Origin of the sequence: Micromonospora sp. LOL_014, from assembly GCF_048060245.1 — a bacterium.
Lineage (GTDB): Bacteria > Actinomycetota > Actinomycetes > Mycobacteriales > Micromonosporaceae > Micromonospora_E.
In genome coordinates, this window is sequence record NZ_JBHMIP010000034.1 from 1 (window position 1) to 57,671 (window position 57,671).

The window sequence follows — 57,671 nt, forward strand, 5'->3', positions numbered from 1 at the left end:
ACCGGTCACCGCACCCCTGAAAACCAGCTAACCAACTCTCCATCAAACCCGGGGCTTGACACACACCCTCGCGGCCACCGCGATCAACATCATCCGCCTCGACAGCTACTGGACGGGACGCCCCCTCGACCGCACCCGGACAACACACCTCCAACGCCTCGACTTCACCCTCGCCGCCTGACCTACACCGAATAAGCCATCAGGGTCCTACAGGCTCGCTCGCCGAGGTCCATGGTGAGGTAAACGATCTTGAACTCGCCGATGGACATCCATAGGAGCAGCGCCCCTGACCAGGAGCATCGGGCCAACTCGACAGAGTGGCATGCTACTCTTCCCCGGTGCAGGCAGAGATGAACTACATTGACGGCCAGTGGGTCGCGGCCGACGACCACCGTCCGGACGTGAATCCATCCAACACTGCAGATTTCGTGGGGCTCTATCCGCAGTCGGGGCGAGCTGCCGTCGACGACGCCGTCGCCGCGGCCCGCGCTGCCGCCCCCGGTTGGGCCCGCAGTTCGCCGCAGCTACGCGCAGACATCCTCGAAGCCGTCGCCGCCGAGCTGTTGGGACGCGTCGACGAACTCGGCCGGCTACTCGCCCGAGAGGAGGGCAAGCCGGTCCGTGAGGCGGTCGCCGAGGCGACCCGGGCCGGTCACCTCTTCCGCTTCTTCAGCGGCGAGGCACTCCGGATGGGCGGCGAGCGTATCCCGTCGACCCGGCCCGGCGTCACCGTCGACATCATCCGGGAACCTGTCGGCGTCGTCGGCATCATCACGCCCTGGAACTTCCCGATGGCGATTCCGGCCTGGAAGATCGCCCCCGCACTGGCGTACGGCAACACGGTGGTCTTCAAACCGGCAGATCTGGTCCCCGCCTGCGCCCACGCGATCGTCGACTGCCTGCATCGGGCCGGACTCCCGCCCGGCGTACTCAACCTGGTGATGGGGCCTGGCTCGACGGTGGGCTCGGCGATCACCGAGTCATCCGGGGTGGACGCGGTCACCTTCACCGGCTCGGTCGGTGTCGGCCGGGGCATCGCGGTCGCCGCGGCGAGCCGCCTGGCCCGGGTCCAGCTCGAGATGGGCGGCAAGAATCCGCTCGTGGTGATGGCCGACGCCGACCTCGACCTCGCCGTCGACTGCGCGATCCAGGGTGCGTACTTCTCGACCGGCCAGCGCTGCACCGCATCCAGCCGGCTCATCGTGGAAGAGGCCATCCAAGACCGGTTCGTCGCCGCGATGGTGAACCGGATGCGCACCCTCACCGTCGGCGACGCCCTCTCGGAGAGCACCGACATCGGCCCGGTGGTCGATGAGCGGCAGCTGGCGACGGACCTGGAGTACATCGAACTGGCCCGCGCCGACGCCGAGGTGTACGGCGGCGACCTGGTGCAACGGGCGACTCCGGGCTACTACCTTGCCCCCGCCCTGATCACCGGGGCGGCGAACGACCACCGGGTGAACCGGGAGGAGATCTTCGGCCCGGTCGCGGCGGTCCTGCCGGTGGCCGACTACGACGAGGCGCTCGCGGTGGCGAACGACACCGAGTTCGGCCTCACCGCCGGCATCTGTACCACCTCGCTACGGCACGCCGAACATTTCCGGAACAACGCGGCGGCGGGCATGGTGATGGTCAACCTGCCGACGGCGGGGGTGGACGTCCACGTCCCGTTCGGCGGCAGCAAGGGATCCAGCTACGGCCCCCGCGAACAGGGCCAGCACGCCCGCCACTTCTACACCTCGACCAGGACCTCCTATCTGCGGGCCTGACCGGATCCGATCGGCTGCGGTGGGAACCCCCCGAGCGGCGGTACCCACCCGGGAGGAAGAGGTAGTGGTGACGGCCCCGGAGACCGAGACGGCAGAGCTGCGGCGGCGACTGCAGGCGGTTCTGCCCGGCGGCATGTTCGACACGGCGGCCCGCGCGATGTACGCCTCGGACGCCTCCAACTACCGACAGCTGCCCCTCGGCGTCGTCCTGCCGCGGACCGAGGAGGAACTCATCTCGGCGGTGGTGGCCTGCCGGGATGTCGGCGCCCCAGTGGTGCTCCGAGGCGGCGGGACCAGCCTCGGGGGACAGGCCTGCGGCGGCGGTGTCGTGATCGACACCTCCCGTTACCTCGACCGGATCCTGGCGGTCGACCCGGTGGCCCGGACCGCGCGGGTTCAGCCTGGGGTCCTGTTGGATTCGCTGCGCCGTACGGTCGCACCACACGGACTCACCTTCGGTCCGGATCCCTCCACCCATGGCCGCTGCACCATCGGCGGCATGATCGGCAACAACGCCTGCGGCTCCCACTCGGTGGCGTACGGCACCACCGCGGAGAACGTCGTCGAGTTGGACATCCTGCTCTACGACGGGACCCGGATGACGGTCGGCGAGGCCGACCCCGCCCGGATCAATGAACTCGTCGCCCAGCCAGGTCGAGCCGGCGAGATCTACCGTGAGCTGCGCCGACTCTCGCAGGAGAACCTCGCCATTCTGCGCCGGGAACTCTCCGGCTTCAGCCGCCGGATCTCCGGCTACCCGCTCGACCAGTTGCTGCCGGAGAACCGGTTCAACCTGGCGCGCGCGCTGGTCGGTACCGAGGGGACGTGCGCGATCGTGCTCAGCGCGACCGTTCGACTGGTGCCGGTACCGGCGGCGAAGGTGCTTCTGGTCCTGGGTTACGACGACGACTGCGCCGCGGCGGAGGACGTCGCGAACCTGTTACCGCACCAGCCGCTCACAATCGAGGGACTGGACCGGGAACTCGTCAACACGCTGGACCCGGCTGGCGGCGACGACGAACTCTGGTCGCTGCTCCCCGAGGGCCAGGCGTGGCTCTTCGTCGAGGTCGGCGCGGCGAGCCTGGACGCAGCCAGGCAGGCCGCCGCGAAGATCACCGGTGACTGCGCCGCGCTCGGCCGCGAGGTCGTGGTCCCGGCTGCCGAGCAGCGCCGGCTCTGGCGGATCCGGGAGGACGGCGCCGGCATCGCCACCCGGATGGCGGGCTCCGCCGAGGCCTGGCCCGGCTGGGAGGACGCGGCGGTTCCGCCGGCCCGGTTGGCCGGCTACCTGCGCGACTTCAAGGCACTGCGTGACCAGTACGGGTTGCACGGCGTCACCTACGGCCACTTCGGCGAGGGCTGTGTCCACGTCCGGCTCGACTTCGATCTTCTCTCCGACGAGGGGGTACGGCGGTTCCGGTCCTTCGTCGGTGAGGCCGCCGACCTGGTCGCCGCGCACGGCGGTTCGCTCTCCGGGGAACACGGTGACGGCCAGGCCCGAGGCGAGTTCCTGTCCCGGATGTACAGCCCCGAGGTGATCGAACTCTTCGCCCGGTTCAAGGGCGTCTGGGATCCCGACAACCGGCTCAACCCGGGCATGATCGTGCGCCCGTTCCGGGTCGACGAGAACCTGCGGCTCGGCAGCGGCTACCGCCCCCTACCGCTAGCAACCGTCTTTTCGTACCCCGACGACCACGGCGACTTCGCCAAGGCGACCCGGCGCTGCATCGGAGTGGGGAAGTGCCGGGACACCTCCAGTGGGGTGATGTGCCCCAGCTATATGGTGATTAAGGACGAGCTGCATTCGACGCGAGGCCGCGCCCACCTGCTCTTCGAGATGAGCCGGGGTGACCTGGTCACCGACGGCTGGCGTTCCACCGAGGTACGTGACGCGCTCGACCTCTGCCTCTCCTGTAAGGGCTGCAAGAGCGACTGCCCGACCGGGGTCGACGTCGCCACGTACAAGGCGGAGTTCCTCCACCACCACTACAAGCGTCGGCTTCGACCAACGTCGCACTACTCGATGGGGTTCCTGCCGCTCTGGGCGAGGCTGGCCCGGGTCGCACCGGTGCTGATCAACCAGGCCACCGGTTCGCGGCTGCTCGCCCCGCTGCTCAAGCGGCTCGGGGGGATCGCTCCGCAGCGCCAGATCCCACGCTTCACCGGGCAGACGTTCCTCGGCTGGTTCCGGGCACGCCGTGGCCGGCCCGAGAAGGGGCGTACGCCGGTCCTGCTCTGGGTGGACACCTTTACCAACCACTTCTCCCCGGAGGTGGGGCGGGCCGCCGTCGAGGTGCTGGAGTCGGCCGGGTACGACGTCCGGGTCGCGCCCGGGGTCCAGTGCTGCGGGCTGACCTGGATCAGCACCGGCCAACTCGGTGTCGCGCGTCGGGTCGCCCGACGCAGCCTCGACGCGATCGATCCGTTCATCGCGGCGGGGATGCCGATGGTGGCACTGGAGCCGAGTTGCGCCGCCGCGTTCCGGTCGGATCTGCCCGAGCTGCTCGACGACCCCCGTGCCCAGCGGGCCGCCGAGGCGACGACGACGCTCGCGGCGCTGTTGGCCCGTACCCCGGGCTGGCGACCGCCCCGGATCGCCGGCGCAGCCATCACCCAGACGCACTGTCACCAGCATGCGGTCCTCGGAGATCAGGACGAGCGGAAGCTTATGGCCGATCTCGGACTCGACAACGCGGTGCTGGATTCCGGCTGTTGCGGGCTGGCCGGGAACTTCGGCTTCGAGGCGGGCCACTACGAGATATCCATGGCGGCCGGTGAGCGGGTCCTGCTGCCGGAGGTCCGGGCCGCCACCGAGGAGACCCTGATCGTCGCGGACGGGTTCAGCTGCCGGACCCAGATCGCCGGGGCGACCGACCGGCAGGCGCTGCACCTGGCCGAGGTGATCCGGTCGGCGCTGGGCGGTACAGGGTCGGTCGGGGCGGAGTCGGCGCCGCCGGATCCCCGAGCCGCCGATCCGTCTACCCGCCCCTGGTCATGATCCGTGACCGGCTCCGGTCCGGGCTGCCCGGCTGGCTGTGGCGGCTGCTGCTCTGCATGCTGATCACCCAGGTCGCGGTCTTCGTCGTTCGACCGGTGCTCACCTACCGGGTCATCGACCTCGGCGGCGGCGAGCTGGAGGTTGGTCTGTTGGTGGCCGCGTACGCGTTGCTGCCCGCGCTGGTCGCCATCCCAATCGGGCGCTACTCGGACCGGCGGCGCTCCACCCCGGTGCTGCTTGGCGGGATTCTGCTGCTGGTGGCGGGCTGCGCGGGTCTGGTCGTCGCCAGCGACCTGGTCGTCCTGGTGGCCGCGACGATCATTCTCGGCCTCGGCGCGATGGCGATCATGATCGGCGCGCAGACCCTGGTGGCAGCGCTCTCCGACGAGCACAGCCTGGACCGGGACTTCGGTCTGATCAGTGCCGCCGCCTCGGTCGGGCAGATGATCGGGCCTGCCCTGGGTGGTGCGGTGTTGAGTGGCGGGGCGGCCCGCGAGGTGACCACGACCCGGGCGTTCGTCATCGGGGCCCTGCTGAGCGCGGCGGCGCTGATCTTCTGTTGGGGCTTCGCAGACTCGGACCGGCGGTCCCGGCCGGGACCGCCTGGCGACGAGGTGGCGCCCGGACCGATCCGGATTCTCCGATTGCCGGGCGTCTTCGGCGGAATGTTCGCGAGTCTTGCGCTACTGACGGCGGTGGATGTGCTGGTGGCGTACCTGCCGCTGCTCGGTGAGCGACGCGGCATCGGTGCGGCGACGATCGGGGCGCTGCTGAGTCTGCGGGCTGCGGCCTCGGTCGCCTCCCGGGTGCTCATTCCACCGATGCTGGCCCGGTGGGGCCGGGTCCGCCTGTTGCTGATGAGCACTCTCGGCTCGGGGGTGCTGATGGCGTTGTTGCCCCTTACCAATCGGATCTGGCTGCTCGGGCTGGTGCTCGTCGCTGCAGGCTTCTTTCTCGGGATCGGTCAGCCGCTGACGATGGCGCTGGTGGTGCAGGCGGTGCCGGCGCGAACCCGGGGGGCGGCTCTGTCGATCCGGATCATGGGCAACAAGATCGGGCAGGTCCTGGTGCCGGCCGGGATCGGGGTGGCGACTGGTGCCGCCGGCGCGTCCTGGGCTTTCCCGTTCCTCGGTCTGCTCCTGGTGGCCTCGGCGGTGGGCGTTCCGAGGTCGCCCCCAGCGGAGCCGGAGCCACCCGGCTCGCCGAGGCGGTAGCCTCGCGATCGACAATCGGTCGACGCCGGGTGACCGGGCGGCACGGCTCGACGAGAGCGACTGAGGTGATACGTGGGCGGCGAGGAGAGGGTCGCGTGGGCGGCACCGTCGGTCAAGTCGGCCGAGCGCGCCCTGCGCCTGCTGGAGTTGCTCACCGGCCGGGAACCGCAGTCCTTCATGGAGCTGCATCGAGCTCTCGGGATGCCCAAGAGCAGTCTGCACGCCATGTTGGCGGCGCTGGGTGGGCAGGGCTGGGTGGCCACCGACCGTCGGGGCGGTTTCGTCCTCGGCTATCGGGCCCGGGCAATGGGGCTCTCCGGACTGGACGAGTCGGACGTAATCGGCCTGACCGAGGATGTCATGGAGGGCCTGCGGGACAGCCTGAACGAGACTATCCACCTGGCGCGGCTGGAGGAGGGGAACGTCCGATACCTGCTTTCCAAGTATTCCCGGCACGCGTTGGGGGTGCACTTCCGCCCCGGCCGACGGATGCCGGCCCATGTCACGGCGCTGGGTAAGGCGATGCTGGCGACCCTGCCCGTGCCGGAGCTTGAGGCGTCCCTGCCGGCGGAGTACATCGCCCTGACCCCGCAGACCCTGACCTCAGCCGACCGCCTTCTGGCGGATCTCGCGCAGACCCGGGAACGGGGCTTCGCGATCGACGGCGAGGAGGGCACGGTCGGGCTGCGCTGCTTCGCGGTGGCGCTGTGCCACGACGACCTCCCGCTGGTGGCGATCAGTTGTTCGGTGCCGGTGGCCCGACTGGACGAGGCGAAGGTGCGGGCCACGACTAGGTCGCTGCTCGGGGCGCGTCAGGCGCTGCTGGCCCGGCTCCGACCGCTGGTCTGACCCCGGTCCCGCGCCGCGCCGCTGCGGATCCCGCACCGCACCGGTCTTCCCTGCGCCGGCCGCGGCTCCACTCTCCCATCTGACCATGCGCCGACGCTCGGTGAGCTGTCGGGCCGAATCTATGGTAAGTGGACATTCTTCGATGTGATCATTTCTTGACGGGGCTCTGAGCTGCACTTACGTTGTCGTCTAGATATGAAAACTAGTTCATATATATGAACTCACTGAGAGGATTCATTGTGTCGATGTCTGTCGCCGAGATCGGCGAGAACGCTCTGCTCTTCTTTCCTGTCACCCCGTTCGACGAGCACGGCGCGCTCGACCTGCCGGCCTTCCGGGCACACCTGGCCGCCGGCCTTGCCCACTCGCCAGGCGGTGTCTTCGTCGGCTGCGGCACCGGAGAGTTCTTCGCCCTCGGGCTGGACGAGTACGAACGCCTGGTCGCCACGGCTACCGAGGTGGTCGGAGGTGCCGTGCCGGTGGTCTCCGGACTCGGCTACGGCGCGGCGCTCGCCGCCGAGTTCCTGGCCCGGGCACAGCGGGCCGGTGCTGACGCGGCGCTGCTGTTCCCGCCGCCGGGCGTGGTCGGCGGCCAGGTCGGCCTGCTCGCCCACTACTCGCAGGTGGCCGTTAGCAGCCCACTGCCGTTGATCATCTACCACCGCGATCAGGTGGAGCTAGCCACCGAGACCGTCGCCGAGCTGCTCAAACTCGACACCATCGTGGGGCTTAAGGACGGCCGGGGCAATCTGGAACGGATCCAGCGGATCAGGCTCTCCGGCGGCGACCGGTGGGCCTACTTCAACGGCATGCCCACCGCCGAACTCTCCCAGGCGGCCTTCGCCGGGCTCGGGGTCTCCAGCTACTCCTCGGCGGTCTTCGCCTTCCTTCCCGAGGTCGCGGTCGCCTTCCACCGCAGCGTCCAAGCCAACGATCGGGAGCGGCGGGACCTGCTGTTGCGGGAGTTCTACCTGCCCTTCGCCGATCTGCGGGACCAGGGCAGCGGCTACGCGGTCTCCCTGATCAAGGCCGGGTTGCGGATCCGGGGCCGCCAGGTCGGCTCGGTCCGACCGCCGCTGACCGACCCCTCCGCCGGGCACACGCAACGGCTGGCGGAGCTGATCTCGCACGGCCTCGACCTCGTCGGCGCCCCCCGATGACCGAAACTGTCGGCCCACGCCACCCTGCGGTGTCCCGATGAGCGGCCCGATCCGGGTGATCGTTGTCGGCGCCGGCAACGCGGCACTCTGCGCGGCGCTCTCGGCCCGGGAACACGGCGCCGACGTCACCGTCATGGAGTGCGCGCCCCGAGCTGACCGGGGTGGCAACACCGCCTTCGCCGCAGGCACGATGCGGGTGGAGATCACCGGAGGCGCCGAACTCGGCACCCTGGTCGATGACCTTCCGCCGGAGCAGGCCGAGCAGATCGACAATCGGCCGTACCCAGCGGAGGAGTTCTACGACGACCTGGCCCGGATGAGCAACTACCAGTGCGACCCGGACCTGACCGACCAGGTCGTGTCGCGCAGCTTCGACACGGCCCGGTGGATGCGGGCGGCTGGCGTCAGGTTCGTCCCGGTCCTGACACCGCCGTCCTCGGCAGGCGGTGCCGGGCAGGGGGCGGTGAACGCGCCCCTGGTGGCGGTCTCCGGCGGTGGACCCGGACTTGTTGACGCCCTGGTCCTCGCCTGCGAGCGGGCCGGCGTCAGGATCAGCTACGAGACCCGGGTCGAGGCGCTGCTCCGGCAGGGGGGCCGGGTCACCGGCGTACGTGCGCTCGGGCCGGACGGTGATTTGGTCCTACCGGCGGATTCGGTGATCCTGGCTTCGGGTGGATTCGAGTCCAACGCGGAGTGGCGTACCCGGTATCTGGGTGCGGGGTGGGACGTGGCCCGGGTGCGGGGCACCCGATTCAACAACGGCGACGGCATCCGGATGGCGCTCGCCATCGGTGCCAGCCCTCGGGGCCAGTGGTCCGGTTGCCACGCGGTGCCCTGGGAGGCGAACGCGCCAGAGTTCGGCGAGCTCGCCGTCGGCGACCAGTTCAAAAAGTGCAGCTACCCGTACGGGATCATGGTCAACGCCCGGGGTGAGCGCTTCGTCGACGAGGGCGCCGACTACCGCGACTACACCTATGCCGCGTACGGCCGGGCGATCCTGGCCCAGCCCGGCCTGGTGGCGTGGCAGATCTTCGACCAGCGCACCGCCCCGCTGCTGCGCGACGAGTACCGGATCCGCCAGGTCACCCGGGTGCGGGCCGCGGACCTTGACGATCTCGCCGCCCGGATGGTCGGGGTCGACCCGGCGGGGCTGCTGCGCACGGTCGAGCGGTACAACGCCGCCGTCCAGACCGAGGTGCCCTTCCTGCCGCATATCCGGGACGGGCGGGGGGCACCAGGACTCCCGGTACCCCGGTCCAACTGGGCGAACCCGTTGGACAGCCCGCCCTACGAGGCGTACGCGGTCACCTGCGGGGTGACTTTCACCTTCGGCGGGCTGCGTACCGACGGCGATGGGCGGGTCCTGGACACCGGGCATCGGCCGATCGACGGGCTCTACGCGGCGGGGGAGCTGGTCGGTGGGCTGTTCTACCACAACTACCCCGGCGGCTCGGGTCTCACCAGCGGTGCGGTGCTGGGCCGTACCGCTGGAGCGGCGGCGGCGGTGCCACGGGGCGTTCCCCAAGCCGGGAAACGCCTGGGTAACACAATCGTCTCGGGCCGTTGACGAGGCTTGGGTTCAGCGGTAGCGTGCTACTCACCCGGTAGCGTGCTACTCATTTCGCCAGCCATGTCCGACATACTTATTGGCTACTCACAAACATCGACGTATGGCGAGGAGCTTCTACATGCGCAAGGCAGTGATAGCTGGAATTGGGGCGTGCGTGCTCGCTCTTTCAGCGTGCAACTCTGGCGGATCCGAGAAGGGTGAGGAGGCCGGCTCGGCCTACCCCGAATCCCAGATGACGATCTACTCCCCGTTCCCGCCGGGCGGCGGCATCGACCTCGCCATCAACAGCGTGATGCAGGCTCTGCAAGAGGCTGACCTGGTCGACGCCCAGATGCGGTTGAGCAACCTGCCCGGCGGGTCCGGCATGGTGGCGACCGCGACGCTCGCCTCGAACCACGACGGCGCTGACGACACGTTGCTGTTGACGAGCGTCAGCAACCTGTCGGCAACAGTGCAGGAGTCGCAGAACGTCGGGCTGTCGGAAATGGTACCGCTGGCCGGTCTCTACGCCGAATACACCTATGTATACGTTCGCAATGACTCGCCCTTCCAGTCGCTCGGCGAAATCGTGTCCGAAATTGAGGCCGACGCTGGTGGTGTCATTATCGGCGGAGCGTCACTCGGCAGTGCGGACAACATCGTCGTCGCCGAACTCGCCCGCGGCGTGGGCGTCAAGTTCGAGGACCTTGCCTACATCCCGCTGCCCGGCGACGAGAACGCCAGTAACCTGCTCGGCGGCCAGATCGACGTCTCCTTCGGCGGACCGGACCTGCTGAACCTGGTGGAGAGCGGCGACGCCCGGGTGCTTGCGGTGAGCGCACCCGAGCGGCTCACCGTCGAGCGGGTGGCGAGCATCCCGACGATCATCGAGTCCGGCTACGACGTCACCCAGGCCAACTGGCGCGGCGTGTTCGGCCCGCCCAACATGCCCGACTACGCCGTGGAGTACTGGAGCACCAAGCTCATGGAGATGGTCGAGACGCCGCAGTGGCAGGCGATCGCCGACCAGAACGTCTGGGACACCACGGGCCTGAACCGCGAGGAGTTCTCCACCTTCCTCAGCGAGGAGGAGGAGAACCTGCGCCGAATCCTCACCGACCTCGGCCTCGTCACCTAGGAGCCGCCACCGCCGGGCGCGGGAGTTGACAACGGCGTCAGCTCCCGCGGCCAACTCCGCACCCGAGAAGCAGAAGCCGCAGTGGACGTCCTGACGCCGGGGAGAGGTGCGCAGTGAAGAGCACGAGCGAGAAGTACGACGTCATCGTCATCGGAGCCGGCAACGCCGCCTTCTCAGCGGCGCACGGCGCCCGCGACCGTGGTGCCAGCGTCGTCGTCCTTGAGAAGGCGCCAGCGGAGTGGGCCGGTGGCAACAGCTACTTCACCGTCGGCGGTTTCCGGGCGGTGGTGGAGAGTCTGGAGTCGCTGCGGCCCATCCTGGACGGGGTCGACGACGACCGCGCGAATGCCACCGACCTGCCGCCGTACAGCGCCGAGATGTTCCTCAAGGACATGTACACCCAAACCAAGGGGCGCTGCGACCCGGCCCTCACCCGGATCCTCGTCGAGGAGTCCGCCGAGACCATCCGGTGGCTGCACGGCAAGGGAATCCGCTGGACGCTGATGTACCAGGGCCAGTCGTTCCAGAAGGACGGTCGGGCCAAGTTCTGGGGCGGCCTCTACCTCGGCACCGTCGACGGTGGCAAGGGCCTGGTCCGGCAGCACCTCGCCGCGGCCGAGGCCGCCGGGATCGAGATCCGCTACGACACCCAGGCCGAGGCACTGTGCACCGACGGGACCGGACGCGTCACCGGGGTCCGGTGTGCCGGAACCGACGGCCGGTTCGAGATCGACGGCAACACCGTGGTGCTGGCATCGGGCGGCTTCGAGGCCGACCCGAGGATGCGAGCCGAGTACCTCGGCCCCGGATGGGACCTGGCGAAGGTCCGGGGTACGCCGTTCAACACCGGTGACGGGCTGCGGATGGCGCTCGACCTCGGCGCCGCGCCGTACGGCCACTGGAGCGGCGCGCACGCCGTCGCCTGGGACGCCGCCGCGCCGGCCGACGGCGGCGACCGGGAACTCGCGTACTCGCTGACCAAGCACATGTATCCGCTGGGCATCGTGGTGAACACCCGGGGCCGGCGTTTCCTGGACGAGGGCGCGGACTTCCGCGGTCTGACCTACGCCGAGTACGGCGGCGCGATCCTGCGCCAGCCAGGCGCGCTCGCCTTCCAGCTCTTCGACGCCAAGACCCGGCCGTTACTCCGTGCCGACCAGTACGAGGGCGCCTCGGTCTCCGGCTTCGAGGCGCGGACCATCGCCGAACTGGCCGGAGAACTCGGGCTCGATCCGGCCGCGCTGGAGGCGACCGTCGAGGAGTACAACGCCGCCACCCGCGAGGGCTCGTTCGACCCGGCAGTCAAGGACGGTCTCGGCACCGTCGGGTTGGAACCGCCGAAGTCGAACTGGGCGCTGCCGCTGGACACCGCTCCCTTCTACGGCTACAAGGTCACCTGCGGGATCACCTTCACCTACGGCGGGCTCCGTATTGACGATGGCGGGCGGGTTCTGGACCGGCGTTCCCGGCCGATCCCCGGCCTCTTCGCCGCGGGCGAACTGGTGGGCGGGCTTTTCTACCACAACTACCCGGCCGGCACCGGCCTCACCGCAGGGTCCGTTTTCGGGCGCCGGGCCGGCACCTCCGCTGCTGTCGAGAGCACTGCCGTGGAGAGTGCCTCGGCGGAGGGCACCGCGGAGGCCCGGGAGTCGGCGGCGGTGTGATCCAGTGGGCCTGAACCTGACCCAGAAGCTGATCGCCGGCCACCTCGTGACGGGTGAGCCCATTCCGGGCAGCCTGATCACGCTCCGCATCGACCAGACCCTCTGCCCCGACACGACCGGGGTCACCGTCATGTTGGAGCTGGAGGCGATGGGGCTGGTCGCCCCGCGAACCGAGCTCTCAGCCGTCTACGTCGACCACAATCTGCTGCAGATTGACGAGCGCAGCGCCGACGACCACCGGTTTCTCCGGTCCGCCTGTCGGCACTTCGGTCTCTGGTACTCCCCGGCCGGGAACGGGATCAGCCACGCCGTCCACATGCAGCGCTTCGGCGTACCCGGCCGGACCCTGGTCGGCGCCGACTCACACACGCCCGCCGCGGGAAGCCTCGGCATGCTCGCGATCGGGGTCGGCGGCCTCGAGGTCGCGCTGGCGATCGCCGGTCGACCCTTGCCGCTGCGGATGCCCGAGGTCTGGGGCGTCGAGCTGACCGGAGCGCTGCCGGAATGGGTCTCCGCCAAGGACGTGATCCTGGAGCTGCTGCGCCGGCACGGTGTGGCAGGCGCAGCAGGCCGGGTGATCGAATATCACGGCCCCGGCCTGACCGCCCTCACCGCCATGGACCGGCACGTCATCGCGAACATGGGCACCGAGCTCGGCGCGGTCACCAGCGTGTTCCCCGCCGATGAGGAGGTCCGCCGGTTCCTGGAGCAGGAGGGACGCGGGGCCGACCACACCGAACTGCGCGCCGATCCGGACGCCGGCTACGACGCGTACGAGCGGATCGCGCTCGACCAGCTCGAACCGCTGATCGCCCTCCCGCCCAGTCCCGGCAACGTGGTCGCGGTGGCCCAGGTCGCCGGGGCGCCGATCGGGCAGGCGTACCTCGGCTCGTCGGCGAATCCCGGGCTGCGTGACCTGGCCGTGCCGGCGCTGCTGGTCCGCGACCGGCAGGTCGCCGCCGGGGTGAGCTTCGACATCAACCCGGCCAGCCGGCAGACGTTGCAGACCCTCGTCGGCGAGGGTCTGCTGGCGCCGCTGTTGCAGGCTGGCGCCCGGCTGCACCAGGCCGGCTGCAACGGTTGCGTCGGGATGGGTCAGGCGCCGGCCTCCGGGTTGCCCTCGCTGCGGACCACCCCCCGCAACTTCGCGGGACGTTCCGGCACCCGCGACGACCTGGTCCACCTGGTTTCACCGGAGACGGCGACCGCCTCGGCGTTGATCGGGCGGATCACCGACCCGAGGGAACTGCCCGATCTGCTCGGTATCGACTGTCCCCGGTACGTCGAACCACCCGCCGGGCGCTACGTCGTCAACGACCAGGTTCTCCTGCGGCCGCCGCCGCCCGGCGGGGTACGGGAATCGCTGACGAAGGGGCCGAACATCAAGTCCCTGCCCGTCTTCACCGGCCTGCCGGAGTCCTTTGAAGGGCTGGTACTGCTCAAACTCGGCGACGATGTCTCCACCGACGAGATCCTCCCCGGCGGTCAGCGGGTGCTGCCGCTGCGTTCCGACATCCCGGCCACCGCCGAATTCACCTACCAGCGGATCGACCCCGGTTACGTCGGCCGGGCCAGGGCCGCCGCCGGCGGGCACCTCGTCGTCGCCGGGGAGAACTTCGGGCAGGGCTCCTCGCGGGAGCACGCCGTCCTCGCGCCACGCTACCTCGGCCTACGAGTCACGATCGCCAAGAGCTACTCGCGGATCTACTGGCGGAACCTGGCGAACTTCGGGGTGCTCGCCCTCGAGTTCGTTGATGCCGGTGACCACGACGGCATCACCGAGGGTGACCTGCTCGCCCTCGACCAACCCCGGCGGGCACTCGCCGAGGGCGGACCGATCACGGTCCAGAATCTCACCCGCGCCACCACGTTCCTGACCACGCATCGACTCGACGGCGAGCAGGTCGCCATGGTTCTCGCGGGCAGTCTGCTCGACGTGGTGCGTACGGCCAGCCAGCCACAGACCTCAGAGGAAAGCTGATGCGGGGAGAACCCGAACTTAAGGCCGCTGATGGCGGAACGACGCCGACGCAGGTCTCGGTGCCGGGGCGGAATCTGGCGCCGGTGACCGGTCCGTCGGCTGACCCGGCCCCGGCTGACCCGGCCCCGGCTGACCCGGCCCCGGCCGACCAGCTGAAGGACACCTCGTCGGGCGAGAAGCTGCCGCCGTTGGGGCCGGTGGCGGCGATCATCCGGCGGGCCTGCCTGATTGGTGTCCTGCCTGCGTTCTCGGTGATCTACCTCTGGCAGGCGATGACGATCACCCTGCCGGCCCGGACCCTGATCGTCTCGCCACGGGGATTTCCAACGCTGCTCGGCGTACTGATGGTGATCGTGACGGTGGCCATCGCAGGAACCGAACTCCTGAAGATTCATCGAGACCGCCGGGCCCGCGCCGCCGGAACGGAGGTGGCCGACGACGTGGACGACGAAACGGACCGGATCACCTCCTGGCGGGACGCCTGGGCCACCGTCGCAGCCCTGGTCGCCTACATCATGCTCTTCTCGACGCTCGGTTTCCTCGTCTCGACGGCGCTCTTCCTCGCCGGCCTTTCCACCTACCTGACCCCGAAGAAGTGGCCGCGTAACGTCATCGTCGCGGTGTTCTTCGCTGGCGCGGTGCACCTGATCTTCACCGAGCTGCTCGGGGTCCAGCTGCCCGCCGGCATCCTCACCGGATTGATCTGATCATGGACGCCTTCGGGAACCTCTTCGCCGCCTTCGGCACGGTCCTGCAGCCGGAGTACCTGCTCTACGCGCTGATCGGCGCCGCCATCGGGATGGCTGTCGGCGTGCTGCCGGGCCTCGGCCCGTCGGTCACGATGGCCCTGCTGCTGCCCGTCGTCTTCGCCCTCGGCGATCCAACCGGTGCAATCATCATGTTCGCCGGAATCTTCTACGGCGCCATGTACGGCGGCGCGACGACTTCGATCCTGCTCAGTACCCCGGGGGAGTCCTCCTCCGTGGTCACGGTCCTCGACGGCTATCGGATGACGCTCTCTGGTCGGGCCGGGGCGGCGTTGCTCGCCGCCGCCATGGGGTCGTTCGTCGCCGGCATCCTCGCCACCTTCGGTTTGGCGCTGGTTGCCGAACCGCTGGCCCGGGTGGCGCTCACCTTCGGGCCAGCGGAGTACTTCGCGTTTGCCGTACTCGCCCTGGCCACGACGAGCATGCTCGGTGGCCGGCCGCTCAAGGCCGCCTTCTCCGCGCTGCTCGGCCTGGCGATCGGCACGATCGGCATCCACGCGGTCAGCGGGACCAACCGGTTCACGTATGGGGTCCTCGCCATCTACAACGGCATCGACTTCGAACTCGTCACGATCGGGATCTTCGCCGTCGTCGAGGTGCTCTTCGTCCTCGGCGCGGTCCGCCGCTCCGGTAAATCCCGGGGCCGGGCGCTTGTCGGCAAGTTGTTGATGACGGCGCAGGAGTGGCGCCGCTGCGTCGGACCGTGGCTGCGGGGAGCCACGCTCGGCTTCGCCGTCGGTTCGCTTCCCGGTGCTGGCGCCACGGTCGCCTCTTACCTGTCGTACGGCGTGGAGCGCAACATCAGCAAGACCCCGGAGATGTTCGGCCGGGGCAAGGGAATGATCGAGGGGCTCGCCGGTCCGGAGGCGGCGAACAACGCGGCGGCCGGCGGCTCCCTGGTTCCGTTGCTCGCGCTCGGTATCCCGGGGTCAGCGGCGACGGCGGTGATGCTCGGCGCGTTGCAGGGCTTCGGGGTCAAGACCGGACCGCTGCTGCTGCGCGACAACCCCGACTTCGTCTGGGCCGTCATCGCCAGCATGCTCGTCGGCAACCTGATGCTGATCGTCCTCAACATCCCACTGATCGGACTCTGGGTCCGGCTGCTGAGCGTGCCGACCGCACTGCTCTACCCGATGATCCTGGTCGTCTCCACCGTCGGCGTCTTCAGCCTCGCCCGCAACGCCACCGATCTCAAATTGATGATCATATTCGCCATGGTCGGGCTGGTATTGCGGATCTGCGACTTCCCGCTGGCACCGGCCGTCCTGGGATTGGTGCTCGGTCCGTTGATGGAGGAGCAGTGGGGCAGAGGACTCACCGCATCCCGGGGTGACTGGACGATCTTCGTCGGGTCCCCGACCTCCCGGGTCATCATGCTGCTCGCCCTCGCCGTCGCCACGCTGCCGCTCACCCAGCGGGCCGTACGTACCGTCCGGGCTCGCCAGCACAGCAGGGTCGAGGCGTGACCGGATCACACCCGCACGGGGCCGTGACCGGATCGCTCGACGGACTCGTGACCGGACCGCTCAACGGGAAGGAACGAACGCACATGAACATCGCCGAGGAGAACTCCGGGGCCGTCGCCTCAGGGGAGCGGACCGGTGGGCAGGTGCTCGTCGATCAGTTGCTGCTCCACGGTGTCGACACCGTCTTCTGCGTACCCGGCGAGAGCTACCTCGCCGCCACCAACGCGATCTACGACGCCGGTGACGCCATCTCGCTCTACGTCGGCCGCCACGAGGGTGGTGCGGCGACAATGGCGGAGGCGTACGGCAAGCTCACCGGCGAGCCGGGCATCTGCTTCGTGACCCGGGGGCCGGGAGCCACCAACGCCAGCATCGCGGTGCACACCGCGCAGCAGGACTCCACACCGATGATCCTCTTCGTCGGCCAGGTCAGCTTGGGGCACATCGGTCGGGAGGCGTTCCAGGAGCTTGACTACCGGCAGGTCTTCTCCGGCCTGGCGAAGTGGGCCACCCAGGTCGACGATCCCGGTCGGCTGCCCGAGATCGTGCACCGGGCCTTCGTGACTGCGACCTCGGGCCGGCCCGGCCCGGTCGTCGTGGCGCTGCCGGAGAACGTCCTCTCGGCGCTGGTCCGGGTGCCGGACGCGCGCCGCTACCAGCGGGTCCAGGCGAACCCGGCCAGCTCGGACCTGGCCAGCCTGACCGATGCCCTCGTCGCGGCGCGCCGCCCGCTGCTGGTGGTCGGCGGCGGCGGCTGGAACGAGGCGGCGGCCGGCCAGGTAACCCGGTTCGCGCGGGAGTGGGACATTCCGGCGGCGACCTCGTTTCGCCGACAGGATCTCGTCGACCACCGCTCGGAGTGCTACGTCGGCAGCCTCGGCCCCGGTGCCGGCCAGGAACTCGGCCGCCGGATCAGTGAGGCGGACCTGTTGGTCGTGGTCGGCGCGCGGCTCGGCGACATGACGACAGCGGGTTACTCGCTGGTCGAGGCGCCACGGTCGCGGCAGCGGCTGATCCACGTGCACGCCAGCCCGGAGGAGCTGGGGCGGGTCTACCAGCCGGACCTGGCGATCAACTCCGGTCCGCGTGAGTTCAGCGCGCGGCTCGCCGCGCTGCGACCACCGCGTACGACATGGTCGCCACCGTGGGCGGCCTGGCGCGAGGAGGCCCGCGCCGCCCACCTGGAGCGCTCGACCCCCGGCCCGTCGGCGCTCGCCGTCGATCTGGCGCAGGTGGTCGCGCACCTGAGCCGGACTGTGCCGGGGGACACCGTCATCACCAACGGCGCCGGCAACTACACAGCCTGGTGTCACCGTTTCTACGAGTTCACCGAGCATCCGACCCAGCTCGGTCCGACCAGCGGTGCCATGGGGTACGGCCTGCCCGCCGCCCTCGCCGCGAAGATCGTCTTTCCGGACCGGACCGTGGTCGCCTTCGCCGGTGACGGCTGCCTGATGATGACCGGCCAGGAGCTGGCCACGGCCATGCAGTACGACCTGCGGGTCATCGTCATAGTTGCCAACAACAACCAGTTCGGCACGATCAGGTTGCATCAGGAGAAGCGTTACCCCGGCCGGGTGATCGGCACCGAACTCCGAAACCCGGACTTCGTGGCCTTCGCCGAGTCGTTCGGCGCGCACGCCGAGCAGGTGCGGCGGACCGAGGACTTCCCCGCCGCGCTGCGCAGGGCGCGCGAGGCCGGGCGGGCAGCTCTGATCGAGTTGGTCACCGATGCCGACCAGTCGACCCCGGACACCCGGCTCGGCGCCGTACGAGCGGCGGCGACGGCGACACGAGAGGAAGAGGCATGAGATTCGCCCGCGTACGTGGTGCCGACGGTCCGGCCTGGGGCATCGTCCGCGACGACAACCTGCACTACATCGACACCGACCCGTACCGGGAGTACCGGGAAACCGGTGAGGTCGTCGCGGTCGCGGCGGCGCAACTGCTCGCCCCGGTCACCCCGTCAAAGCTGCTCTGCCTCGGCAAGAACTACGAGGCGCACCGGGCCGAGATGGGGTTCACCAATGAAGGTGTGCCGTCGATCTTCATGAAGCCGCCGACCACCCTGGTCGGTCCCGGCGACGCGGTGGTACTGCCGCCCCGGACGATGAGCACCCACGTCGAGCACGAGGCGGAGTTGGCCGTCGTGATCGGCCGGGCCGCCCGTTTCGTGTCGGAGGCCGACGCCCTTGATCATGTCCTCGGCTATACCTGCGCCAACGACGTAAGCGCCCGGGACCTGCAGCGCGCCGACCCGCACCCGACCCGGGGTAAGGGTTTCGACACGTTCTGCCCGATCGGCCCCTGGATCGGGACCGACATTGACATCGACACCGGTGTCGACGTGCGGTGCCGGGTCAACGGGGACCTGCGTCAGGAGGGGTCGACGACCCAGATGACGTTCGGCGTCCGGTTCTTGGTCAGCTACATCTCGCAGTTCACGACCCTTTTGCCCGGGGACGTCCTGCTGACCGGTTCGCCTGGTGGCACCGGTGCGCTGGTGCCCGGCGATGAGGTAGAGATCGAGGTCGGTGGGGTCGGCGTGCTGCGCCACCACGTCGTCGCCTCCCCTCGGCCGTGACCGCCGCCCGGGGTGGCCACCCGGACCGCCCGATTGCGCAGCCAGTCCGAGAAGGAGACGACAATGCCAACCTTTAGCGAGCAGGAACTACGCGACGTCCTTGAGAAGATCTACCAGGCCAAGGGGGCAACGCCGCAGGAGGCGGCGACGGTCGCCCGGCACCAGGTGGAGGCGAACCTGGTCGGCCACGACTCGCACGGGGTCATCCGGACCATGGCGTACGCGGCGGCGATCGACAAGGGACACATCGTTCCTGGCGCGAGGTACGAGATCGAGCGGGAGATCCCGACGTCGGCCGTGATCAACGGCAACTGGGGTTTCGGGTTCGTGGTCACCGAGCGGGCGATGCGGGAGACGATCGGCAAGGCCCGCGAGAGCGGCGTCGCGATGGCGACCGTTCACCATCAGAGCCACGTCGGCCGGCTCGGCGGCTACGCCACGATGGCGGCCGAGGAGGGCATGATCGCCATGATGATGGCCGACTCCGGTCTCGGGCCGAAGTCGGTGGCGCCCTTTGGCGGACGGACCTCTCGGCTCGGTACCAACCCGATCTGCTTCGCCGCGCCTAACAGCGATGGCGACGGTCCGGTTCTGCTGGACATGGCGACGTCGGCGGTCGCGATCGGCAAGTTGCACGTGGCCCGCAGCCGGGGTGACCAGATCCCGACCGGCTGGATCCTCGACAAGGACGGCAAGCCGACCACCGATCCGAACGACTACTACGACGGCGGCACCGTGCTTCCGCTCGGCGGAGACCAGGCGCACAAGGGCTACGGCCTCTCCTTCGTAGTGGAGATGTTCTGCGGTCTGCTGACCGGACTCGGGTTCGGCATCGACCCGAAGGGCCGGCACAACGACGGGATCTTCATCGCCGTCTTCGACGTCGCCCGCCTGCGGGACCTGGCGGACTTCCAGCGCTCCGTCGCCGACTTCATCGACTACCTCAAGCAGACGCCGGTCGCCGAGGGATTCGACGAGGTGCTCTACCCGGGCGAGTTGGAGCTCCGGACCGCTGCGCGGCGCCGCGAGTCGGGCATCGAGATCGACGACGCCACCTGGCAGGGCCTATTCGGCCTGCTCGACGACCTCGGTCTGTCCCGATGACGCAGCAGCCGACTCCGCGGCCGCCTTCGCCCGCCGGCCGGCCAGCCGTCTTCGTCACCCAGCCGATCGACGAGACGGCCCTGACCTGGCTAGCCGGCCGGGCCGATCTCCGGTTCGGCTTCGGATCGGCGGCCGAGCGGCTCGCCGACGTGATCGAGGGCGTGGATGGGTTGCTCATCCGGACCGAGAAGCTGGACGCGGCGCTGCTGCGCCGGGCCCGACGGCTCCGGGTTATCTGCCGGGTCGGCGTAGGATTGGATAATGTGGACGTTGCGGCGGCCAGTGCCGCTCGGGTGCCGGTCTTCAACACCGCCGGATCCAACGCCCGATCAGTGACCGAGCTGACCTTCGCCCTGGCGCTGGCGGTGCTACGGCAGATCCCGCGGTGGGACCGGGCCGTACGCGAGGGACGGTTCGCCGACCGGGAACAGGATCCCGGTGGCGAACTCTCTGGGAAGCGGTGGGGGATCGTCGGCCTGGGCCACATCGGAGTCGAGGTCGCCCGTACGGCCCGGCACGGTTTCGGTATGGAGGTGCTCGCCTACCACCCGACCCGGCCGGCGAGCTGGATCACCGAGCGGGGCGCCGAGGCGGCCCTCGGCCTGCCCGACCTGCTGAGCCGCAGTGACGTGGTCTCCCTGCACGTGCCGCGGTCGGCGGGCACCCGCAACCTGCTCGGCCCGGCGCAGTTCGCCGTCATGCGGGAGGGATCGGTGCTGGTCGACGTCTCGCGCGGTGGTGTGGTTGACGAGGTGGCGCTCCACGAGGCACTCGCGTCGGGGCGTCTGGCCGGCGCCGGTATCGACGTCTTTGCCGCGGAACCGCCGCCGGATGACGATCCTCTCTTCGCGTTGCCGAACGTGGTCCTGTCGCCACACCGGGCCGGGCGGACCCGGGACGCCACCCGACGACAGGGAGACCTGGCGGTCCGCCGAATCGTCGACGTTCTGGGGGGTGCGGGCGCGGCGGGCGCGGTCAACGAGGCCGAAATCGGCCCGGGCGGGGCTTAGCCGATGCAATGCCGCGGAGGCCGGGTCGGTATCTTTCTCGTGGGGATTCTCCCACCAGGATGGTACGCCGAGTGGAGAGACGATGACGCTGGGATCTCCTCATCCCGGGGGGGGAACGTGATGGCTGATCGGGTCAACACCACGGATCGCGTACACGCGATGCTGCGGGAGTCGATCATCTCTGGTGAACTGAAGGCGGGATCGCTGCACTCCGTCTACAAGCTCGCCGACGCCTACGGAGTCTCCCGTACCCCGGTCCGCGAAGCGGTCCTGCGGCTGGCCGACACGGGCATGGTCCGGGTCGAGCGCAACCGGGGCATCCGGATCCGTGGCGTCACGGTCGACGACATCCGGGAGGTCTTCGAACTCCGTCTGATCATGGAGGTTCCGGCGGCGTCGTACGCGGCGGTGTACGGCGGCGAGGAACTCCAGGCAGCCCTCCGGGAGCAGCTCGCGGCGATGCACGAGGCGGCGCGGGGCAACGACGAAGCCCGGTTCATGAAGCATGACCGGGCGCTGCACGACGCGATCAGTTCAGTGCTGGGCAACCGGCGGCTCTCGGCCGGCGTCGCCGCACTGCGGGACGCCACTCAGGCGCGGGGCGCGTCAACCGTGCACCGCTCCCGGGACCTGGCGGAGATCGAACGCGAGCACGCGCCGATCCTCGACGCGCTTGCCGCCGGGGACCCGGCAGCGGCGGCCGCTCGGATGGGTGGACACATCGTCCGCACCGGAACCCTGCTGATGCGGCAGGTGGCCGAGGTCAGCGGCGAGCAGGTGCCGACGACCTGGGCAGACCCGCTCCTCGTCCACCTGGGGATCGACGTTGTCGAGCCGGCCGGGGTGCTTGCCCAGGCTAGCGAGGCAACCACCGTCGTGTGAGGCGACCGAGGCGTTGTATGCCCCGTCGGGTCTGCGTCACGAGCGGATGATCGGGGACCTGCTGCCTATCGTCATGGGTATGGCCGACAGTGGTCGCGTGATCGCCGTGTTGTGCGACCAGATCGGTGGCACGGGGACGTGCAACTCACCCGGTCCCCTTGGGGAGGACGCCGCGCAGGCGTGAAAATGGTGGGTAGGTCGCCCGCCGACGCCGAACGATCTTGGTCTCATGAGGCTGTGTGCAAGTCTGGCGCCGGGGCCACGGACCTCACGGGTCACGCATTGTCGCTTCGAGCACGCCGGTCAGATTTTCGGTTCCCGACCGAGGCCCCCGGGCGGCCTACCCACTGGTCGATCATGGTTGCACGAAAGGGAACAAGGGGATGGGTGGCAGGCCGGTCGAGGAGATCCCGGACGCCGACAGTGAACAGGTCTGGCGGCGGGTGTGTGCCGTCGATGTGGCGAAGGAGTCCGGGATGGTGTGTACCCGGCTGCCGTCCGGGAGCGGGCGGCGGGTGAGCCGGGTGTGGAAGGTCGCGGCGACCACGAACGCGGTGGGTGACCTCGCCGCCGAACTGGTCGCGGCGGGGGTGGAGAAGGTCACCGTGGAGAGCACGTCGGACTACTGGCGGATCTGGTTCTACCTGTTCGAGGCGGCGGGTCTGGACGTGCAGCTGGTCAACGCCCGGGACGTCCGTAACGTGCCCGGACGGCCGAAGACCGACAAACTCGACGCGGTGTGGCTGGCCAAGCTGACGGAGAAGGGCCTGTTGCGGCCGTCGTTCGTGCCGCCGGCGGCGATCCGGGCGTTGCGGGACTACACCCGGATGCGGGTGGACCTGGTCCGGGACCGGACCCGCTACTGGTCGAGGCTGGAGAAACTCCTCGAGGACGCCCTGATCAAGGTGTCGTCGGTGGCGTCGACGTTGAAGACGCTCTCGACGCGGGACATGGTCGAGGCGTTGATCGCCGGTGAACGTGACCCTCAGGTCCTCGCCTCGCTGGCACACGGGCGGCTACGTCGCAGACACGACGCTCTGGTGGAGGGAGCCTGTCCGGATTTCTGTGGTGCGCCGGGATAAACCGGCATGGAGGAGGAGATGGAAGAGCTCTACGCCGAAGGGGTAGCGACCCACGGCGGCCCCGAGTCATGCGCTGACGTCTGTGAGGGCGTTGGTGAAGCGTTGACAGGGGTACGTGCAGGCCAGGCTATTGAGCCTCGAAATTTCGGGATCGGGGTGCCGACGCTGTCACAGAGGTGGAAGGCAACACTGCTGGGGGCGTTTTCGCGAGCCCTCGGTGGGCCCCGCGGGGTCAGAGAACCAGGGCATGTATGGAACCTCCATGTGCGAGAACCGGGAGGGCCCGTGTCCGCCCATCCAGTTGATCACTGGACGGGCCGTTCAGGGAACGCTGAGGCGGTACGCCTGAGATGAACGGGCATGGGCAGTCGGATCGTCCCGTAGTACCTGCGATCCTGCCGAACAAGGCCACGGAGGTGGCTGCGGAGGTGGGGGAGGAAAGGGGACGAGCCAAGGGGAACACGGCCGGCAAAACGCGTCCCGGACTCAGTGCCGGAACCGATGCGTCCAGTGCGCTGGGTCGTGTGCGTGAGGTAGCACGGCGGGATAAGGATGCGCGGTTCACCGCGCTGCTGCACCACGTCAGCCTCGGTCGACTCCGGAGGGCCTACTGGGCGATCCGTCCGGGGGCCGCGCCGGGGGTGGACGGGGTGACGTGGGCCGACTATGGGCAGGATCTGGAGGCCAACCTCCTGGACCTGCATGGGCGGGTGCAGTCGGGGCATTACCGGGCCAAGCCGAGTAGGCGGGTCTACATTCCGAAGGCGGACGGGCGGCTTCGGCCGCTTGGGATTGCCTCGCTGGAGGACAAGATTGTCCAGCGGGCCGTCGTCGAGGTGCTGAACGCTGTCTACGAGGTGGACTTCCGGGGCTTCTCGTATGGGTTCCGGCCGGGACGTGGTCCGCGTGATGCGTTGGACGCGCTCGCGGTGGGGATCGAACGGAAGCGGGTGAACTGGGTGCTCGATGCGGATATCCGCGACTTCTTCGGCCAGCTTGATCGGTCCTGGCTGCGGGGGTTCCTGGAGCACCGGATCGCGGATAGGCGGGTCCTGCGGCTGGTTGACAAGTGGCTGGCTGCAGGGGTTGTCGAGGACGGGGAATGGTCGGCGACGGAGCAGGGATCGCCGCAGGGGGCATCGGCTTCGCCACTGCTCGCCAACGTGTACCTGCATCACGTCCTCGACGTGTGGGCCGACTGGTGGAGACGCCGCCACGCGCAGGGTGATGTGATCATTGTGCGGTGGGCGGACGACTTCATCGTCGGGTTCGAGCACGAGCGGGATGCGCGGCGGTTCCGGGACGAGCTGCGCGAGCGGTTCGCGCGGTTCGGGCTGGAACTGCATCCGGACAAGACCCGGCTGGTCGAGTTCGGGCGGCACGCCGCCGAGCGTCGACGCAAGCGGGGGCTGGGTAAGCCGGAGACGTTCGACTTCCTGGGCTTCACGCACATTTGTGCGAAGTCCAGGTCAGGGCGGTTCTGGCTGCGTCGTATCACGGTCTCGAAACGGGCGCGGGCGAAGCTTCGAGAGGTCAACGACCAGATCAAGCGCCGCCGGCATCAGTCCATCCCGGAGCAGGGGCGGTGGGTGGCCAGTGTGGTGCGAGGCCACGCGGCCTACTACGCCGTGCCCGGCAACATCGATGCGGTATCGACCTTCCGGTACCAGGTGACCCGGCAGTGGTATGCGGCGTTGCGGCGGCGTAGCCAGCGCACGCGGCTGACCTGGGTGCGGATGGGCCGTATCGCGACTCGATGGATACCGAAGGTCCGCGTGATGCATCCGTTCCCGGCAGTGCGCTTCGCTGCCAGGACCTGAGGCAGGAGCCCCGTGCGGTAGTTCCGCATGCGGGGATCTGTGCGGGGGGCCGTCCGTGAGGGCGGTCCCTACCGCGACTAACGGATGTCAGCAGAAGTCCGTTGGGCGGCAGCTGCTGGCGGCCCTGATGCGGTCTGTGATCATTGAAGTGTTCGAGGTACTCGCCGACCACGGCTCCCGCGTGGCGTTCGTTGTAGATCAGAACGTGGTCGAGGCACTCCTGTCGGAGGCTGCGGCCGAAGCGCTCGATGAAACAGTTCGCGCGGGGCGTCCGCGGCGCGTCTTGATCACCCGGATGCCTTCGCTGGTGAAGACCTCGTCGAACGCGGCCGTGTACTTGGAGTCGCGGTCACGGATCAGGAACCGGAACCGGTCGGTCCGTTCGCGGTGGTGAGCGACGACGTTGCGGGCGGCCGGGGCGGTCCACTGCTGGGTGGGGTGGGCGGTGACGCCGAGTAGGTGGGCCCGGCGGGTGGCGACCTCCATGATCACCAGGAGGTACAGGCGTCGCAGCCCGATCGTGTCGACGTGGAAGAAGCCGATGGCCAGCAGGCTCTTGGCCTGGTTGCGGAGGAAGGCTCGCCAACTGGTGTCGCTGGCTCGTGGCGCAGGGTCGACCCGGTGGCGGGGCAGGATCCGCCGGACGGTGGCGAACGCGATCTGGTGACCCAGCCGTGCGAGTTCGCCCTGGATCCGCCGGAAGCCCCAACGCGGATTGTCGCGTGCCATCTCCATCACCAGTTCGCGGAACTCGTCGCCGACCGGTGGCCGGCCCTTCCTGCGAGGCTGTGTCCAGCGCCGGCGAACGAGCCGGCGGTGCCAGTCCAGCAGCGTCGCCGGAGTCACCAACCGATGGAGGCGAATCGGCCGGGGTAGGAGTTGTGCCAGTCCGGCCAGGATCGCCCGGTCCGGCCACGACAGACACGGGCGGCCCCGAATCTGCCGGCGCAGGATGGCGACCTCGTGCCGCAGTGCGAGCACCTCGGCCAGCAATGCGGTGTCGCCGTGCGGGCCAGTAGTCCCAGCCCACCGAACACCCGGATCATGAACAGATACAGCAGCCGCACCGCCTTACAACGATGATCATCGCAACGCTGGCGGAGATGTCTCACTGCATGTGCGGTCCGGCCTTCTCCGTGATCCGCGCCGATCTTCAACATGCCAGGCCATGACCCGGTCCCGGACCGCGTCGGCGGCCTGACAGTCGGTCAGGTTCTCCGAGAACTGCAACGCACTGGCGGTCATCAACTGTGCCGGGGAGATCCCCGGCCGTCCCCGGACCCCGAACGCCGCCGAGAACCGGGCGTCGTCGTACACCTGGCCGAGTTCGTCACGGATCCGCGTCGCGAGGTTCCCGTTCCGGAACGCCGCCCGCGCCATCCGCGCGGTCTGCTCCGGAACGTCTGGCCACGGCCTCGGTTGCATCGACATGACCAAACGACCCTACTGACCCGCCAAAGGAGACGGGTACACGGCCGAATAAGCCATCAGGGTCCCTCTATGCCTCAAAACAAGCACACGATACCGTACCATCGAGGTATCCGGATCGAACGATATCAGGCAGCGCCCCAAATGTGTTCCGGTTTCATGTTTACTGGAGCTTCGACCGCTCCGAATGGAGGTTGGCATCACGTCGGCAGGAGATATCGCTCGATCGCTAGACGCAACCCGGTCAGGGCTTGCCCGCATCGTCAAGGCTCTCGCAGCTGCCGGAACAGCCATCCACCAGCAGCAAGGGCAACTCAGCGAACTGACCCGCGGGGCGAGCCATCCAGCCGCCAGCCAGGCCGTCGCTGCCGCCGCAGCGGCTGTCCAACGCCTGCAAGAGGCTGCCGAACTCACCTCAGCCGCAGGTCGAGACCTGCTCGACTACACCCGTAGAATCATCGGCGAGCCGACAGCAGCCCCTTCGGACAGGTCTGGCCCCTACGACGCCACCTCGTCCATAGCAGCCGGCGGACGTCTGCTTCCCGATCAAGTCGAGCGGTTAAGGAGCGACCTCCCGGGTGCGGTCGAACCAGGGACCGGGCAAAAGACACATGGGCGATGGATCGACCCGGACACAGGGGTTGTCCGGCACGCCATCAGCGGCAAGGATGACGACCAGGATCGGGTGGACAGGCACCTACGCGACGAGGGCATCCCCAGACTTCCGCAGCGCACCGGAGACATCGAGATGAAGGTTGCCATGCAGATGCGAGATCGCGGCATCCGCCACCTCGATATCGTCCTCAACAACGTGCCTTGCAGAGGCCGGCTCGGCTGCGATGGAATGCTTCCGATCCTACTCCCGGAAGGCAGCTCCATCACCGTGCACGGTCCAAACTTCCGCAAGACCTACACAGGGGGTGCCCGCCCGTGGTGGCGCTAGAAGTCTGGTTCGACCAGGTCCCCGAGAACGACTTCGGCACCGGCGACCCGGCAATCATCGTCGACGACCTGACCGGCCTCGACAATTTGATCGAGCACATCCTGACCGCCACGACGGATCGCCAGATCCCCTCAGTCGTTCAGGCAAACCTGCTAGGCGCAGATGGTCTCCCCATAATCGAAGCAGGGATCGGTCGCGGCCGAGGATTCATCTCATACACTGACCACAACGGTGGCTTCTATTCGATCGGGGACCCTAGCCGCAGCGGCGATGCCGTCTACGACTACATGGGAAACGAACACGTCGTCCCCGCCAGCGCTGAGATTCCGCTGAGCGAGGTCCGCCAGTGGCTGGCCGAGTTCATTGCCACCGGCGGACCATCCGCCGCCGTCCCGCTGGCTCCCGAGGTCGGCTAGCGGCGGCTCAGGATCCTCTAGAAGAGGGCGTCGGGGCGGGGAAACAAGGCGTCGTCGAAGGCAGGGAGCAGCGCCTCCGGTTCCTGAGGTTTTCGGGGGCGCGGGGCAGACTTGGTCGACTTGCGTGGTGTGCGGCGTGCGCCACTGTGCAGGCCCTCGCGGTTCTCTTCGTCGTAACGCTTGTGGTTGAGCTCCAGCAGGCGATCAAGGATCTCGACCTGCACCGCCGGGTTGATCGTGTAGCGAGTGCCCTGCCGGGTCTCGTGGAAGCCGTGGTTGAGCTGCAGGTCGGACCAGCCGTACGCCTCGGCAACCGCCTTGTCGATCTCGACGTGGATCTCCCGCAACCGCCGGATGTCCGCGCTGGCCACGCCCTCGTCGTGGACCAGGTTATAGAGCTTCGTCAGCCCCAACCCCCGCCCCAACATCACCGACCGCCGGTACGAGTCCAACTCCTCACCAACCCGGTCCATGCGGCCCGTCAACACTGGCTGCGGGAAGGTCTCGAACCCATCGGAAGGCGTATAGCGAAGTCGAGTTTCGAGGGTGGACCCACCTTTACCAGTCCACCAGGCAAAATGGACTATGCTCGACAGCAGCGTCAGATGCTCGAAGCGATTGGTTGCGAATACACCAAGCATATGCGAGAAGACTTGTCCGGTCGGCACCGTAATCGGCAGCCCGGTCTTACTGACGAGTGCGATGGCGAGGACGCGGTCGAGTCCTTTGATGGCCCTGTTCCGTGCCAGACCAAGGCGCGCATATCTCCACCAGAGTTCACGATAGTCACGCTGGTTCGTGGCTTGACGCTGCGCCTTAACTTTACGTTCGACAATGGCAAAGCAGTCTGGGTACCGCTGGGCGCGTTCGATCGACCAGTCGTGGAAGTTGATGACCCAGCGGGTGGCTGAGCAGTCCGGACTGGTGTTCAGGTCTTCACCATTGAGGTAGGGGAAGAGGACGTCCTTGTTGCGCGGGTCCTTGGTGATCAGCGCCTGCGCCTGCTCCGGCTCAAGGATGAAACCGGTACCGAGGACATACGAGCCGATGAACGACTGGCCGGCGTTGGCGGTGAGGCGGTATGGGTTGCCGGTCACTCGGGACTCGGCGTCGAGCGACGGAGTGATGCCCCGCACCTTGCGGCCGTCGAGGATGCGCTCCTCGCCGCTGCCGGCGTGCCCCACCCAGAGCAGTGACACCTCCAACGAGGCGGTGCCCGGCCACGGCTGCGACTTGTTCGCCCGGTAGATCGTCCAGCCCATGTCGATCGCCTGGTCCAGGCCGACCTCACGGGTGTCACCCTGGGCGATCGTGTTCGTGGCGATCAGCCCGACCCGACCCTTCCCGGTCACCGCCAGTTTGCGCAGCAGGAAGTACGAGCACAGGTCGGCGTTACCGGGCTTGTCGCGGGCAATCCGCTGCTTCAGATACTCGCGCAGGTCGACGCCGATCGCCCCGGAGACCTTCTTCCCGCCGATGAACGGTGGGTTGGCGATGACGGCGTCGAAGCCGGCGCGGTTGATGACCTCCGGGAACTCCAGCGGCCAGTGCAGTGGGCGGATCGGGGCGGGGCGGCTGCCGCGCAGCCAGCCGCTGATCGTGTCGGTCAACTGCCGGGTCTGCTCCGCCGACGCCTGGTCGTGCAGCACCGCGTACACCTGGTCGCTGATCGCCGACAGCCGGTCGTCGTACTTGTACTCCGGGTCGTCGTCGGGGTCGTCGGCCGGATCCCACGGGCGGCGCTGTGCCCGTACGGCGGTGGACAGCGCCGCGCCCACGACGGCGTCGGCGGCCAGCCGCAGCCCGTCCCCCATCTGCTCGATCAGGCCCAGCTTCGCCGCCTTGTCGGCGGCGTCGCGGGTGTCCTGCACCACGCTCGCCTCGATCTGCTCCCGCAGCTCGGTCATCTCGGCGACCAGCTCGTGCAGCCGGTCGGTGACCGAGCCGTAGAGCCGGGCGTGCAACGAACGGCCCTGCTCCGGGTCCAGGTGGAAGGCGGTCAGCTGGTCCAGCGAGGTGATGCCGACCAGCGAGTCACCGCAGCGCAGCGCGTGGTCGAGGAAGCCGAACGGTCGCCCCTTGGCCAGGGTGACCAGCCACAGCGACAGCTTCGCCAACTCGACGGCCATGTCGTCGCGGTCCACCCCGTACAGGCAGCGGGCGGCGACCATCCGACGGGCCGCCAGCCGCAGATCCTCCTCGGTGCGGCCGTCGGCGGGCAGGTCGGCCAGCTCGGCCGGCAGCTTGTCGCGCTGCCAGGCTCGCACCACCACCTCGGCCAGGTAGCGGCAGGCAGCCACCAGGAACGCGCCGGAACCCATCGCCGGGTCCAGCACCTTCAGGCGCAGCAGCTCATCCGCGCTCTTCGCCCGCCACACGCCTTCCTCGGCGACGCCCTGCGCCGGGCCGGGCGCGAAACACAACGGCGCCAGGGTGTGCCGGACGACCTCCTCGGCCAGCTCCTTCGGCGTGTAGTGGGTGCCGGTGGCCCGTCGGTCGCCGACCTGGGTGAACAGCACCGACCCGGCCGGGAAGATCGTCGGCAGGCCGCGCAGGTCGGTGCGGAGCAGCCCCCAGTACGGGCGGGCCCGCTCGGCCAGGTCGGCGTTGTTGTCGCAGGCGGCGTGCAGCGCCGCCACCTCGTCCGGCCGGGGCGTGCGGGCCAACGCCTTCGTCACCTGGCCGGCGGTCAGCCCACAGCGTTTGACCAGCCAGCCGCGGAACTCCGGCTCACCGAGCGCGGCCTGCTCGACCAGCTCGGTCAGCGGCAGCTCCGGCTCCAGTTTGCCGATCAACCCGACGTGCGGCTGATCCACCCGCAGGCAGGAGAAGTCGAGCAGTCCTTCGTAGACGTGGCCGATCTGCTCCACCCCGAGGCTGGAGTAGCTGAGCTGCTCGGCGGCCTTGCCCCGGTGGCGCAGCACCAGCAGCGCGTCCAGGATCTCCAGGATGACCCGGTCGGTGACCGCCGCCCGGTGCAGCCAGCCGAACCGGGCCGGGTCGAACAGCGACCCGCCGTGCGCCGGGATCATCAGGTCCGGGTGGGTGCAGCCGCCGTGCACCGCCGCGAACAGGGCCAGTAGCCGGGGCCAGGCCGCCGCCCGCCGGTCGGTCACCTCCTCGCTGTACAGGTCCCGCGCCAGGCTCAGCTGGGCGTGCAGCGTGGTCGCCGCGTACGCCTCCTGGTAGAGCGGGTCACCGAGCGGCAGCAGCCGCTGCTCCTCGGCGTACAGCAGGAAGACCAGCCGCATCAGCACCGTCAACGCGCCCCGGTAGATCTCCCGGTCGGCGACGTCGCGCAGCAGTTCCCCGCCGGATTCGCGGTCCAGCCGGGCCAGCTCGCCGACGAACAGCTCCACCGCCCGGCGGACCTGGTCACCGAGGGTGGTGGTGACCTGGGTGAGGGCTTCGGCGCTGCGGACGAACAACCCGGCGAGGCTGGTCGACGCGGTGCCGTCCGGGTTGGCGGCCGGCGGCAGCACCCGGGTCGCCGCCAGCAGGGTGGCGAACGCCCGCAGCAGCAGCGGCTCCTCCAACCACAGGTCGGCGTCGAAGACGGCGACTCCGGTGGCGGTGCCGGGGCGGGCGTGCACCAGCGCCCAGTGCTGGCCGTTGGTGAGCAGCGCCACCGGGGTGCGGGTGTCGCGGCACAGCTGTGCGGCCTGCTCGGTGGGTGCCGGCCGGTCGCCGTCCGGCCTGGTCAGCGGGGTGTCAGCCGGCAGGTGGTAGACGTGCAGCCGGGCGGCCCGGCCGCCGCCGGGCTCCGGCCCGTACATGATCCAGTCGGGTCGACGGCGACGCCGGTCGGCGCCGGCGAGGATCTCCGACGGCAGCGCGGTGCCGTCGCCACGGGCGCTGGCCGGGTAGCGCAGCAGCTCGGTCAGGATCAGCTCCACCCAGGCCGGGGCGAGCAGGTCCGGCGGGGCGTCGAGGATCTCACCCCAGCCTTGGCGGATCCGCTGGCGGACCTCGTCGGGCACGGTGTCCAGGCCGTCGGGCAGGGCGGCGGTCAGCACCGGCACGGTCAGGAACGGCCCGTCCGGGCCGAGCAGGCCGAGCCATTCGGCGTGCTGTTCGTCGGCACGTTGCGGAGCCGGCCGGTACGGGCGACGGCCGGCAGTGACTGCGGTGGCGGTGCTTCGGGTGGACGGCATCAGCGGGCACCTCGGGCGAGGGAGGCGGGCACCAGGCAGGTGACGGCGGCGGGGAACCAGCGGGCGGCCGGGTCGGCGTAGCGGCGGCGCAGCGCGTCGGTTTCCCGCTGCCGCTGCGCCGGGATGTCGCGTAGCCGGGCCCGCAGGGCGTCCCGGTCGGCGTGCAGTTGTTCGCGTTCCAGCTCGAACAGCGACGGCTGTTCCCAGGACGGCGTGTCGTCGAGGCGGGCCCGGATGTTGGCCGCCAGCTCGTCGAGCACCGCCTCGATCGCGGTGACCTCCTCGGCGCAGCGCTGCTCCAGCAGGCTGTACAGGCTGCGTTTGCGCTGGTCGGCGCGGACGGCGAGGGCCCGGCTGAGCGGCTCGGACAGCGTCGGCCACAGCTCGACGAGCTGGCCCAGCATCGGCTCCGCCGGTGTCTCGTCGGTGGCGGCGGCGAGTAGCGCGTCCAGCTCCTCCTGGCGGGCGCGGGTCAGTTTGCCGGCGACGATCGGCCCGCCCGCGGTGATGATCTCCTCGTGCAGTCGGGTGCCTTCCGTGCCGGTGATCACCACCCGGCCGTGGGCGATCAGCGCCGGGCTGCGCAGCAGGTCGCCGGGGACGATCCGGGCGGTGACCCGGTGCAGCCGCTTCCCGGTGCCCGCGTCGGGGCCGGTGCCGGCACCGGAGGTGCTGCCGCCGGTCCGCGACCACAGTTCGGCGCGCAGCAGCCGCAGGCACATGCCGACCAGCCGATGCCCGAGGTGCAGCAGCACCACGTCGGTACGGCCCTTCGCGGCGTCCGGGTCGAACGTGACCGGCCTTTCCCGGCCGGTGACCGGATGCAGCAGACCGTCGGTGCGGGCCGTCGCCCACGCGCCCGGCAGCTCCGGCAGCCGGAACCAGGTGCCGGTGGCGTCCGCCGGGGTCGGGGCCACGATCAGGTCGCGGCGGTGCGCCAGCCGCAGCGCCGTGCGGACCACCCGCTCCACCGTGGCCGGGGTCAGGTTCAGCTGGGTACGGCTGGCATGCAGCTTCTCGGTGAGCCGCTGCAGTTCACGGGCCAGGTCCCGCTCGTACCGTAGCCGGGCACGGCTGGCCCGCTGGCCGATCTCGGCGTCGGTTGCCCGCCAGTCCGTACGCTTGCCGGTCATCTTCTGCTCGACCTGGGTGGCGATGACCTCACCGGCGCTGCCCAGGTCGGTGCGGATCGCCTCGACCTTCTCCACAGCCAGCCGCAGGAACGCCAGCTCGTCCTCAAGGGACCCGTCGGTGTAGTCGGCGTGCTGCCAGCCGGCCGGGACGAAGTGCAGCACCTGCACCTCGGCGGCCCGTTGACCGTGCCGGTCGATGCGGCCGTTGCGCTGCTCCAGCCGGTTGGGGTTCCACGGGATCTCCCAGTGCAGCAGCCGGTGGCAGTGGCGCTGCAGGTTGATGCCTTCGCTGGCGGCGTCGGTGGCCAGCAGCACCCGTACCGGGTCCAGGGCCGGGTCCTCGGTGAACACGTTCTTGACCTGTTCGCGGTCCTGCGGGTCCTGGCCGCCGAACAGCAACGCGATCCGTTCCGCCGGGTAGCCGGCGGTGATCAGCCGTTCGTGCAGCCAGCGCTGGGTGTCGCGGTACTCGGTGAAGATGATGACCCGTTCGCCGGACCAGTCGCCGCCCGGCCGCACGATCGGGTCCAGCCAGGCGCGCAGCGCGGTGAACTTGGCGTCCGGCTGGTGCTGCGCCGACCGGGCCCAGGTCTGCAGCTCGGTGAGCAGCGCCTTTTCCTGGGTGGACAGCGGCGGCGCCCAGCGGCGTACGGCGGTCAGGGCGTCGGTTTCGACCTCGCCGTACGCCTCGTCGTCCTCGGCGGTCTCGTCGAGCCGGTCGATCGCCGGTCGCAGCACCTTGTCGGCCTTGTCGCGTACCGGTGCGGTGTCGGCGGGGTGGCCGTCGGTGCGGGCGGACATCGTGGCCAGGTGGGTGTCGACGGTTTCGGCGAACGCCTTCGGTGACGAGAAGAGCCGGCGTTTGAGCAGCGTGGTGACGAAGTCGGCGGCGAGCTGCCCGGCCCGGTCGGCGGCGGCGTCGCGGCGGCTGGCGGCGTAGCGCGACAGCAGCTCGTGGGCGTGCCGTTCGGCGGCCGGGTAGTCGACTTCAAGGTAGTCGAGGCGGCGCACCGGGAACCGTGGGGTGCCGTCCCACCTCCGTGGCAGTTCATTTTTGAGCCGGCGGACCATCACCCGGGCCAGTTGCTCGTCGGTCGGTTTCACCCCTCGGGCGAAGCGTTGGTCGTCGAGCAGCTCCAGCAGCGCGGTGAACGACTCCAGGTAGCCGTTGTGCGGGGTCGCCGACAGGAACAGCCGGTGCTCGCAGTGCGGGGCGAGGGTCCGGATCGCCTTCGTCCGCTGGGAGTCGGTGGCGTAGCGGCCCCGGCCGGCCGGCGCGCAGGTGTGGATCTCGTCGACCACGAGCAGGTCGATGGCGCGCGGGTAGCGGGGGGCGGTCGGCAGCACCTCGCGGAGCAGCCGCAGCGGGCGGTCGCGTTTGAGCCAGTCGACGCTGACGATCAACCGGGGGTAGTGGGTCCACGGGTTCGCGTACAGGCCTCGGCTGCGTCGCAGGTCACGCAGCAGTGCGCTGTCGACGATGCGGAATTCGAGGCCGAACTTGTCGCGCATTTCGTCGCGCCACTGCCGGGTCAGCCCGGCCGGGCAGACGATCACCATCGTCCGGGCCCGGTGCCGCAACATCAACTCCTGCATGACCAGGCCGGATTCAATTGTCTTACCCAGTCCGACATCATCGGCAATCAATAGATTGGTCCGCGGCATGGACAGCGCCCGCACCACCGGGTCGAGCTGGTAATCCTCGATCTCCACGCCGGAACGGAACGGGGCCTGCAACGCCGTACGGTCGGCCGAGGCAATCGCACCCCAACGGACCGCGTCGAGGAATGCGTCCAGTTGGGCCGGGTCGTCGAACCCGTCACCCGGACCGGGCAGGACGGTGGAGTCGTGCACCGCCCGACCGGGCTCCAACTCCCAGACCACCCGCAACTCCTCGTCGCGGGCATCGTCCTCGACGCTGATCAGCTGCACCAGGTGCGGCGCCTGCCCGGTGAACACGTGCGGATCGGCGCTGGCGACCTCGCCGCGATGCACCTGCGCCGCCACCCACCTGCGGTTTCGTACCGTTACCAGTTGGCCTTCGGCGGGCGCCGCCGACTGCTCCGTCAGGGTTGGGACAGCCGATCCGGCACGCTGAGCATCGTCGATAGTTTGGTGCGAAGTGTCCGAACGGCCCATTCCATACGTACGTGCCTCCACTCTGCACCTTTCGTCGTTTCCTGAGCCCGGGACCACTGCGTAACATGGGCTCTCCGCGAACGCAGGCGTGCAGGTTAGTGCAATTTGTCTACACAGTCGACAGGGGTTACGACAGTGGCCAAGCTCGGAATCGCCAAGGACTTCCTGGCCGACTATGCCAAGCTGCAGAAACCCGTCCAGAAATCGGTTTCCGCCGTGATCGACAAGTTCGCGGCACACACCCACGCCGGCATCCACCTGGAGAAACTCGCCAACGCCAAGGACTCCCGCATCCGCACCATCCGGATCACCCAGTTCTACCGGGGCGTCGTACTCGCCCCGACCAGCGGCGACGAATTCTTGCTGCTCACCGTCCTGCCCCACGACGACGCCATCGAGTACGCCAGCAGCCGGCGGTTCACCGTCAACCAGGCCCTCGGCGTCCTCGAGGTCCGCAACCAACAGGCCCTCGACAGCATCGAGCCAGCCCTGCAACAGGCCGCCAAGGCCAACCCGAGCCTGCTGTTCAGCCGGGTCAACGACGCCGACCTGATCCGGCTCGGCGTCGACGCCGACATCCTCCCCCTGGTCCGGCTGCTCACCACCGACGCGCACCTGGAAGCCCTGGCGAACCTGCTACCCACCGCCCAGTACGACGCACTCACCGGCCTCGCCGCCGGATACACCCCGGAACAGGTCTGGGACGAGGTCAGCGCACACCTGCCGACCAGCGCCCCCGCCGAGCCGGTCGACCCGGACGACCTGACCGCCGCCGCCGCCCGCACCCCGGACCGCTTCCATCTGGTCTCCGGACCCGCCGAACTGGCCAGCATCCTCGCCCACCCGTTCGACGCCTGGCGGGTCTTCCTGCACCCGACCCAACGCGAGATCGCCCACCGGCCGTCGTACGCCGGACCGGCGCTGGTCACCGGCAGTGCCGGCACCGGCAAGACGGTGACCGCCCTGCACCGGGCGGTGTTCCTCGCCGCCCGGACGACCGACGGCCCGGACCGGTTGCTGCTGACCACCTTCACCCGCAACCTCGCCGACGCCCTCGACCGGCAACTCGGCCTGCTCACCGACGATGCGTCGGTACGGGACCGGATCGACGTGCTGAACGTCGACCGGCTCGCCTACCGGATCGTCGCCGAAACCCTCGGCCGCCAACCGGCCATCGCCGACGCCAGGACCGTCACCCGACCGCTGTGGGAACAGGCCGCCGCCGCCACCGGCGGGCAGCACAGCGCTGCCTTCCTGCAACGTGAATGGGAGCAGGTGATCCTCGCCCAGGGCATCACCGAGCCGGCCGGCTACCTCGCCGCCCGCCGGCACGGCCGGGGCGCACCGCTGCGCGCCGACCAGCGGCTCGCCGTCTGGGAAGCGATCCGGCAGGTCACCGACGCGCTGCGGCAACAGGACCAGCACACCCACCTGCAGCTGGCCGACCAGGCGGCGAAGATCCTCGCCGAACGGCCGGACCGCCCGTACCGGCACGTCATCGTCGACGAAGGCCAGGACCTGCACCCGGCGCAGTGGCGGCTGCTGCGGGCCGCCGTCGCCGCCGGCCCCGACGACCTGTTCATCGTCGCCGACCCGCACCAACGCATCTACGACAACCACGTGTCGCTGGGCAGCCTCGGCGTCGGGATCCGGGGGCGCAGCCGGAAACTGACCATCAACTACCGCACCACCCAGGAAATCCTCGCCTGGTCGGTACGGCTGCTCACCGGAGTCGACCCGACCGGACTCGACGACCAGCCGGACAACTTGACCGGCTACCGCTCGCCGATGCACGGCCGGCGGCCCCGGATCGCCGGGCACCCCGACCGCGACGCCGAGCACGACCAGCTCGTCAACCAGGTACGCCGCTGGATCGACGACGGAGTCGAACCGCACGCGATCGCCGTCGCCGCACGCAACGGCCACCTGGCCCGCGCCGCCCGCGACCGGCTCGGCACCGCCGGCATCCCGGTCAGCACCCCCACTGCCAGCAAGACCAACGCGGTACGGGTCGGCACCATGCACGCGATGAAAGGGCTCGAGTTCCGCTGCGTCGCGGCGATCGGCGTCGACGCCGACACCATGCCGGCCCGCTCGACGATCACCGCAGCCGACGACGACCCCGCCGCGCACCGGCACGACCTGCAACGGGAACGCTGCCTGCTCTTCGTCGCCTGCACCCGCGCCCGGGACTCGCTCTATGTCTCCTACGCCGGCGCACCCAGCCCGTTCCTCGACGCCCGGCCCACCCACTGACCAACCCCTTGAACCCTCCGCCACACAGCCCTGCTCAACGGACTCACGGCGGGGACCGCCCGTCGGGCCCGCCTCAACACTCGGCCGTCGAGGCGGGATCGACGCAGACGGAGAGCCGGTGCGGGAAGTCGATCGAGCGAACGCCCCCGGTCGACCGGTAGGTCACCGTGACGGGTGGGGCCTCCCACAGGCCGGGCCGGACGGCCGTGATCTTGAATACGGCCGAGTAGCGTTCCCGGCTGGCGTCGCTCGGCAGCAGCTCGGCCGAAGCCGGGTCGACGGCGGTCAGATCAGGTGCGAACACGGGTGGGAACCGGTCGGTGAAGCCGACGCCGTCGGCCTGGTCCGGCGCCAGCGCCACCAGGCCGACCCGGTCCACGCTGACGACGGTCGAGTCGTCCGTCGCCATCTCGACGGAGATCAGCTGGACCGGAGAGCCTGTCACGTTCCGGAAGACGACCAGGCCGTCGTAGCGACTCTGGCTGACCTCAAGCTGTGAGCTGTGCTGGCTGCCGCGCCCGGCCCACTCTAGGGCGACACCCCGATGGTCGTCGTCGGCCAGGCCTGCGGACGACGACTGCGTCGGCGCCCCGCCATCCGGGCCGTCGGTGCACCCTGCGATGCCGAACGCCAGGACCGCGGCGAGGCCCAGGACGGCAGGCAGCTTCCCCATGTCTCCCCACGTCACCCTTTGTTAACACCCGCCCTGCGGGTTCGGATACCACCAGGCCGTCGCCGGGTAGTCGTCCCGCTTCCAGCAGTAGTAGTTCGAACTGTGTGACGCGAGTGGGGCGTACGCCACCGCGTCAACCGACGTGGTCACCGTGCAGTTGGTGTTGAGCCGGTGCTTCCTGAAGCCGAACAGCCGGCCTTCTTTCGTCCGTACCAGTCGGGACGTCACCCCGGACGACAGCGGGATCGAATGGCTCCAGCTGGTCGTGTGGCTCGACCCGACGGTGAGGTCGACGCCGAAGGTGGTCTCAGCCGACGCGACGAGCGCACTGGCCGAGACCGAGAAGCTCGCCGACGTGGTGACCGCGATGTCGATCGTGCCGCTACCGGTGAAGTCGATCGACCCGGGGCCGGTCTGCCAGTCGCTCGCGGTGTCGGTGGAGATCCAGACCTTCTGCGGCGTCCAGACCTCGTAGGTCTCCTCGATAGGACAGGCCTGGGGGACCATGTCGGCGGCCCGCACCGGAGCGACCGCGAGCAACGACAGCGCCGTGCCGGCCGCCACGACCACGGCGGCCCGCACCCCGCTCGGCAGGCGCCCCCGCCCCACCAACGATAATGATCGGGACATATCAATACGGTATGCAGGTCGGTCCATGGATCACAAGGCAGACCCGGCCAGCCCGATGCAAGATCTCCGACAGTCACCTCGACCTCAGGCCAGGCCGGGGGTCAGCAGGCCGCTTTCGTACGCGAGGATGACCAGTTGGGCGCGGTCGTGCGCGTACAGCTTGGTCATGATCCGGTTGACGTGGGTCTTCGCCGTGTGTGGCGAGATCACCAGGTCCTCGGCGATCTGCTGGTTCGACCGGCCGCGCGCGACCAGCAGCAGCACCTCGCGTTCCCGGTCGGTCAACTGGTCGATCGCCTCGCTGGCCGGATTCGGCCGGCTCACCGTGACCGGTACGGCATTGGGTAGCACGTACCGCTCGATGAGGCTGCGGGTCGCGGCCGGCGACAGCAACGCCTCACCGGCGTACACCGCACGGACCGCGCGGACGATCTCCTCCGGCTCCGCCCCTTTGCCGATGAACCCGCTCGCGCCGGCCCGCAACGCCGCCACCAGGTATTCGTCCTCCTCGAACGTGGTGAGGATCAGCACCCGGGTCTCGGCGAGCGCCGGGTCCGCGCAGATCGCCGCCGTCGCGCCGATGCCGTCCAGTTCCGGCATCCGGATGTCCATCAGTACGACGTCGGGGCGCAGCGAGGCGGCGAGCGCGACGGCCTGCGTACCGTTGACGGCTTCGCCGACGACGCTGATCCGGCCGTCGTCGGTCAGGATGTCCGTGACGGCCTGGCGGATCAGTGGCTGGTCGTCCACGACGAGCACGCTGGTCACCGGGGATCCTCCTTGGGCAGTGGCAGGGTGGCGGCGAGCCGGTAGCCACCCGGGGACAGGCCGGTTTCGACGACGCCACGGACCGAGGCGACCCGTTCCCGCAGACCGACCAGGCCGTGTCCGCCACTGGGTACCTCGGGCCGGTCGTCGGACGATCGGCCGGACACCGGGTTCGTGACCACCACCAGAACTTGATTGGCGTCGACCTCGATCAGGACGCGGGCGCGGTGCTCGGCACCGTGTTTGTGCGCGTTGGTGAGACCTTCCTGGACGACCCGGTACGCGACCACGTCGACCGCGCCGCTGACCGCCGCCAGGTCCCCTTCGGTCCGCACCGAGACGCTCAGGCCCGCGTCGGCGAACCCGCTGACCAGCCGGTCGAGCTGGTCGAGGCCAGGTTGCGGGGCCGCCGCCCCGCCAGCGTCGTCGTCCTCGGTACGCAGCACCCGCAGCAGGTCGCCGATCTCGGTCAACACGGTCCGGGCCGCGCCCCGGATGACCCCGAGGGCCTGCTGTGCCCGCTCGGGACGGGTCTGCAGCGCCGACGAGGCCACCCCGGCGTTGAGACTGATCACCGAGATCTGGTGGGCGACGACGTCGTGCAGGTCACGGGCGATCCGCAGCCGCTCCTCGGTCACCCGTCGGCGGGCCTCGGATTCGCGGGTCTGTTCCGCTCGTTCTGCGCGTTCGATGATGGCGCGCAGATACTCCCGCCGGGAGCGGGTGGCGTCGCCAGCGGCGGCGGCGAACGCGACCACGACGGTGACCTGGAACGCGCGGGGATCGAACACGCTCCCGATCGCCGTCAGAAGGTTGAGCAGGGCCGTCACGACGACGGCGGCGCAGGCAGCGGTGAGCGTGGTCCGCCGGTCCGTGCGGTTCGCCGCCCCGAACATGGCGATCGACACGGCGAGCACCACGCCCGGCTCCAGCGCCCCGGTGGCCGCGACGAGACCGTATATGGCGATACAGCCGGCGAGCACGGGCAGCGGCCAGCGCCGCCGCAGCGGCAACAGCCCGGCGGGGACGACCGCGAGGGCGACGGCGACGGTCCCGGCCGGCTCGTGCTCGGGGATCTTGAACTGGATGAGCGCCATCGCGACGATGATCACCGCTGCGACGAGGTCACCGGCCCACGGCGGTACGCGCGGACGGCGGTACCTCGGGTCCGCCGGCCCGGCCGCAGTGGTCGTCATGGTCCCAGTCTGCCGGCCGTCATGAGCGGGCAGGTCCACCTGGCGTGGTAATCCCCGCTACCGCGAACGTGGTACGCGGATGCCCGCCGCAGAGTGACGCGGCGGGCCGGGCCGCCGACGACGATGGAGACACCAGCCGGAAAGCGGCCTGGTCGGCGAATACGAGGAGTCCGATGGAAAGCCCTGTCATCTCGGCTGTCGACGTACGGAAGACGTACGGTCGCGGCGCGAACAGCTTCGACGCGCTGAAGGGAGTCAACTTCGACATTCATGACGGAGAGAGCGTCGCGATCCTCGGCAAGAGCGGATCGGGCAAGTCGACCCTGATGCATATTCTCGCGCTGCTGGACGCCCCGACGTCAGGCACGATCACGCTGGGCGGGGTCGATACCCGTACGCTGCGGGGCAGCCGCCTCAACCAGACCCGGAACAAGACGTTCGGGTTCGTCTTTCAGCAGTTCTTCCTCACCCCGAACATCTCCGTGCTCGACAACGTCATGCTCCCGATGAAGATCGCCGGGGTGGGTCGCAACGAGCGCAAACAGCGCGGCATGGCCGCACTGGAACAGCTGGAACTCGCCGACAAGGCGAAGAACAAGGCCGCTAATCTCTCCGGCGGGCAGAAACAACGCGTCGTGATCGCCCGGGCACTGGTGAACAACCCGCGCATCATCTTCGCCGACGAGCCGACCGGCAACCTCGACTCCACCACCGGCGCGGTGGTGGAGGACATTCTCTTCGACCTCAACCGGCACAACGGCATCACCCTCATCGTCGTCACCCACGACGAGGAGCTCGCGTCGCGCTGTGACCGCCGCATCCTCGTCCGGGACGGCCACCTGGTCGGCGACTCGCTGGCGGTGCCGGCATGAAGATCTCCGATCTGATCGGTTCGGCCACCGCGAACACCTTCCGGTCCAAGACCCGTACGCTGCTGACGATCCTGGCGATCTTCATCGGCGCCTTCACCCTGACCCTGACCAGCGGGCTGGGCACCGGCATCAACGCCTACATCGACGACACGGTGACGGCGATCGGCGCCTCCGACGTCATGACGGTCATGAAGTCCTCGGACACGGACACGGACAACGGCTTCGGTGACGCCGACGCCGGACCTGCCGAGTACGACCCGGACGCCGTGTCGAGCGGGCAGCCCGGTCCGCCCGGTCAGACCGTCGTCGCGCTCACCCCGGCCGACATCGACATGCTGGCCGACATCGAGGGTGTGCTCGACGTCCAGGCCACCAGGTCGATCAGCGCCGACTACATCCAGGTCGGCGACGGCACGCGCTACGTCGTCAACGTCGGTGGGCTGGTCGCCGGGCAGCAGACGCCGCTGGCGGCCGGGGCCGAGCCGGACAACTCGTCATCGCAGCTGCAGCTCGCGCTCCCGACGTCGTACGTCGAACCGCTCGGCTTCGCCGACGGCGCGGCGGCGGTCGGGCAGACCGTCTCGATCGCGGTCACCGACGCCGAGCGCACAGAGCAGGTCATCGAGGCGACGATCGTCGGGGTGGCCGAGGAGACCCTGGCGACCCCGGACGGGGCCAGCATCGTGCCCAACGACGCGCTGACCGACGCGCTGTTCGACGCGCAGAACACCGGCCTGCCCGCCGCCGAGGCGCAGCGGTACGCCCAGGCGAGCATCTGGTTCGACCCGGCCGCGACCGACGAGCAGATCAGCGCGCTGAAGGACCGGCTGGCCGACGCCGGCTACGCCGGGAGCACGGTCGCCGACCAGCTCGGCGCGTTCCGGACCGTGATCGACGGCATCGTGCTGGTGCTCAACGCCTTCGCGGTCATCGCGCTGCTGGCGGCGAGCTTCGGGATCGTCAACACCCTGTTCATGTCGGTGCAGGAACGCACCCGCGAGATCGGCCTGATGAAGGCGATGGGCATGGGCTCCGGCAAGGTGTTCGGCCTGTTCAGTCTGGAAGCCACCTTCATCGGCTTCCTCGGCAGCGCGATCGGTGCGGTGCTGGCGATCGCGGCCGGTACGGCGATCAGCAGTGCACTGTCTGGCGGCTTCCTGTCGGATCTGCCCGGCCTGACGTTGATCGCCTTCGAACCGGTCTCGATCGCGGTGATCATTCTGCTGGTGATGGCGATCGCGTTCCTGGCCGGCACCCTGCCTGCGTCGCGGGCGGCCCGGGCCGATCCGGTCGAGTCGCTGCGCTACGAGTAGGCAGCGGCCGGCATGCACCACGTGCCTGGCGGGATCCGTTCCCGCCAGGCACGTCGCCGTGCAGATGGAGTCGGTCAGGCCGACGATCGATCAGGACGGGAAGTACGAGTTGGTGGTCGTGCTGACGTACGGCGAGTAGTTCCAGTAGTGGTACATCAGGGGAAGCTGGCCCCACTTGGACCGTACGTAGCTGCCGGTGCCGACCCAGATGCCGGAGTGGTCGTCACTGGCGTACGACAGCTTCATGTTGGAGAACCAGATGTACGGCGGGTGCCAGCGGGTGTAGCTGCCGTCCAGCCAGTACTGGTCGTCACCGGGGCTGTTCATCCACCGGTTGTTCGCGCTCGAGGTGCTGTACCAGGCGTACGAGTGGCAGTTGTACTTGCGCGAGGCGTTGCGTTCCCGGGTGGCCGACGGATAGGCGTCGGCCACGAAATTGTTGGCTCTGGTGATCTCGGCACTGGTCAGTTCGGACGTCATGGTGATCACCGAGACCGGGGTGCCGTTGGGGGTGTAGACGGTGCTGTAGTAGTCCAGCGTCCCGACGTCGTCGCGGACCGGGTGGGCGACGCTGGGGTCGGCCAGGTGTGCCCGTACCGCCGCGACGGTGGTCGCCACCGCGCCCGGCCGCAGTTGCAGGCCTTCGCGCAGCAGCTCCGATCGGGTCCAGTCCCAGTTCTCCCGGATCGCGAGCGTGCGACCCAGCAGCACCGCTGTCGGTTCCAGGCTGGCCTGGCCGTACGTCGCGGCGTCAGCCTGCTTGGCCCGGTGCACGGCGAGGCCGACCCGCAGCAGTTCGTCGGACTGCGCCGGGGTCAGGGTGGCCAGCACCTGCGGCTGGGCGAGGACGGTTTCCAGTTTCCACGCGGTCATCACCCGGTCGCCTGCCTCATCGAGCGTCTCACCGTGGCGGGCCGCAAGGTTCAGGGTCCGGTAGCGCTTGAGCAGTTCCTGGCCGGCGTCGGGGCGGCGCAGCAGTTCCTGCAGTCCGGTGAAGCGGGCGGTGACGGTCTCGAAGCCTTGTTGGACGCTGTTGAAGGCCAGGGCGTCGGGCAGCAGCGGGTACGCCAGGACGGCGTCGACGAGCAGCGGGGTCCGCAGGGCGGCGGCGGTCTTGTCCGGCATCTGTACGGCGTCGACCATCTCCTGATGGCTGCTGAACGCGCGCCACTGCGCGGTGCCGGGGGTCACCTGGTAGGTGAAGGGTCGGTCGGCGGCCGAGACCGGGGTGCCGGGCGTGAGGGTGGCGACGAGGGCGCCGGTGACCGCTGCGGCGAGGGCGCGCCGGGTGAGGCGGGCAGGACGGGACATCCGTGATCCTCTCAACGAGAACTGGATCGACACAATGAACACAAAGATCGAAGTAGATTGATCTGTGCTGCTTGAAACGTTACCAGGATCCACAGTTGTGGACTGGTCGCAAGTTCAAGCAGGAGACGGTCAGTGTCAGTAATTCATTGGACACCAGACCAGCGGGTGACATGATCACCCGATGTCGTCCTCCCGTGCCGAGCTGCTGCGGTGGCAGTTCGATCTGACCTGGTCGCTGTTCGAGTACCACCTGGAGCGACTACAGCCCGACGATTTCCTCGCCGAACCGGCACCGGTGTGCTGGACACTGCGGCCGTCCGACGACGGCGACTGGGTGCCGGACTGGGCAGACGGCGAACCGGATCCGACTCCGGTGCCGACGATCGCCTGGCTCGCCTGGCACATCGGCTGGTGGTGGACCGTCGCCATCGACCACGTCGAGAGTCGTACGCCCCACGACCGCGCGGATATCCGCTGGCCGGGCAGCGGTGCGGCATCCATCGGCTGGCTGCGGGAGTTGCGTGCCACCTGGACCACGGTGCTGGACCGACTCGCCGACGCCGACCTCGACCGCCCGACGGCCTATCCGTGGCCCGCCGAAGCCGGGCTCAGCCTCGCCCACCTGGCCAGCTGGGTCAATGCGGAGCTGATGAAGAACGCTTCGGAAATCGGCCAGCTCCGGATGCTCCGGGCAGCGCATGGCGACCTCGACCGGACCACCTTCTGACCGGGGCGGGACCGCGCCAAGTCAGACAACTGCCAGAATCGTTTTTCATATTGGCTATTGTCTAAGTAACTTTGACATGTTAGCACTTGCATAAACATCGACACACAACAAAACTGTCAATATCCAGTAAGCCTGAGATCCCCAGTCCCATTCAGGAGGGAACAGTGCGGATCAGCCACACGACCAGCCGGGCAACCCGGCTGCTCGCCGTCGCCGTCGGCGTACTCACCGCCGGCGCGCTCGCCCTGCCATCCGCCGGTGCAGCCGCCCCGGTCGTCTACACCGCCAGCGAACTAGCCCAGGTCAGCGACCTGGTGGAAGCCTCCGGCGTCGAAGGGATCGCCTGGCACGTCGACAGCGCCTCCGGCCGCGTCGTGGTGACCGCCGACACCAGCGTCTCCCGCGCCGAGATCGCCAAGATCCGGCGGACCGCGCGCGGGAAGGCCGGCGCGATCCGGGTGGAGCGTACGTCCGGTGTCTTCACCCGGCTGGTCTCGTCCGGCGACCCGATCTACGGCAGCGGCGGCCGGTGCTCGCTCGGGTTCAACGCCGTGCGCGGCAGCACCTACTACTTCCTCACCGCCGGGCACTGCGGTGAGGTGGTCAGCACCTGGTACAGCAACTCCGCGCAGACCAACCTGATCGGCCCGACCATCGACTACAGCTTCCCCGGTGACGACTACGCGCTGGTCCGCTACGACAACCCGGCGCAGAGCCACCCGGGTGGGTTCAGCGTCGGCGACGCCTTCGTCGGGCAGTCGGTGACCCGCACCGGTTCCACCACCGGCACCCACAGCGGTACGGTCACCGCGCTCAACGCCCGAGTCCGCTACCTGGGCAGCGGGGTCGTCCGCGGTCTGATCCGGACCAACGTCTGCGCCGAGCCGGGCGACTCCGGCGGCCCGCTCTACTCCGGGTCGACCGCGCTGGGCCTCACCTCGGGCGGCAGCGGCAACTGCCGGACCGGCGGCACGACCTTCTACCAGCCGGTGCGTGAGGCGGTCAACGAGTACGACGTGACGATCTACTGATCGGCCCGGCCCGGCCGACGTCGGCTGGCCAGCAGCACCCGCAGCATCATCGCCGGAGTCGCCAACGACGCCGGCCGGGCCAGCAGATGTCGCACCAGCAGCGCCTGCCGGGCCACCACCGGCGACGTGTGGCAGGCCCGCGACACCAGGTTCCGGTACCGGTTGACCAGGCCGGTCCCGACCGGCCGGTGGCCGGTGGTCCGGGGGTCGGCGAAGTCGGCTCCGACCGCGGTACGCCACAGTGCGTCGACCGCCCGGCCGGCCCGACGGTAGAAGGCACCGGCCAGCCGTGGCGAGGTCGGCCCGTACCGCCGCAGCGCCCGGTCCAATGCCCGGGCCTGCAGCGCGGCGGACGTCATGCCTTGCCCGTGGATCGGGTTGAGGCTGCAGATCGCGTCGCCCAGGACCAGGAATCCGGCCGGGGTACGGCGCAGCCGTTCCACCTGCCGGCGTTGATCGGTGGCGATCCGGTGGGTCAGCACCGGGCTGAGCGCTTCGGCCTTGGTCAGCACATCGGCGATGGTGGGCGACGGGAGCTCCCGGGCGAAGGCCTCAAACTCGGCCGGGTCACTGGGCGGCACCTCCCCGTGCCGGGAGCCTATGGTGATCAGCCAGCGGTCGCCTTCCACCGGCACCATGGTGCCGGTCCGGTGGCCGCCGGCCCGGTCGTCGACCACCACCGCGATGGCACCGTCGAGGTCGTCCGGACCCCGCCGGACCAGCTGCGACGCATACGCCGCGTCGACCCGTACCGCCGCGACCTCGGGTGCCGGGAAGCCCAGCTCGGCCAACTGATCCAGGAAGTGGGTGTTGCGCCCGGTGCAGGCGGCGACCAGGTTGGCCCGGTGCTCGACGCCGTCCACCCGGACCCCGACGATCTGGTCGGTCGCGCCCACCAAGCCGTCGACTGCGGTCTGGTCGACGACGGTGACGTTGCGCCGCTGCCGCAGCAGGCACCGACGGACCGCATCCTCCAGCAGCGGCCGACTCGCCGACACGGCGAGGAAGCCGAGGTCGGGACGGACACGGTAGCCGCCGCCCTGATGCCACACCAGGTCGGCGCCGTGCAGTGGGACGGCACCGGCGGCGACCAGTTCCCCGGTCAGCCCGGGGAACCAGCCGTCAAGGAGCCGCCGACCGGCCGCCAGCAGCAGGTGGCAGTGGCGGCCCTGCGGGACGCCCCGGCGTGGCACCGCGTCGTCGGGCAGCCGGTCCCGTTCCAGGACCGTCACCCGATCGACGTGGTCGCTCAGCACCCGGGCGGTGACCAGGCCCGCGATCCCCGCCCCGATCACGATCGCGCTGGTGCCGTCGCTGTCGCTCACCCTTGTTTCGCCCTTCCGGGTCGAACCCGCCGACCCGCCGACGGGTCCTACGACCATCGGGCCGCGACCGGACCCGGCGCGTGATGGAGATCTGAGGACCCTGAGGAAGGACTGAGCCTCAGGGGTCAGCCCAACCCGAAACGTTCGGCGTGGATCTGAGCGTTCGGCACGCCGATGGCCCGGACGCTGTCGACCACAGCGGTGGTCATCGCCGGCGGCCCGCAGACGAACACCTCGCGTTCGGTGATGTCCGGCACCCGGGCGAGCAGGTTCTCCGGGTCGAACGGCCGGTTCGGCGGCGACCCGGACCCGGTGCGCCCGGTCAGCACGTGCAGCTGCGCACCCTGCGCGGCGGCCAGCCCCTGCAGCTCGCCGAGGAGCACCGCGTCGGTTTCCCTGGCCGCCCGGTAGAGGACCACCGTCGAACCGCCCGACTCCTCCAGCAGCGCCCGGATCGGGGTGACCCCGACGCCACCGGCGATCAGCAGGGTCTTGTCCAGTTTGCGGTGCAGGTTGGTGAACGCGCCGTACGGTCCCTCGATGAAGACCCGGTTGCCGACCTTCAGGTGCCGCAGCCCGGCGCTGGTCTTGCCGGCGGCCTTCGCGGTCAGCCGCAGGGAACGCCCGTCGGGTGCCGCCGACAGCGAGAACGGGTTCGCCTGCCACCAGCGGTTGTGACCGGGGAACCGCCAGATGCAGAACTGCCCGGCGCGCGACGGCAGCCGGTCCAGATGGCGGCCGGTGACGTACACCGACGTCACATTGTCGGCCTCGGGCACCACGGCGGCGACCCGGAACTGGTGGTACGCGTTGCGCCACAGCGGCACGGCGACCCGGTTGACGATCAGCGACCCGATCACCAGCGCCCACAGCGTCCACCAGTAGATGTTGGCCGGGGCCGAGTCAAAGGTGGTCGTCTCCATGAACTGGTGCACCAGGCCGGCCAGCAGTGCGAGGTAGATCAGCACGTGCAGGCTGTGCCAGGCCTCGTACGGCAGGCGGCGTCGGGCGTACCGGATGGAGGCCCCGACCACGACGATCATGATGCCGGCGGCGATCATCCCGAGCAGCGAGGCGGTCACCCCGGCCAGGCTCAGGAACGTCTCGCCGAAGCCCATGTCGTACAGGGTGGCGTAGCCGGCGATCACGAACACGGCGTGCAGCATCACGGTCCAGAACAGACCGAACCCGATCCACCGGTGCCAGGCGGTGAGCCGGTCCATCCCGAGCCGCCGGTCCAGCCAGGGAATCCGGGCCACCAGGGTCAGCTGCAGCATCATGATCATGGCGGCGTGCAGGCCGAAGAACTTCGCGACGGTCAGCACCGGGTGCTTGCCCTGGCCGTACGCGAAGAACGCCACTTCGAGGATCAACAGGTTGGCCGCCAGCACACCCCACAGGGTCCAGCGGGCCAGGGTCATCGGGGGGATGCCGGTCGGAGGGGTCGGGGTGGGGGTGGCCTCCATCGCGTCTCGCACGCGTTTGGGATCGCCGTACAGCCGGCTCACTGCCTTGCTCCCTGCTATCAGTTATTTCGATCGAATTCTGGGAAGGGTGCCCCGCCGCCGGCGCTGGTGGCAACCGGCGGACGTTCGGGTCCGGTTCGATCATGAAGCAGGCATGCCCCGCCACGCTTGGCGGAGATCTGAGGATTTTCTGAGGATCCCCGTGCCGGGGGCACGGGCACCACTCAGAGCCGACGGGTACGGCTCAGAGCAGCTCGTGGCGTACCACGTTCTCCTCCCGGCCGGGACCGACGCCGACCACACTGACCCGGGCCCGGCACAGCTCCTCGATCCGGGCGATGTAGCGCCGGGCGTTGACCGGCAGCTCCGCCTCGGTGCGGGCCGCGGTGATGTCCTCCCACCAGCCGTCGTGCTCCTCGTAGATCGGCGTGGCGTGGTGGAAGCCGGTCTGGGTCATCGGCATGTCGTCGAACCGCTCGCCGTCGATCTCGTAGCCGACGCAGATCGGCACCTTCGCCAGCCCGGTCAGCACGTCGAGCTTGGTGACGACCAGGTCGGTGATGCCGTTGAGCCGTACGGCGTACCGGCCGACGACCGCGTCGAACCAGCCACAGCGGCGCTCCCGACCGGTGGTGGTGCCGTACTCGGCTCCGATCTTGCGCAGATGGTCACCGGCGGCGTCGAACAGCTCGGTCGGGAACGGCCCGGAGCCGACCCGGGTGGTGTACGCCTTGGTCACCCCGATCACCTTGGTGATCGCGGTCGGCGGGATGCCGGTGCCCACACAGGCCCCGCCCGACGTGGGGTTGGACGAGGTCACGAACGGGTAGGTGCCGTGGTCCATGTCGAGCATGGTGGCCTGCGCGCCCTCCAGCAGCACCGTGTCGCCCCGGTCAAGGGCGTCCCAGAGGATCGCCCGGGTCTCGGCGATGTGCGGACGCAGCCGCTGCGCGTACGCCAGGTACTCCTCGACCACCGCGTCCAGGTCCAGCGCCTTGCGGTTGTAGACCTTGAACAGAATCTGGTTCTTCTCCCGCAGCGCCAGCTCCAGCTTCTTGCGCAGGATGCCGGGGTCGAGCAGATCCTGCACCCGGATGCCCATCCGGGCCACCTTGTCGCCGTACGCCGGCCCGATGCCGCGCCCGGTGGTGCCGATCCGCGACGATCCGAGGTAGCGCTCGACCACCCGGTCCAGCGCCCGGTGGTGCGGCATGATCAGGTGCGCGTCACCGGAGATCCGCAGCCGGGAGACGTCCACGCCGCGTTCGGCGAGGCCGTCGATCTCGGTCAGCAGGACCTTCGGGTCGACCACCACCCCGTTGCCGATGATGATCATCGCGTTCGGGGAGAGCGCACCGGACGGCATCAGGTGCAGGGCGTACTTCTGCCCGTCCGGCGTGATCACGGTGTGCCCGGCGTTGTTGCCGCCGGAGAACCGCACCACGTAGTGGACCCGCTCGCCAAGCAGGTCGGTAACCTTGCCCTTGCCCTCGTCACCCCATTGCGCGCCGAGCAGCACGATCGCTGGCATCTTGTGTAACCCGCCTCCATGGGGCTCGGGTGCCAGGTGGCGACCGCGTGGCAAGCCCGAGGAGTCAGGCTAACAAGGGTCACGAACCTGGTGGACGTGGCCGCAGAGATCGGCGGAAGGCGGCGACGGTGTACGACGTGGTGCTGCTGACACTCGGCAGCCAGCCGGACGCGGGCTGCGACGGCGGCTGCGGTGTCAGCTGTGGCACGGCACTCACCCGGGCGAAGCCCGACTGCGCCGAACCGGTCCGGGTGCCGGTGCTGACCTGCCGGGACGCGCTGGTCGCCGCCGGCGCCCGGGTCGAGACGGTGACGGCGCGGTCGGACCGGGAGATCGACGACGTCCTCGCCCGGCTGGACGGCCCGGCCCGGCCGGACGGTCTGACCTGGCCCGACGACGACGGCAAGACCCGGCTGATCGTCGCCACGGCCGCCGACGGGCAGCTGCGGGCGGTGCTGCGCCGGATGGTACGCCGCTACGCGCCGCCGCCGAGCCGGCGACCCGCCGACCTGGCCGACTCCCGGACCCTGCCGGACCTGCCGGCGATCGGGGTGCTGCCACTCGACCCCGGCGGTTCTGCCGACTCCCGGCGGTCGACGGCAACCGGTACCCCGGCCGACGACGCCCCGCCAGCCGACCTGGCCGGCCGGCTCGGCCTGCCCCGGGAGCCGGCCGCGGTCGCCGCCGCGGTCCTCGGCGGTCGGCAGCGCCGGCTGGACCTGCTGCGGACCGACAGTGGTTCGGTGACCCTGGACGGCGCGCTGCTGGGCGCCGCCGACGAGCACGATCACCCGCTACCCTGGCGCGGACGGATCGAGGTCGATGACGCCGTGCTGAGCGCGGGCGACGACCCGCTGTTGGCCTGCGTGGTGGCGAACGCCGACGGGTACGCCCGGCTGGCGGAGGTGGAGCTGGTGACCCGGGCGGACCCGGCGGACGGGGTGCTGGAGGTGGCGGTGGCGGTACCGGTGAAGACCAGGTCGTGGTGGCGCGGCGAGCGGGTACGCATCGAGATCCGCCGGGCCCGTGGTCGCGCGACGGCGGTCACCCCGCGCGACGGCGAACTGCCGTTTCTGGACGACGGCGTGGTGGGCGGCTTGACCCGGAAACGCTCCTGGTGGGTGGAACCAGGCGGCTGGGCCGTGTACACATACTGACCTGGTATGCGACGCTAAGTAGCGACTGACCTGCACATCCTCGGGTTGTCCACGGGGGGCGAGGGGGAGGTACGCAGTGCACGACAACACCGATCCGGGGCGGTCGACCGGCACCGACGGAGGTCAGGTGGAGGAGCCGTTCTGGCCGCCGGACGAAGTAGTGGCAACTCCCCGCAGCGATCAGACCATCGCCGTACCGGTCATTCCGACGGTGACGTCCGGAGCCGAGGTCCGGCCCGGCAACGGCAGGACGGCCGGCAACGGTCGGTTACCCGCCGACCGTGATCCGGAACTGCCGCATTCGCCCGCGTCGCCGTGGGCGCAGCCCCCCAGCAGATTGACCAGCCGCTCGACGGGTGCCGCTGGCACCAGCGGCGATGCTGGTCCGCCCGGCGCTGTGCCGCCGGCTCCCCGGCGGTCACCGGAGCAGCCCGTACCGCTGGCGGAGGCGCCCGTACCGCTACCGCTCACGGAGCAGCCCGTACCGCCGGCGGACGCGGCCACGCCCACGTCGGAGGCTGCCGGCCGGCCGCACCCGACGCCGCCTCGGCCCGGCCCGACCCACCCCCGCCAGCCACATCCCGGTCCCAGCCGGCCCGCCCCACCACCCGGTCAGACACCGACGCCGCCCCCGCTGCCGCCGACCGGTCCCGGCCGACCGGGCGAGCCTCAGGAAGAGGCGACGGAACCCATGCCGGGCGAGCCCGCCGACCCGTGGGCCCCGCCGGCCGCCGGCCCGATGGCGACATCGCCTGCTGTGTCGGCGCCCACGGCGACGCCCGGCTGGGACGAGACGCCCGGCTGGGACGACTGGACTCCGACGGACGGCGGGGCCTGGTCACCGCCACCGCCGGCGGCACCGGCGTACCAGCAGGTGAGTCCGGGCGTGACCGAACTGCCCCGACAGCCGTACCAGGAAGCGCCCGGGGTGCACCGGATGCCATCGTCTCCCGGGCCGGGCTCGCCGGGGCCGGGCTCGCCGGAGCCGGACGCTCCGGGGCCGGGCTCGCCGGGGCCGGACGCTCCGGGGCCGCCGCCACGGTCGGCAATGTTCGACTCGGGCTACCCGGTGCCGCCCGCGGTGCTCGGCGCGGTGCAGCAGGGTCCCACTCAACAGGGCCCCGCGTACCAGGATCCCGGGCAGCAGCCGGCCGTGCCGGCGCACCAGCAGGCGAGCATGCCGGCCAGCGGCAGCCAGCTGCCGGCGGGCTGGACACCCGAGTCGTTCGTGCCGACCGCCGAGGAGTTCGCCCTGCGTCGGGCGGCGAAACCGGCCGACCCGGTCGCCACGATGGGGGTCCGGGCCGCGCTCAACCGGACCACGCTGGGCCTGGTCAAGCTGCCGCCGGGGCAGCACGAGCAGGAGATCCGGCGGGACGTCGAGATGGTGCGCCGCAACTTCGGTGGGCTGCGCCAGGTCACCGTGGTCAATCCGAAGGGCGGTGCCGGCAAGACCGTCGCCATCCTGATGCTGGCCATGACGTTCGGGCAGAAGCGCGGCGGCTACGTGCTGGCCTGGGACAACAACGAGACCCAGGGCACCCTCGGCATGCGCGCCCAGCAGGACTTCCACTCCCGTACGGTCCGGGACATGCTGCGCGACCTGCGCCTGTTCCAAGGGTCACACGGCCGGGTCGGCGACCTGTCGCAGTACGTGCGGGCGCAGGGCGAGGGCATGTTCGACGTGCTCGCGTCGGACGAGTCGGCCACCGCCGGCGAGATGCTGACCGCCGCCGCGTTCGCCGAGATCCGTGAGGTGGTCAGCCGGTTCTACAAGTTGATCTTTGTGGACACCGGGAACAACGTACGGGCACAGAACTGGCAGGCGGCGATCGACGCCACCGACCAGCTCGTGGTGACCATGTCGGCGCGCAACGACTCCGCCGAGCCGGCCGCCCGGATGCTCGACCACCTGGAGCAGACCGGCCGGCAGCGGCTGGTCCGCCAAGCGGTCACCGTCATCTCCATGCCGCCGTCCCGCCGGGAGATCGACCTGGCACCGATCCACCGGCACTTCGCCGCCCGCACCCGTACTGTGCTGCTGGCACCTTACGAGCGGATCATCGACAGCGGGGAACCGATCCGGTACGGGCAGTTGTCCGCGACGTTCCGGCAGGCGTGGCTGAAGATCGCCTCGGCGGTGGCCGAAGGGCTCTGAGCCGTCAACTGCTGGCGAGAGCGTCCCCGGCGGCCGGGTCGCAGTCCCGCAGGAACTGCGCGCACCGGGCGGCCTCGTCGCTCTCCCCGATCTCCCCGGCCGCCCGGGACAGCAGATGCAGGCAGGCCAGGAAACCCCGGTTCGGCCGGTGCGACCAGGGCACCGGGCCGTGCCCCTTCCAGCCGCTGCGGCGCAGCTGGTCCAGGCCCCGGTGGTAGCCGGTGCGAGCGTAGGCGTACGCGGCGACGACCTCCCCCTTGGTGAACGCACGCTGGGCGAGCACCGCCCAGGCCCGACTGTAGGTGGGGTGGCGTCCGGCGGCAGCGGCGTACGCCTCCTCGGTGTCCACCTGGGCAGCCTCGGCGAGTGCCGCCTCGGCCTGCTCGTCGCCGGGCAGCGTGGTGGCCGGCGGTTCGGGCAACAGGTTCTGCATTTTGCCCATTCAACCTGGATTCGCAGCGACATGGTGTCTGAACGGATGAGTCCTTCGTCACGCGTGCGGCGGGTGTGCCGATGCCGGTACTCGACTAGAAATAGAGGTCCGGAGCCTCCCCAGGAACCGGTTTGGGAAGCCCGGTGGCCTCGTGCCACCGGGCTTCGCTGTACGACCGAGCCGTCGTACGACCGGGCTTCGCTGCGCCACGCCACGCCGGTTGCGGCGGTACGGAAAAATGGCCGGATGCCCACGCCACCTCCCGCAGCGCTGTCCGGCGACTACGACTCCACCCCGCACGAGGTGGAGTCCCGCGCCGAGCTCGACCATCATCTGCGCGCCGGCAGCCTGGCCGGGCTGACCGTACAGGGACTGCAGTTCGACGTGCCGCCGGTGCCCGACCTGACCGACATCGACCTCACCGACACGTTGTTCCTGGGCTGTTCGTTCCCGTCGGCGGCGGCAGAAGCGGAGCTGGTGCGCCGGGGCGCACATGTGGTCCCGCCGCTCGCCGGGCGACCGTACCCGAGTCACCCGCCCCGGCTGTACACCCCGGCCGACCTGGCCGCCGGGTTCGCCGAGCACGGCGCCGACGGAATGTACGACAACCTGGTCTACCGGCATTTCCGCCGGCACGGCGGCGCCCAGCCGCAGATCCGCGAGGCGCTGGCCCAGCGGCTGCACGACCACGGCATCGACAACGCGCTCGCCGACGCCACCCGGACCTGGATCGACCGGTACGGGCCGGCCTCGGTGATCGGGGTGATGGGCGGGCACGCGGTGCCGCGTGGCACCTCCGCGTACCGGCTGGCCGCCACGCTCGGCTGGGAGCTGGCCCGGGCCGGCCGGCTGGTGGTCACCGGCGGCGGGCCGGGCGTGATGGAGGCGGCGAACCTCGGCGCGTACCTGAGCAGCCGCGACGCCGAGGAGCTGACCGACGCCATCGACCTGCTGGCCGGCGCGCCGGACTACGCCGACCAGCAGCCGTACACCGCTGCGGCGCTGGCGGTCCGCGACCGGTACCCGGTCGACGCGGCGGTGTCCAACGACAGCGACTCCGGCTGGGCGCGGGTTGGCGGGCTCGCCATCCCCACCTGGCTGTACGGGCACGAACCGGCCAACCTGTTCGCCGGCCGGATCGCCAAGTACTTCTGCAACGCCGTCCGGGAGGACACCATCCTGCGGCTGACCCGGGGCGGCATCGTGTTCGCGCCGGGCCGGGCCGGCACCGTGCAGGAGGTGTTCCAGGCGGCCACGAAGACGTTCTACGGCACCGACGGGGCCAGCGGCCCGTACGTCTTCCTGGACCGCGCCTTCTGGAGCCAGACCCTGCCGGTCGAGGCGCTGCTGGCGCCGCTGCTGGCGCTGTCCCCGGCCGGCGACCTGTCCCCGCTGGTCCGGCTCACCGACGACGTGCACGAGGCGGTCGCGCTGCTCACCGCCGCCGCGCTGCCGCCGGTAGTGCCGGCCCAGTCACGGAGCTGACCTCGGCTCGGCAGGACGATCGACTATCCGGCGGTCGGTCCCATTCATTGCATAACGTCCGTCAGCCGTGGTTCATGTCTGCTGAGCTGACCGTGGCCAACCGTGGGCGGAATGCCGTGTTCGGCTCGCCGTCTGCCCGTAGGTCGGTGGTGGCAGAGTGCTGCCGAGGATTGCTTCGGTTGCGGCGTGGGCGAGGGTGGCCTGGGTGGTGGCGGGTAGTCCGATCCGATTCCAGTGGAAGATCACGTGTTCGGTGATGACCGCGCGTAGCCCGCGGGTGAGTGTGCCGGTGGCGCGTAGGCCGCCGAGGGTGGTGCCGGCGTCTGCGAAGGCGGTGTGCCAGTCGCACGGGTGGTGGGGGTTGCCGAGTAGTAGGTGGCGGATCTTGTCGGTGAACGACGTCCAGGTGACGGGGTTGGTGCGGGTGGCGGGGTGGGGGTGGTCGGGGCGGTGTTGGGCGGCGCTGGCCCAGACGTCGGCTTGTTCGTTGAGGTCGAGTCCGGCGGCGCGCATCAGTGCGGTGGTGAGGATGAGTGAGTGTTCGCGTCGGTTGGTGGGCCGGTCGTGGAGGTAGGTGAGGAGGTGGTGGCTGTCGTGGTGGAACAGGGTGTGGGCGGTGTCCATCGCTGCGGGGCCGCCGAAGGTGTGGGTTTCGGGTTCGTAGATGTCGTGGATCCAGGGGACGTTCTGGGTGAGGAGACGGTGTAGGGGGTCGGGGTGGTCGGTGGGTGTGGTGGGCAGGTAGCGGATACGCCAGGGTCCTTTGCGGATGAACCACCATGCAGTGATGAGGCCGACGGTTTCGGCGGCGGGCAGCACGCTGCGGAGGTGGGGTACGGCGTTGTGTTCGCGTTCGTGGCGGCTGCGGCCGGGGTAGTCGATGGTCACCTGTTTCCAGGCTGTGTCCATGGCGGGCCTTTCATCAGTTCAGGAGGAGGCAGGCGTCCCACCCGGTCGTGGTGGTGGTTGCGGTGGCGAGCTGGGTGCCGGTGGTGCCGTCGAGAAGTCCGGCGGGTTCGTCGGCGGTGGTGGAGCTGGTGGTGTGCTGGTGCAGGCGGGTCAGCGGCGTGACGGGTGTCGGGGTGAGTGCGTCGGCGGCGATGCGCCGGCCGGTGGCGAGGAGGCCGCCGGTGCCGTGGCAGAGGCTGCGGTCGGTGAGTCGGCGGGTCTGCGCGGGGTCGGTCACGCAGGTGGTGAAGGCGGTGTCGGCGAGGTGCCGTCGGGTGGTGTCGTGCAGGGCGATGCCGGCGAGTTGCTGGGCGCGGGCGATGCCGGGGGTGCCGTAGCACCAGGAGGGTCGCAACGGTTGTCGCTGGGCTGGTGTGCCTCGGTGCAGGTCGTCGAGGGTGAGGGTTTGCGGCCACCAGGTGGCGCTGTCGGTGTGTTGCTGCCACCGGTCCAGCCACCGGCAGATTCGGGTGATCGCGGTGGTGTGTCCGTTGACGCTGATGCCGTCGCGGTGGGTGAGGGCGAGTAGGGCGAGGGGTCCGGTGATGCCGTGGGCGAGGCCGTGGTTCGCGTGACCGCCGGGTGGTGGCGGCTGGTGGCGGTCGGGTCCGTTGTGGCACCACCAGCCGGGGAGGTCGTCGACGGGTTCGGTGAGGCGGACCAGGTAGTCGAGGACGTGTCGGAGCAGGTCGTGGTCGCCGAGGCGGCGCAGGGCTACGCCGAGGCCGGTCAGGCCACGGATGAGGTCGTACTCGGCGTAATGCGGCCGGCGGCGGGAGTCGATGCGGCGGTGGGCGGTGTCGAGGCGTCGGCGGGTGACGGTGGCGGTGCCGGTCGCGGCGATGGTTCGGGCTCGCGCGAGCCGGGGGTGGTCGGTGGTGGCGAGGACGAAGGCGAGGGCGGGTGCGCCGTGGAAGAGGCTGGCGCCGTCGGCGATGCTGACGCCGTCGGCGGTGGCTTCCCGTAGGGCGGCGTACGCGGCCGGCCAGTCGCCGGTTTCCTGGTGCAGCAGGGCTGCCCCGGCCGCGCCGTCGGCGAGGGACTGCCCGGCGCTCATGAGGTCGCCTGGTGGGTGCGGGCGACGGCGCGGGCCAGCCGCAGGCAGTGCCGTTCGGAGGCGGTGTCGACGCCGATCATGCGG

General features: G+C 69.9%; 45 protein-coding genes and 1 pseudogene (1 of these 46 running past the window's edge). 29 read left to right on the top strand and 17 right to left on the bottom strand.

The window, feature by feature from the left end; translation table 11 throughout:
• Positions 1-55 precede the first annotated feature (55 nt).
• From ACFHW1_RS24700 to ltrA, 19 genes and pseudogenes are all read left to right on the top strand, one after another.
• The gene (locus ACFHW1_RS24700; RefSeq protein WP_416616214.1) at positions 56-181 is read left to right on the top strand and encodes a hypothetical protein; all 126 of its coding nucleotides are present in this window, start codon (positions 56-58) and stop codon (positions 179-181) included.
• A 157-nt stretch (positions 182-338) separates the two neighbouring features.
• Entirely contained in the window at positions 339-1,769 is a 1,431-nt protein-coding gene (locus ACFHW1_RS24705) for an aldehyde dehydrogenase family protein (RefSeq protein WP_416551078.1), read from the top strand.
• Between the two features lie 19 nt (positions 1,770-1,788).
• On the top strand, positions 1,789-4,767 hold the full coding sequence (locus ACFHW1_RS24710; RefSeq protein ID WP_416551076.1) for an FAD-binding and (Fe-S)-binding domain-containing protein: 2,979 nt from the start codon (positions 1,789-1,791) through the stop codon (positions 4,765-4,767).
• Positions 4,764-5,981, top strand: a complete 1,218-nt coding sequence (locus ACFHW1_RS24715) for an MFS transporter (protein ID WP_416551074.1) — start codon at positions 4,764-4,766, stop codon at positions 5,979-5,981. Before ACFHW1_RS24710 ends, ACFHW1_RS24715 begins: the two co-directional genes overlap by 4 nt.
• Positions 5,982-6,053: 72 nt before the next feature.
• Positions 6,054-6,830, top strand: a complete 777-nt coding sequence (locus ACFHW1_RS24720) for an IclR family transcriptional regulator (protein ID WP_416551073.1) — start codon at positions 6,054-6,056, stop codon at positions 6,828-6,830.
• A 245-nt stretch (positions 6,831-7,075) separates the two neighbouring features.
• The gene (locus tag ACFHW1_RS24725; protein ID WP_416551109.1) at positions 7,076-7,990 is read left to right on the top strand and encodes a 5-dehydro-4-deoxyglucarate dehydratase; all 915 of its coding nucleotides are present in this window, start codon (positions 7,076-7,078) and stop codon (positions 7,988-7,990) included.
• Between the two features lie 37 nt (positions 7,991-8,027).
• Positions 8,028-9,557, top strand: a complete 1,530-nt coding sequence (tcuA, locus tag ACFHW1_RS24730) for an FAD-dependent tricarballylate dehydrogenase TcuA (protein ID WP_416551072.1) — start codon at positions 8,028-8,030, stop codon at positions 9,555-9,557.
• Positions 9,558-9,678: 121 nt separating this feature from the next.
• Positions 9,679-10,677: a Bug family tripartite tricarboxylate transporter substrate binding protein gene (locus tag ACFHW1_RS24735; RefSeq protein ID WP_416551071.1), complete on the top strand. Its 999-nt coding sequence runs from the start codon at positions 9,679-9,681 to the stop codon at positions 10,675-10,677.
• A gap of 113 nt (positions 10,678-10,790) precedes the next feature.
• Complete coding sequence (gene tcuA, locus ACFHW1_RS24740) at positions 10,791-12,341, top strand: FAD-dependent tricarballylate dehydrogenase TcuA (protein ID WP_416551069.1); 1,551 nt, start codon at positions 10,791-10,793, stop codon at positions 12,339-12,341.
• Positions 12,342-12,345: 4 nt separating this feature from the next.
• Positions 12,346-14,322, top strand: coding sequence for an aconitate hydratase (locus tag ACFHW1_RS24745; RefSeq protein ID WP_416551068.1), 1,977 nt, complete (start codon positions 12,346-12,348; stop codon positions 14,320-14,322).
• Positions 14,322-15,029 carry a tripartite tricarboxylate transporter TctB family protein gene (locus ACFHW1_RS24750; RefSeq protein ID WP_416616216.1) on the top strand — a complete coding sequence of 236 codons (708 nt, stop codon included), beginning with the start codon at positions 14,322-14,324 and terminating at the stop codon, positions 15,027-15,029. Before ACFHW1_RS24745 ends, ACFHW1_RS24750 begins: the two co-directional genes overlap by 1 nt.
• Before the next feature lie 2 nt (positions 15,030-15,031).
• Positions 15,032-16,555, top strand: coding sequence for a tripartite tricarboxylate transporter permease (locus ACFHW1_RS24755; protein WP_416551064.1), 1,524 nt, complete (start codon positions 15,032-15,034; stop codon positions 16,553-16,555).
• Positions 16,552-18,366, top strand: coding sequence for a thiamine pyrophosphate-binding protein (locus ACFHW1_RS24760; protein ID WP_416551063.1), 1,815 nt, complete (start codon positions 16,552-16,554; stop codon positions 18,364-18,366). The genes ACFHW1_RS24755 and ACFHW1_RS24760 overlap by 4 nt, the downstream gene beginning before the upstream one ends.
• The gene (locus tag ACFHW1_RS24765) at positions 18,363-19,139 is read left to right on the top strand and encodes a fumarylacetoacetate hydrolase family protein (RefSeq protein WP_416551062.1); all 777 of its coding nucleotides are present in this window, start codon (positions 18,363-18,365) and stop codon (positions 19,137-19,139) included. Before ACFHW1_RS24760 ends, ACFHW1_RS24765 begins: the two co-directional genes overlap by 4 nt.
• A 63-nt stretch (positions 19,140-19,202) precedes the next feature.
• Positions 19,203-20,243, top strand: coding sequence for an Ldh family oxidoreductase (locus ACFHW1_RS24770; protein WP_416551061.1), 1,041 nt, complete (start codon positions 19,203-19,205; stop codon positions 20,241-20,243).
• Entirely contained in the window at positions 20,240-21,253 is a 1,014-nt protein-coding gene (locus tag ACFHW1_RS24775; RefSeq protein WP_416551060.1) for a hydroxyacid dehydrogenase, read from the top strand. The genes ACFHW1_RS24770 and ACFHW1_RS24775 overlap by 4 nt, the downstream gene beginning before the upstream one ends.
• Before the next feature lie 120 nt (positions 21,254-21,373).
• Positions 21,374-22,135 (top strand): GntR family transcriptional regulator, encoded by a 762-nt coding sequence (locus tag ACFHW1_RS24780; RefSeq protein WP_416551059.1) that lies wholly within the window; start codon positions 21,374-21,376, stop codon positions 22,133-22,135.
• Between the two features lie 383 nt (positions 22,136-22,518).
• Positions 22,519-23,217, top strand: coding sequence for an IS110 family transposase (locus ACFHW1_RS24785; protein ID WP_416551058.1), 699 nt, complete (start codon positions 22,519-22,521; stop codon positions 23,215-23,217).
• Between the two features lie 350 nt (positions 23,218-23,567).
• Positions 23,568-24,863 (top strand): annotated as a pseudogene (gene ltrA, locus ACFHW1_RS24790) (group II intron reverse transcriptase/maturase); the annotation flags it as partial.
• Here ltrA and ACFHW1_RS24795 read toward each other — a convergent pair.
• Positions 24,763-25,287, bottom strand: coding sequence for an integrase core domain-containing protein (locus tag ACFHW1_RS24795; protein ID WP_416551108.1), 525 nt, complete (start codon positions 25,285-25,287; stop codon positions 24,763-24,765). The pseudogene ltrA and the gene ACFHW1_RS24795 sit on opposite strands and share 101 nt — an antisense overlap.
• The gene (locus ACFHW1_RS24800) at positions 25,236-26,030 is read right to left on the bottom strand and encodes a helix-turn-helix domain-containing protein (protein ID WP_416616218.1); all 795 of its coding nucleotides are present in this window, start codon (positions 26,028-26,030) and stop codon (positions 25,236-25,238) included. The genes ACFHW1_RS24795 and ACFHW1_RS24800 overlap by 52 nt, the downstream gene beginning before the upstream one ends.
• Positions 26,031-26,652: 622 nt before the next feature.
• Here ACFHW1_RS24800 and ACFHW1_RS24805 point away from each other — a divergent pair.
• Together ACFHW1_RS24805 and ACFHW1_RS24810 are read left to right on the top strand one after the other, a co-directional pair.
• On the top strand, positions 26,653-27,408 hold the full coding sequence (locus tag ACFHW1_RS24805; protein ID WP_416551056.1) for a DddA-like double-stranded DNA deaminase toxin: 756 nt from the start codon (positions 26,653-26,655) through the stop codon (positions 27,406-27,408).
• A complete protein-coding gene (locus ACFHW1_RS24810; protein WP_416616220.1) occupies positions 27,399-27,824 on the top strand; it encodes an Imm1 family immunity protein in 426 nt (141 codons plus the stop codon). The genes ACFHW1_RS24805 and ACFHW1_RS24810 overlap by 10 nt, the downstream gene beginning before the upstream one ends.
• A gap of 17 nt (positions 27,825-27,841) precedes the next feature.
• Here ACFHW1_RS24810 and ACFHW1_RS24815 read toward each other — a convergent pair whose 3' ends face one another.
• Both ACFHW1_RS24815 and drmD read right to left on the bottom strand, forming a co-directional pair.
• Positions 27,842-31,978: an Eco57I restriction-modification methylase domain-containing protein gene (locus ACFHW1_RS24815; RefSeq protein WP_416616222.1), complete on the bottom strand. Its 4,137-nt coding sequence runs from the start codon at positions 31,976-31,978 to the stop codon at positions 27,842-27,844.
• Positions 31,978-35,250, bottom strand: a complete 3,273-nt coding sequence (gene drmD, locus ACFHW1_RS24820; RefSeq protein ID WP_416551107.1) for a DISARM system SNF2-like helicase DrmD — start codon at positions 35,248-35,250, stop codon at positions 31,978-31,980. The genes ACFHW1_RS24815 and drmD overlap by 1 nt, the downstream gene beginning before the upstream one ends.
• 135 nt (positions 35,251-35,385) lie before the next feature.
• Between drmD and ACFHW1_RS24825 the strand changes: the two genes are divergently transcribed.
• Entirely contained in the window at positions 35,386-37,506 is a 2,121-nt protein-coding gene (locus tag ACFHW1_RS24825) for a UvrD-helicase domain-containing protein (RefSeq protein ID WP_416551053.1), read from the top strand.
• Positions 37,507-37,579: 73 nt separating this feature from the next.
• Here ACFHW1_RS24825 and ACFHW1_RS24830 read toward each other — a convergent pair whose 3' ends face one another.
• The 4 genes from ACFHW1_RS24830 to ACFHW1_RS24845 form a co-directional block, all read right to left on the bottom strand.
• The gene (locus ACFHW1_RS24830) at positions 37,580-38,179 is read right to left on the bottom strand and encodes a hypothetical protein (protein WP_416551052.1); all 600 of its coding nucleotides are present in this window, start codon (positions 38,177-38,179) and stop codon (positions 37,580-37,582) included.
• 21 nt (positions 38,180-38,200) lie between these two features.
• The gene (locus ACFHW1_RS24835; protein ID WP_416551051.1) at positions 38,201-38,809 is read right to left on the bottom strand and encodes a hypothetical protein; all 609 of its coding nucleotides are present in this window, start codon (positions 38,807-38,809) and stop codon (positions 38,201-38,203) included.
• 84 nt (positions 38,810-38,893) lie between these two features.
• On the bottom strand, positions 38,894-39,577 hold the full coding sequence (locus ACFHW1_RS24840) for a response regulator (protein ID WP_416551050.1): 684 nt from the start codon (positions 39,575-39,577) through the stop codon (positions 38,894-38,896).
• Positions 39,574-40,773, bottom strand: coding sequence for a sensor histidine kinase (locus ACFHW1_RS24845; protein WP_416551049.1), 1,200 nt, complete (start codon positions 40,771-40,773; stop codon positions 39,574-39,576). Before ACFHW1_RS24845 ends, ACFHW1_RS24840 begins: the two co-directional genes overlap by 4 nt.
• 173 nt (positions 40,774-40,946) lie before the next feature.
• Between ACFHW1_RS24845 and ACFHW1_RS24850 the strand changes: the two genes are divergently transcribed.
• A complete protein-coding gene (locus tag ACFHW1_RS24850; protein WP_416569082.1) occupies positions 40,947-41,645 on the top strand; it encodes an ABC transporter ATP-binding protein in 699 nt (232 codons plus the stop codon).
• Complete coding sequence (locus ACFHW1_RS24855; protein WP_416569081.1) at positions 41,642-42,958, top strand: ABC transporter permease; 1,317 nt, start codon at positions 41,642-41,644, stop codon at positions 42,956-42,958. The genes ACFHW1_RS24850 and ACFHW1_RS24855 overlap by 4 nt, the downstream gene beginning before the upstream one ends.
• A gap of 90 nt (positions 42,959-43,048) precedes the next feature.
• Here ACFHW1_RS24855 and ACFHW1_RS24860 read toward each other — a convergent pair whose 3' ends face one another.
• A complete protein-coding gene (locus ACFHW1_RS24860) occupies positions 43,049-44,269 on the bottom strand; it encodes a hypothetical protein (protein ID WP_416569080.1) in 1,221 nt (406 codons plus the stop codon).
• Between the two features lie 181 nt (positions 44,270-44,450).
• Here ACFHW1_RS24860 and ACFHW1_RS24865 point away from each other — a divergent pair, with 181 nt between their 5' ends.
• Both ACFHW1_RS24865 and ACFHW1_RS24870 read left to right on the top strand, forming a co-directional pair.
• Positions 44,451-44,996 carry a DinB family protein gene (locus ACFHW1_RS24865; protein ID WP_416551045.1) on the top strand — a complete coding sequence of 182 codons (546 nt, stop codon included), beginning with the start codon at positions 44,451-44,453 and terminating at the stop codon, positions 44,994-44,996.
• 164 nt (positions 44,997-45,160) lie between these two features.
• Positions 45,161-46,027, top strand: a complete 867-nt coding sequence (locus ACFHW1_RS24870) for a trypsin-like serine protease (protein ID WP_416551044.1) — start codon at positions 45,161-45,163, stop codon at positions 46,025-46,027.
• Here the strand turns inward: ACFHW1_RS24870 and ACFHW1_RS24875 are convergent.
• From ACFHW1_RS24875 to ACFHW1_RS24885, 3 genes are all read right to left on the bottom strand, one after another.
• Positions 46,021-47,352 (bottom strand): NAD(P)/FAD-dependent oxidoreductase, encoded by a 1,332-nt coding sequence (locus tag ACFHW1_RS24875; RefSeq protein ID WP_416569079.1) that lies wholly within the window; start codon positions 47,350-47,352, stop codon positions 46,021-46,023. The two genes, ACFHW1_RS24870 and ACFHW1_RS24875, sit on opposite strands and share 7 nt — an antisense overlap.
• A 125-nt stretch (positions 47,353-47,477) precedes the next feature.
• On the bottom strand, positions 47,478-48,860 hold the full coding sequence (locus ACFHW1_RS24880; RefSeq protein ID WP_416616224.1) for a ferric reductase-like transmembrane domain-containing protein: 1,383 nt from the start codon (positions 48,858-48,860) through the stop codon (positions 47,478-47,480).
• A 202-nt stretch (positions 48,861-49,062) separates the two neighbouring features.
• Positions 49,063-50,349 (bottom strand): adenylosuccinate synthase, encoded by a 1,287-nt coding sequence (locus ACFHW1_RS24885; RefSeq protein ID WP_281552466.1) that lies wholly within the window; start codon positions 50,347-50,349, stop codon positions 49,063-49,065.
• Positions 50,350-50,477: 128 nt separating this feature from the next.
• Here ACFHW1_RS24885 and ACFHW1_RS24890 point away from each other — a divergent pair, with 128 nt between their 5' ends.
• Positions 50,478-51,506 carry a hypothetical protein gene (locus tag ACFHW1_RS24890; RefSeq protein WP_416551041.1) on the top strand — a complete coding sequence of 343 codons (1,029 nt, stop codon included), beginning with the start codon at positions 50,478-50,480 and terminating at the stop codon, positions 51,504-51,506.
• A gap of 180 nt (positions 51,507-51,686) precedes the next feature.
• Here ACFHW1_RS24890 and ACFHW1_RS24895 read toward each other — a convergent pair whose 3' ends face one another.
• Positions 51,687-51,875: a hypothetical protein gene (locus ACFHW1_RS24895; RefSeq protein ID WP_416551110.1), complete on the bottom strand. Its 189-nt coding sequence runs from the start codon at positions 51,873-51,875 to the stop codon at positions 51,687-51,689.
• A 70-nt stretch (positions 51,876-51,945) separates the two neighbouring features.
• Between ACFHW1_RS24895 and ACFHW1_RS24900 the strand changes: the two genes are divergently transcribed.
• Positions 51,946-53,664: a MinD/ParA family ATP-binding protein gene (locus ACFHW1_RS24900; RefSeq protein ID WP_416616226.1), complete on the top strand. Its 1,719-nt coding sequence runs from the start codon at positions 51,946-51,948 to the stop codon at positions 53,662-53,664.
• A gap of 4 nt (positions 53,665-53,668) precedes the next feature.
• Here the strand turns inward: ACFHW1_RS24900 and ACFHW1_RS24905 are convergent, their stop codons facing one another.
• Positions 53,669-54,097: a DUF3151 domain-containing protein gene (locus ACFHW1_RS24905; protein ID WP_416551040.1), complete on the bottom strand. Its 429-nt coding sequence runs from the start codon at positions 54,095-54,097 to the stop codon at positions 53,669-53,671.
• A gap of 246 nt (positions 54,098-54,343) precedes the next feature.
• Here ACFHW1_RS24905 and ACFHW1_RS24910 point away from each other — a divergent pair, with 246 nt between their 5' ends.
• Positions 54,344-55,582, top strand: a complete 1,239-nt coding sequence (locus tag ACFHW1_RS24910) for an LOG family protein (protein WP_416551039.1) — start codon at positions 54,344-54,346, stop codon at positions 55,580-55,582.
• A gap of 72 nt (positions 55,583-55,654) precedes the next feature.
• Here ACFHW1_RS24910 and ACFHW1_RS24915 read toward each other — a convergent pair whose 3' ends face one another.
• The 3 genes in view from ACFHW1_RS24915 to ACFHW1_RS24925 are tightly spaced (at most 13 nt apart) and all read right to left on the bottom strand, a layout consistent with a single transcriptional unit that may run on beyond the window.
• The gene (locus ACFHW1_RS24915) at positions 55,655-56,491 is read right to left on the bottom strand and encodes a thiopeptide-type bacteriocin biosynthesis protein (RefSeq protein WP_416551038.1); all 837 of its coding nucleotides are present in this window, start codon (positions 56,489-56,491) and stop codon (positions 55,655-55,657) included.
• A 13-nt stretch (positions 56,492-56,504) separates the two neighbouring features.
• Positions 56,505-57,587: a lanthionine synthetase C family protein gene (locus ACFHW1_RS24920; protein ID WP_416551037.1), complete on the bottom strand. Its 1,083-nt coding sequence runs from the start codon at positions 57,585-57,587 to the stop codon at positions 56,505-56,507.
• Positions 57,584-57,671, bottom strand: the final stretch of a protein-coding gene (locus ACFHW1_RS24925; protein ID WP_416551036.1) for a lantibiotic dehydratase. 2,669 nt of this gene lie beyond the right edge of the window; 88 of the gene's 2,757 nt are visible here — the last part of the coding sequence; its start codon lies beyond the right edge, outside the window — the gene reads right to left on this strand; the stop codon is at positions 57,584-57,586. The genes ACFHW1_RS24920 and ACFHW1_RS24925 overlap by 4 nt, the downstream gene beginning before the upstream one ends.

What these genes read in the sequence shown, in the direction of transcription:
- ACFHW1_RS24715 (WP_416551074.1), top strand. Translation starts at nt 4,764, where the DNA reads ATGATCCGTGACCGGCTCCGGTCCGGGCTGCCCGGCTGGCTGTGGCGG.
- ACFHW1_RS24725 (WP_416551109.1), top strand. Translation starts at nt 7,076, where the DNA reads ATGTCTGTCGCCGAGATCGGCGAGAACGCTCTGCTCTTCTTTCCTGTC.
- tcuA (WP_416551072.1), top strand. Translation starts at nt 8,028, where the DNA reads ATGAGCGGCCCGATCCGGGTGATCGTTGTCGGCGCCGGCAACGCGGCA.
- ACFHW1_RS24735 (WP_416551071.1), top strand. Translation starts at nt 9,679, where the DNA reads ATGCGCAAGGCAGTGATAGCTGGAATTGGGGCGTGCGTGCTCGCTCTT.
- ACFHW1_RS24750 (WP_416616216.1), top strand. Translation starts at nt 14,322, where the DNA reads ATGCGGGGAGAACCCGAACTTAAGGCCGCTGATGGCGGAACGACGCCG.
- ACFHW1_RS24755 (WP_416551064.1), top strand. Translation starts at nt 15,032, where the DNA reads ATGGACGCCTTCGGGAACCTCTTCGCCGCCTTCGGCACGGTCCTGCAG.
- ACFHW1_RS24765 (WP_416551062.1), top strand. Translation starts at nt 18,363, where the DNA reads ATGAGATTCGCCCGCGTACGTGGTGCCGACGGTCCGGCCTGGGGCATC.
- ACFHW1_RS24770 (WP_416551061.1), top strand. Translation starts at nt 19,203, where the DNA reads ATGCCAACCTTTAGCGAGCAGGAACTACGCGACGTCCTTGAGAAGATC.
- ACFHW1_RS24775 (WP_416551060.1), top strand. Translation starts at nt 20,240, where the DNA reads ATGACGCAGCAGCCGACTCCGCGGCCGCCTTCGCCCGCCGGCCGGCCA.
- ACFHW1_RS24780 (WP_416551059.1), top strand. Translation starts at nt 21,374, where the DNA reads ATGGCTGATCGGGTCAACACCACGGATCGCGTACACGCGATGCTGCGG.
- ACFHW1_RS24785 (WP_416551058.1), top strand. Translation starts at nt 22,519, where the DNA reads ATGGGTGGCAGGCCGGTCGAGGAGATCCCGGACGCCGACAGTGAACAG.
- ACFHW1_RS24805 (WP_416551056.1), top strand. Translation starts at nt 26,653, where the DNA reads ATGGAGGTTGGCATCACGTCGGCAGGAGATATCGCTCGATCGCTAGAC.
- ACFHW1_RS24815 (WP_416616222.1), bottom strand. Translation starts at nt 31,978, where the DNA reads ATGCCGTCCACCCGAAGCACCGCCACCGCAGTCACTGCCGGCCGTCGC.
- drmD (WP_416551107.1), bottom strand. Translation starts at nt 35,250, where the DNA reads ATGGGCCGTTCGGACACTTCGCACCAAACTATCGACGATGCTCAGCGT.
- ACFHW1_RS24830 (WP_416551052.1), bottom strand. Translation starts at nt 38,179, where the DNA reads ATGGGGAAGCTGCCTGCCGTCCTGGGCCTCGCCGCGGTCCTGGCGTTC.
- ACFHW1_RS24835 (WP_416551051.1), bottom strand. Translation starts at nt 38,809, where the DNA reads ATGTCCCGATCATTATCGTTGGTGGGGCGGGGGCGCCTGCCGAGCGGG.
- ACFHW1_RS24845 (WP_416551049.1), bottom strand. Translation starts at nt 40,773, where the DNA reads ATGACGACCACTGCGGCCGGGCCGGCGGACCCGAGGTACCGCCGTCCG.
- ACFHW1_RS24850 (WP_416569082.1), top strand. Translation starts at nt 40,947, where the DNA reads ATGGAAAGCCCTGTCATCTCGGCTGTCGACGTACGGAAGACGTACGGT.
- ACFHW1_RS24855 (WP_416569081.1), top strand. Translation starts at nt 41,642, where the DNA reads ATGAAGATCTCCGATCTGATCGGTTCGGCCACCGCGAACACCTTCCGG.
- ACFHW1_RS24860 (WP_416569080.1), bottom strand. Translation starts at nt 44,269, where the DNA reads ATGTCCCGTCCTGCCCGCCTCACCCGGCGCGCCCTCGCCGCAGCGGTC.
- ACFHW1_RS24865 (WP_416551045.1), top strand. Translation starts at nt 44,451, where the DNA reads ATGTCGTCCTCCCGTGCCGAGCTGCTGCGGTGGCAGTTCGATCTGACC.
- ACFHW1_RS24885 (WP_281552466.1), bottom strand. Translation starts at nt 50,349, where the DNA reads ATGCCAGCGATCGTGCTGCTCGGCGCGCAATGGGGTGACGAGGGCAAG.
- ACFHW1_RS24905 (WP_416551040.1), bottom strand. Translation starts at nt 54,097, where the DNA reads ATGCAGAACCTGTTGCCCGAACCGCCGGCCACCACGCTGCCCGGCGAC.
- ACFHW1_RS24910 (WP_416551039.1), top strand. Translation starts at nt 54,344, where the DNA reads ATGCCCACGCCACCTCCCGCAGCGCTGTCCGGCGACTACGACTCCACC.
- ACFHW1_RS24915 (WP_416551038.1), bottom strand. Translation starts at nt 56,491, where the DNA reads ATGGACACAGCCTGGAAACAGGTGACCATCGACTACCCCGGCCGCAGC.
- ACFHW1_RS24920 (WP_416551037.1), bottom strand. Translation starts at nt 57,587, where the DNA reads ATGAGCGCCGGGCAGTCCCTCGCCGACGGCGCGGCCGGGGCAGCCCTG.